Here is a 56567-nt window from a genome sequence, read left to right as displayed (position 1 = left end):
ATCTTCAGCACCTTGCGGATCTTGTCCTCTGGCATGCCCATGCGCATGGCCAGCTCTTCCGGATTGGGCTCGCGGCCCATCTCCTGCAGCATCTGGCGGGAGATACGGTTGAGCTTGTTGATGGTCTCGATCATGTGCACCGGGATACGGATGGTCCGCGCCTGATCCGCGATGGAGCGGGTGATGGCCTGCCGGATCCACCAGGTGGCGTAGGTGGAGAACTTGTAGCCGCGACGGTACTCGAACTTGTCCACCGCCTTCATCAGACCAATGTTGCCTTCTTGGATCAGATCCAGGAACTGCAGACCCCGATTGGTGTACTTCTTGGCAATGGAGATCACCAGACGCAGGTTGGCTTCCACCATCTCCTTCTTGGCACGGCGGGCCTTGGCCTCACCAATGCTCATGCGGCGGTTGATGTCCTTGATCTGGGCGATGACCAGGCCGGTCTCTTCCTCGATCTGCTGCAGCTTGACGATGCTGCGCTGCACATCTTCATCCACCGCCTGCAGGGCCGTGGACCAGCTCTTGCCGGCCGCCTTGGCCGCTTCGAACCAGGCGAGATCTGACTCGTTGTTGGTGAAGGCGGCAACGAAGTTTTTCTTCGGCATCTTGGCCTGTTCGACACAGGCCTTCAGGATGATGCGCTCCTGCACCCGCACCCGCTCCATCATGTCGCGCATGTTGGAGACCAGGCGATCAAATTGCTTGGGTACCAGTCGGAACTGGCGGAACACATCGGCCAGCAGCTGGATATGGTTCAGGGTATCGGGATGTTCACGGCCCAGGCTGCGGATGCTGACACGGGTATGCTCGTACTGCTCACGCAGCTCGGCGAATTTCTGACGGGCGACTTCCGGGTCCGGACCGCCGTCATCATCGCTGCTGTCGTCGCTGTTACCGTCGCCGTCTTCGTCCTCGTCCTCATCCTCGTCCGCGCTGCTCTTGTCCTCGTCCTCCAGCTCATCCTCACCCAGTTCGGAACCGATATGGGTGGCGGTGGGAGCCATGTCGTCGGTCTCGTTGGGATCGACGAAGCCAGAGATGATGTCGGACAGGCGCAACTGACCGGCGTCATGACGGTCGTATTGCTCCAGCAGATAGGTGATGGCTTCCGGGTACTCGGCCACGGAACTCTGCACCTGATTGATGCCATCCTCGATGCGTTTGGCGATGTCGATTTCGCCTTCACGAGTCAGCAGTTCCACCGTGCCCATTTCGCGCATATACATGCGCACGGGATCCGTGGTGCGGCCGATTTCGGATTCTACTGAGGCCAGCACCTGGGCGGCGGCCTCGGCCGCATCTTCATCGGCGGCGCTTTCGGTCATGATGAGATCATCGGCATCCGGGGCGTTCTCCACCACCTGGATACCCATGTCATTGATCATCTGAATGATGTCTTCTATCTGATCCGAGTCAACGATGTCCTGTGGCAGGTGATCGTTGACCTCGGAATAGGTCAAATAGCCCTGTTCTTTACCTTTGGCAACAAGGAGTTTAAGCTGCGACTGCGGGGTTTGCTCCATAGAACTCATCCGGTTGGTGTTGCAAGGGTGTCTGATACCGTCACGTGCGAAGCCGGCGATAGTAGCAAAATTTCACCAAAAAAGCACGTTCGCCTTGGTTAATGCGTAAAAGACCGCTGCCCCGGGCTTTGTGGCCGGGCAAATCGGTCTGCATATTCACTCTTTTCACGTCTAATTCTGTTTCCCGTAGCCGGGCGTCCCCAAGGTATAGGGGCGTCGTGATCAAATTTCAATAGCCAGGCCACTCTTTTTCTGTCTCGGCGCCATTGCCGCGGATGCCTCGGCGCTGGGTTTTCCCTAACCGCCGCGCTGGCTACGTTCGCTTAGCAGCAGCATCAGCTCCTGGGTTTCTTCGGTACTGAGCCTGCCTTGGCTGCCTTTTTCCTGCAGTTCATCCAGCCGTTGTTGCAGATAGAGCTCGATGAGGCGGGCACAGGTGTCTTCCAGCTCTTCCCGGATATGCTCGCCGATGGCCACTTCTTCCAGGCTGGCCAGCTGAGCCAGGCCATCCCCCTCCCGGGTGCCGCGCCACTGCTCCAGCAATTGGCCTGTGGTGAGGGGGCGGGCCTGCACCTGGGCCAGCAGCTGCAGCAAGAAGCCGATGCCCGGCTGCTTGAGGGCGCGCAGCTCATCCGGCAGCGGCGGCAGCTCGGCGGCGATGGCCGGGTGCTGTACCACCAGGGCGATGGCCCGGCGCACCAGGGTCAGCTTGATCTTGCCAACTTTGGTGCCCGCCGGCCTCGGCTCCTGGGCCTGGCGCTCCTGCCGGGCCAGTATCTCCTTGAGGCGCTTCTCGTTTTCCCCCCAGCGCAACTGGCTGGAGAGACGGGTGATCAGGCCCTCCCGGGTGAAGCCTTCCGGAACCCGGCGGATGAGGGCGATGGCCTTGTTGGCCAGCTCGTGCTTGCCGGCGTCCCCTTCCAATGCCAGATCCCGTGCCAGCCGTTCGAACAGGAAGTCACTGAAGGACTGGGCCTGATCCAGGGCCTGCTCGAAGGCGGCCTTGCCCTCGGCACGGATGAAGGAGTCGGGATCGTGCTCCGGCGGCAGAAAGACGAACTTGAGTTCCTTGCCGTCCTGCAGGCAGGGCAGGGCATTTTCCAGGGCGCGCCAGGCGGCCTCCCGGCCAGCATTGTCACCGTCGTAGCAGCAGATCACCTGGGCCGTGGTGCGAAACAGCAGGTGCATGTGCTCGGCGGTGGTGGAGGTGCCCAGCGAGGCCACCGCATAGTCGACGCCGTATTGGGCCAGGGCCACCACGTCCATGTAGCCTTCCACGATCAGGATGCGGGCGGGTTCCTTGTGGGCTTGCCGCACCTCATAGAGGCCGTACAGCTCCTTGCCCTTGTGGAAGATGGGGGTCTCGGGGGAGTTGAGGTACTTGGGGGTGCCGTCCCCCAGCACCCGGCCGCCAAAGCCGATGATGCGGCCCCGGCGATCGCGGATGGGGAACATGATGCGATCCCGAAAGCGATCGTAGCTGCGACCCTGCTCCTTCTTGATCAGCATGCCCAGGGTTTCCAGCTGCTCTTCACTCTGGCGGTTGCGCACCAGCAACTGACGCAGGCCGTCCCAGCCGGGCGGGGCATAGCCGATGGCAAACTGCTTGACCACCTGACCGCTGAGGCCGCGCCCCTTGAGGTAGTCGATGGCCGCTGGCGCCTGGCGCAACTGACTCTGGTAGAACTGGTTGGCCTGCTCCAGCAGTTGGTAATGATCCCGGGCTACCTGGGGATCCGGGCCGGATCTGTCCTGGCTCTCTTCGGGGATCTTCAGGCCGTGTAGGTCGGCCAGCTCTTCGATGGCATCGCGAAAACCCAGGCCGTCATATTCCATCATGAAGCTGATGGCGTTGCCGTGGGCGCCGCAGCCGAAGCAGTGGTAGAACTGCTTGTCCGGACTGACGGAAAAGGAGGGGCTCTTCTCGTTATGGAAGGGGCAGCAGGCCTGGTAGTTTTTGCCGGCCTTCTTCAGCTGTACCCGGCTGTCGATCAGTTCGACGATATCGGTCCGGGCCAGGAGATCTTCGATAAAAGACTGGGGGATCCTGCCTGCCAAGTTACACTCCGCACAAATAAATAAGCCGCGCTATCATACGACGGCGCGGCCTATTATCGGAAACGTCACGGACTATGCCAACCGCGCCTTTATCTTGGCGCTCAGGGCACCCATGTCGACCCGCCCTTGGACCTTGGGACGCAGGGTGTTCATCACCTGTCCCATGGCTTGCATGCCGCTGACACCCAGTTCGGCCAGCGTTGCATCGATCATCTGATCCAGCTCGGCTTCGCTCAGTGGCTGAGGCAGGAAGCACTGCAGCACGCCGATTTCGGCCTGCTCGGCATCCGCTAGATCCTGGCGTCCTGCACTTTCGAACTGGCTGATGGCATCCTTACGCTGCTTAACCATCTTGGCGATGACCGCCACTATGTCAGCGTCTGCCAGGGTGGTGCGGGTATCCACTTCCACCTGTTTGATTTCGGCCATCAGGAGGCGCAAGGTTCCAACGCGGGCCTTATCTTTGGCCAGCATGGATTGCTTGAGATCGCCTTTGATCTGTTCTTGCAGTGACATGGTTCAGCGTCCTCGGCGGGTGACCGGCCGATTAGTACAGACGGTTACGACGAGCGTTTTCGCGAGCCAGCTTCTTGGCGTGGCGCTTAACTGCGGAAGCCTTGGCGCGCTTGCGGATGGTAGTCGGCTTTTCGTAGAACTCACGGCTACGAACTTCAGACAGGATACCGGCCTTTTCGCAAGAACGCTTGAAGCGACGCAGGGCGACATCAAACGGCTCGTTTTCACGTACTTTAATTACTGGCATGTGCCTCTCACCTCGGTGACTGTGTGGTTGGTTGGCCGATGCAGGCCAGCCTGACTTAAAAATGGTGCGGAATTTTAATCCCAAGCAAGGGGGCAAGTAAACCCCGAACAGATCCTGCTGGTTTAAAAAACCGCCGGAATGTACCATACCGCGCTCAAGTTAGCAGCCAAATTTTGCCCTCATGCGCGTTTTAGGTATCGAAACTTCCTGTGACGAGACCGGGATTGCGATCTTCGATGATCGCCTCGGGATCCTCAGTCATCAATTGTATAGCCAAGTCAAGCTGCATGCCGATTACGGCGGTGTGGTGCCTGAGCTGGCGAGCCGGGATCATGTGCGCAAGATCCTGCCCTTGATCCAGGCGGCGCTGGCCGAGGCCGGTTGCGGATCCGATGAGATCGACGGGGTAGCCTATACCGCGGGCCCGGGTCTGGTGGGGGCCCTGCTGGTGGGGGCTACCGTGGGGCGCTCCCTGGCCCTGGCCTGGAACAAGCCGGCGGTGGCGGTGCACCACATGGAGGGCCACCTGTTGGCCCCCATGCTGGAGGAGACGGCGCCGGAATTTCCCTTCTTGGCCTTGCTGGTCTCCGGCGGTCACACCCTGCTGGTGCGGGTGGATGGCATAGGCCGTTACCAGATCCTCGGCGAGTCGGTGGATGACGCCGCCGGCGAGGCCTTCGACAAGACCGCCAAGCTGCTGGGGCTGGATTACCCCGGCGGCGTGCAGCTGGCCCGTCTGGCCGAATCCGGCACCCCGGGGCGCTTCGTCTTTCCCCGGCCCATGACCGACAGGCCCGGTCTGGATTTCAGCTTCTCCGGTCTCAAGACCTTTGCCGCCAACACCATCCATCAGCAGGGTGACGATGCCCAGACCCGGGCCGACATCGCCCACGCTTTCCAGTCGGCGGTGGTGGATACCTTGGCCATCAAGTGCAAGCGGGCCCTGAAGCAGACCGGGCTTAACCGGCTGGTGATGGCCGGCGGCGTCAGCGCCAACCGCCAGCTGCGGGCGCAGCTGGCCGAGATGATGGCCGAGCTCAGGGGCCAGGTGTTCTATCCGCGCCCCGAATACTGTACCGATAACGGCGCCATGATCGCCTATGCCGGCCTGCAGCGCTTGAAGGCCGGACAGACGGTGGGCCTGGAGCTGGTGGTGAAGCCGCGCTGGAGTCTGGACTCACTGCCGCCGGTTTGAGCCGCGCTTATGCCACAGCCGGGGCTCCTGATGATGGAGCAGCCGGCTGATGTTTTCGTGATGCCGGTAGATGACGAGGCAGCAGAGCATGGCCACCGGCAGCGTGTATTCGGGTTTGAGCAGGTAGGTATAGAGGGGCGCCAGCAGGGCGGCGATGATGGCCGCCAGCGAGGAGTAGCCCGACAGCAGCAGCACGATCAGCCAACTGCAGATCATGAAGGCGCCCATGTCCAGGCCGATGGGCATCAGGGCGCCCAGTGCCGTGGCGACGCCCTTGCCGCCGCGGAACTGAAAGAACAGGGGATACATGTGTCCCAGGCAGGCGGCGATGGCGATGAGCCCTAAGTAGAAGGGGCTGACCTTGAGGTACCAGGCCAGGTAGACGGGCACTGTGCCCTTGAGCATGTCGCACAGCAAGACCCAGAGGGCGGCCAGCTTGCTGCCCTGGCGCAGCACGTTGGTGGCGCCGGGATTGTGGGAGCCATAACCCCTTGGATCGGGCAGGCCATAGCAGCGGCTCACCAGCACGGCGCTGGAGATGGAGCCGAACAAGTAGGCCAGCACTATCATGCTCAGGGAGATAGGGGTCATGTTCCTCGCTGTATTTGTTCATCACGGCTGGGGTATGATCCCGCCCTCGAATGACCACCATCATAGCCTGTTGGCTGGTCAAGAGGTATCCGACCTGTTTTTTAGACAGTCGTTCACAGCCTAACAGAGAAAGGACACAGATGGATAAGGTGTTTATCACTGGCCTGGAGGTGTACTGCACCATTGGGGTCTACGACTGGGAGAAGTCCATTCGCCAGAAGCTGGTGCTGGATCTGGAGATGGATCATGACAATCGCCCGGCCGCCGAGCGGGACGATATTGCCCTGGCGCTGGATTATGACCGCCTGTCCCGCCGGGTCACCGATCTGGTGAGCCAATCCCCGCTCGAGCTGGTGGAGACGGTGGCCGAGCGGGTGGCGTGCGTCATCCTCGGCGAGTTTGGTGTGGCGCGGGTGCGGGTGCGAGTGGCCAAGCCCGGAGCCGTGGCCAATGCCCGCGAGGTGGGCGTGGAGATAGTGCGGGAGGCCTGATGGCACAGATCTACATCGGCATGGGCTCCAATATCGACCCCATGCACCATGTGTGTGCCGGACTGGACGCCCTCTATCGCTGGCTGGGCCCGCTGGCGGTCTCCCCCGTCTATCGCAGCCCGGCCAAGGGCTTCACGGGGGAGGACTTCCTCAACCTGGTGGTGGGGGCCCAGTCGCCTCTGTCCCTGGAGGCCGTGCGGCAGGGCTTGCGGCAGATCGAGTTCCAGCACGGTCGTCCTCGGGATGCCAAGAAGTTCTCCTCCCGCACCCTGGATCTGGATCTGCTGAGCTTCGATGATTGGGTGCTCACGGAGCCGCTGGAGCTGCCACGGGCCGAAATCTTGCATAACGCCTTTGTACTGCGACCCTTTGCCGAGCTGGCGCCCCAGTGGTGTCATCCGGTGGTGGGCCGGACCCTGGCCGAGCTGTGGCAGCACTTTCCGCAGGACGCACCGCTTCAACCCGTTGCCCTGGCCTGGTCCGTCCCTTCGACATAGGTTTCACCCTGACATAGGTATCACCCTCATGACCACACTGCATACCCTGGTGTTGGCCCTGTTGCAGGGGCTGACCGAGTTTCTGCCTATCTCCAGTTCGGCTCACCTGATACTGCCGTCTCAGGTGCTGGGCTGGCCGGATCAGGGCATCGCCTTTGACGTGGCGGTGCACCTGGGCACCCTGTTGGCGGTGGTGGGCTACTTCTGGCGGGAGCTGCGCCAGCTGTTGGGCGCCTGGCTGCGCTCCCTGGGCGGCCGGCGGGATGAGCCGGCGGCCAAGCTGGCCTGGATCATCTTGCTGGGCACCCTGCCGGCGGCCCTGTTCGGCTGGTTGGCCAACGATCTCATCAGCGAATACCTGCGCTCCGCCCGGGTCATCGCCATCACCACCCTGGTGTTTGGCCTCTTGATGTGGTGGGCGGATCGGCGCGGGCGCAAGACGCAGCCTCTGGAAGGCATCAGCCTGAAAACCGGCCTGCTGGTGGGCCTGGCCCAGGCGGTGGCGCTCATTCCCGGCACCTCCCGCTCCGGCATTACCATGACGGCGGCCCTGCTGCTGGGGTTGACGCCGGCGGCGGCGGCGCGCTTCTCCTTCCTGCTCTCCATCCCCATCATAGTGCTGGCCGGCGGCTACGAGAGCCTCAAGCTGGTGGCCAGCCCGGAGGTGGTGGATTGGGGGCAGATGCTGCTGGGCGTCGGGGTCTCCTTCGCCAGCGCCCTGGCGGTGATCCACTTCTTCCTCAAGGCCATCAGCCGCATCGGCCTGTGGCCCTTCGTGCTCTACCGGCTGTTGCTGGGGGCCCTGCTGCTCATCTTCTTCTGGTGATCAGCGCTCGTTCCACTGGCGTTTGACCTCGCGGATGGCCAGCAGGCGGGCGCGATCCAGCTGCTGGCGGATGGCTTCGCCCCGGTAGCCGGCGGCCACTATCGGCTGCACCGGCACAGCCCGGGCTGCCTCAAACGCCGCCGCCATGTACTCTGGCTCGGGGTAGGGGCGATCCTCAAAGCCCAGTCGGCCATGAAAGTCGGCCCGGCAGCAGTCCAGCAGCTGATACAGCCGCTGGGGACGGCGCCAGCCGTCCACCCGATGGAACAGCTTGAGCAGGGTGCTGGATCTGAGCCCCAGGGCGGTATGAATGAGGGAGTGCAGCTCGCTGACCAGCAGCGCCAGCTCTCTGTGCTCGGTGGGCACCTTGAAGCGTTCACACACCGCCTGAATGAGGGGCAGGCCCCGTTCGCCATGGCCGTGATGGCTGGGCAGGATATGGGCCGGGGTCAGTCCCTTGCCGAAGTCGTGGCAGACGGTGGCAAAGCGCACCGCCGTGTCCTGGCTCAGGCGGGCCGCCTGGGCGATGGCCATCAGGGCGTGGACGCCGGTATCGATCTCCGGGTGCCACTGGGGCCGGGCGGGCACGCCAAACAGCCGATCCAGCTCGGGCAGCAGCACCTTGAGGGCGCCACAGGCTCGCAGCACCTCGAAGAACACCTGGGGATGGGGGCCGGCGAGCACCTTGTCCAGCTCCTTCCACACCCGCTCCGGCGTCAGGTGATCCAGCTCGCCGCTGGCGGCCATCTGCTGCATCAGAGCCTGGGTGTCGGGGGCCACCGTGAAGCCCTGCTCATGGAAGCGGGCGGCAAAGCGCGCCACCCGCAGCACCCGCAGGGGATCCTCGGCAAACGCCGGCGAGACATGGCGCAGCCGGCGGGCCTGCAGATCTGCCAGGCCGCCGTAAGGATCGTGCAGCTGGCCCTGGGCATCCCGGGCCATGGCGTTGATGGTGAGATCCCGCCGCAGTAGATCCTCTTCCAGGGTCACTTCGGGGGCGGCATAGCAGGCAAAGCCGGTATAGCCGTGGCCCTGCTTGCGCTCGATGCGGGCCAGGGCGTATTCCTCTTTGGTCTGGGGATGCAGGAACACGGGGAAGTCGCGGCCCACCGGGGTGAAACCCTGCTCCAGCAATGCCTCGGCCCGGGCACCCACCACCACATAGTCCCGTTCGTGGACCGTCAGGCCCAGCAATTCGTCACGCACCGCGCCGCCAACCAGATAGATTTCCACATACACCTCCCAAATCCCGGTCGGGGCATTATAGCGGTCTTTGACTTCACCGGGGGCAGGCTTTACCCTGCGACCGGGTTGCCGTCACCCAACGAGGCCTGTTCCCGGCTGACTGGCGGCCTAGCCCAGGGAGAGCTGGAATGTACAAGGCATTTTTCGGACTGGCGGAGAACCCCTTCTCCTTGTCCCCCAACCCCAAATACTGCTACATGAGCGAGCGCCATACCGAGGCGCTGGCTCACCTGAGCTATGGCCTGCAAGAGGGCGGCGGTTTCGTGCTGCTCACCGGCGAGGTGGGCACCGGCAAGACCACGGTCTCCCGCTGCCTGCGCCGTCAGCTGGACGATGAGACCCAGCTGGCCGTGCTGCACAACCCCACCCTGGGCCCCCTGGAGCTGTTGCAATGCCTGTGCGACGAGCTGCAGCTGGCTTACGAACCGGCTGCCGGCCTCAAGGGATTGTTCGATCTGATCAAGATGCGGCTGCAGGAGAACCTGGCGGCTGGTCGGCGCACCGTGCTGCTGATCGACGAGGCCCAGCATCTCACCCCCGAGGTGCTCGAACAGTTGCGCCTGCTCACCAACCTGGAAACCGATGAGGCCAAGCTGCTGCAGGTGGTGCTCATCGGTCAGCCCGAGCTGCAGCAACTGCTGCAACAGCCGCTGCTGCGGCAATTGGCCCAGCGCATCACGGCCCGCTATCACCTGCTGCCCCTCTCCCGGGCGGACGTGGATGCCTATGTGCGCTTTCGCCTGCAGGTGGCCGGCTGCCTGCAGCCCCTGTTCACCCCCAGCGCCATCACCGTGCTGCACCGGGTCAGCGGCGGTATCCCCCGCCTCATCAACCTGATCTGCGAGCGGGCCCTGCTGGGGGCCTACGGTGCCGGCCAGCCGCGCATTAGCCCCAAGCTGGTGCGCCAGGCTGCGGAGGAGGCCCTGGGCTATGGCCAGCGGAGCAGCTCGGCGCCGGGTCTGTTGTTTGCCCTGTGTGGCGCCGCCTTCCTGGCGGCGGGCTGGTTTGGCTGGCAGCAGTGGGGCTGGTTGCCCACGGCGCCGGTGGAGGAGGTGACGGTCACCGTCAAGCAACCGGTGGATGCAGATCTGGTGAGCCGTTTCCAGGAGGCACGGCAACTGGCCAGCGAGGAGAGCGGCGCGCTGCAGCAGCTGTACCGGGTGTGGGGCTATGAGGTGACCCTGGATGAGGCGGACTGCAGTCAGGCCTATCGCGCCGATCTGCGCTGCGAGCTGGGCGCCGGCAGCCTGGACGACCTGCTGGCCCTCGACCACCCGGCGGTCATCCGGCTGGTGGATGAGGACGGGCTGGCCAGCTACGCCACCTTGCTGCAGGTGGAGGATCAGCAGGCGGATCTGCTGCTGGGGGACGAGAGCTGGCGGGTGGATCTGAGCTGGCTCAAACAGATGTGGGGCGACGACTATACCCTGCTGTGGGCGGTGCCCGCCGGCAGCGGCGGCGTCATCTCCGTCAAGAGCCGGGGGCCCTCGGTGCAATGGCTGGAGACGGCGCTGAGCCAGGCGCTGGGCGAGCCGGCGCGCACCCTGCGGCGCTTCGACAGTACCCTGGCGGATCGGCTGCGGCGCTTCCAGCAGCAAGAAGGCTTAGCAGTGGACGGGGTGGCCGGTCCCCAGACCCTGATCCGGCTCAATGCCCGTAGCCGGACGGGCATGCCGCGGCTGGTGCTGCGGCAAGATAGCCCGGCAGAACAAGGAGAAAGCTGATGTCCATGCTGTTGAAGGCCCGCCGCCAAGGGGGGCGCAGTGCCGCGCTGGAGGCCAGCCTGGGGTTAGGGCTGGGGGTGGAGCAACGCAGTCGGCGGCGGCTGGGCTGGTTGCTGGGGCTGCCACTGTGTCTGGGGCTCGGCATGGGCGCGAATCTGGCCTGGCATTGGGTCAACCTCAAACCGCAGCAGCTACGTCACGAGATCACTGAGCCGACCCCCTTGCCCTATGGGCCGTCGGAGACGCCAGCCCGCTTTCTAACCCGCGCCCTGCCGGCCCCACCGGCACCAGTGGTGGAGCCCGATGCGCCGACGGGCGGGGATGGCCAGACGGCGGCAATGGATCTGGACGGGGTGTCAGCGGATCTGGCCAGCCGCTTCCAGGCGGCTTTGGCCGCCCAGGCGCAACAGCCGGAGTCGGCCGCCATTCCCGAGCAGGCCCATGGCGAGATCTCGGGGGTGGTGCCCTTGAGTGCCCTGCCGGATACCATAGCCCGCCGGGTGCCGCCGCTGAGCTATCGCTCGCACGTGTTCTCGTCGGATCCCAGCAAGCGGGTGGTGAATCTCAATGGCATGGATCGCTATGAGGGGGATGAGGTGGCGCCTGGCGTGGTGCTGCTGCAGATCTTGCCGGAAGGCGCCATCCTGCGGGTGGCCGGTCAGAGCTTCAGCCTGGAAGCCCTGACCGATTGGCCTGGGGTTAGTTGATCCAGCCTTCACTCTTCTTCCGACGCGGCCGGGGCAGGTAGACCAGCACTATCCCGGCCAGGGCGCCCAGTCCGGCCACCAGGCCGCCGTTGCGCAGCCAGCGCATCTGCTCGTCATGCTCCTCGGTTCCCAGTTGCTTGGCCAGCCGTTCGTTTTCCGCCACCAGCTTCTCCAGTTGCCCCTGCTTCTGCTTGAGGCTCGCCTCCAGGCTGGCCAGCTGCGCCTGGGCTTCACCCAGTTGTTGCTGGGTCTCATCCAGTGCCTTGGCGGTGTCGCTGTCCTTGCTGGCCAGCTTGGCCTGCAGCTCGCTCAGCTGTTGCTCCAGCTTCGGCTGGCGGCTGGCCAGGCTCTCGGCTTGTTGCAGCTGGGCCACCGGCAGCCAGCCGGTGCGGCCGCGGGCATCGGTAAGCTGGGCGAACTTGCCGGAGTCATCCAGGTTCAGCAGGGTGACAGGTTCGCCGGCATTGAGGCTGCCCAGGATGCGAAACTGCTTGCCGGGGCCGGCCAGCAGGAAGGTGTGCAGCTTCTCGCTGACGTAGCGGGTTTCGGCAGCGTGCAGGCCCAGAGGCAGGCAGAGAAGCAGCAGGGGGAGAAGGCGTTTCACGATATGGATTCCATCGTCGGTAAGGATTCGCCGATGGTACCGGTTGCCCGCAGGCAGAACAAGCAAACGGCGCCAGAGGGCGCCGTTTGTGTCGTTAGAGGTAAATCTTTTCCAGCAACCCGAAGATGAGGATAGAGAGCAGGGCGCCGGCGGGCAGGGTCACCACCCAGGAGATGACGATGTTGCGCACTACCCCCAGATTGATGGCGGCGATGCCGCGGGCCAGGCCGACCCCCATGATGGCCCCCACCAGGGTCTGGGTGGTGGAGATGGGCAGGCCGGTGCCGGACGCCAGCAGCACGGTACTGGCGGTGGCGAGCTGGGCGGCAAAACCACGACTGGGGGTCAGGTGGGTAATGCCGGTGCCAAGGGTCGCCATCACCTTGTGGCCCATCATGGCTAGCCCCAGTACGATACCGACGGCGCCCAAAGGCAGCACCCACCAGTCGATGGCGCTGTTGGCGCTGATGGCACCGCCATGGGACACCACGGAGACCACGGCGGAGAGCGGACCGATGGCGTTGGCCACGTCATTGGAGCCGTGAGCGAAGGCCATGGCACAGGCGGTGACTATCATGAGCACGCCAAACACCTTCTCCACGTTGGAGTAGTGCATCTTGACGTCATCCTGCGGGTTGAAACGCAGACGGCGGATAAAGAAGATGCCGCCGATGGCTGCGATCAAGGAGAGGACCAGTGAGATGAGGGTGCTCTCGTTGCTGGTCAACGGCAGACCCACATGGTTCAGCCCCTTCTGCAGGGTGACCAGGCAGATCACCATGGCAGAGAGGAAGATGTAGACCGGGCCGTAGCGCTTGGCGTTCTCCAGCGGGTTATCGGTATTAAAGATGAGCCGCTGAACGCTGATAAACAGCACATAGGCGATGAGGCCGGCGATGGCCGGGGTGATCACCCAGGAGCCGACGATGCTGCCGAACTTGTCCCACTGTACGGCATTGGCACCCAGGCTCACGACGGCGAAGCCGACGATGGCACCCACGATGGAGTGGGTGGTGGAGACGGGCCAGCCGAAGAAGGAGGCCACCACCAGCCAGACACCAGCAGCCAGCAGGGAGGCGATCATGCCCAGCACCAGCACGTCGGGATGCGCGGTGAAGGCGATGGGATCTATGATGCCACCCTTGATGGTGGAGGTGACTTCACCGCCGGCCAGGTAGGCGCCGGTGAATTCGAAGATCATGGCGATGATGATGGCTTGACGGATGGTCAGTGTCTTGGTGCCAACGGAGGTCCCCATGGCGTTGGCGACATCGTTGGCCCCAATGCCCCAGGCCATCAGCAGACCGAACAGGGCAGCGATCAGCACCAGCTGGGTGCCGTATTGCGCAAGAATTTCCATGACTATACCTTTGGTGGGTTAGTTGCGTGCCAGCATGAGTTCCAGGCGGGCGCCTACACGGTCTGCTTGGTCGGCCAGGTCACCGATCTTTTCCAGCACCTTGTAGAGGAAGATGACATCGACCGGGTTAAACTCGCTTTCCCGGGCGAAAATCTTGCGGCGAATGCCGATCTGCAACTGGTCGGTATCGTCTTCAATGATGTCCAGCTGCTTGACCATCTCTTCCACCAGCTGCAGTTCGCGACCGCGGAAGCCGGTTTCCAGCAACTCATCCAACTCGCCGATGGCCTTGACTGCCAGCTCGGTGGCGTCCAGGCAGCGCTTGATATAGGCCTGGAAGTCCTGGCTCAGGTCGGCGGGGAAGGTCAGCTTGCGGCCCAGCATCATGCCGCAGATGTCCTTGGCCCGGTTGGCGATCTTGTCCTGCTGGGTCAGCATTTCCAGCAGATCGGTTCGCGCCAGGGGCATGAAGAGGCCGGAGGGCAGTTTGAGGCGGATTTCCCGCTTCAGCACGTCGGCCTCTTTTTCCATTTGATTGATTTGACCATAGATGACGGTCGCCTCGTCCCAGCGATCTTCCGCCACGGCCATGAAGAAGGGCAGCAGTTGCTCGCAGCACTGATGCACCTTGGCAATGTGCTTCTGTAGGGGTTTGATCGGGGACTTGGCAAAGAGTCCCAAAATGGTATTAACTGGCATGACACACACCTGTGTGGTTGAAATAATGCTCACCCGAACTCGGGTAAGGCGCGCATGGTAGCCCAAGTCGCCCGGTAATAAAACTGTAATGGGCACTTGAATTGTAGGTTTCCGACGGCTTTTTTTGTCTTCTTTTTGCGCTCTATCAAGACACCTCTTCCCTGCCAAATTCCGGATGTTCGAATGGAAACTGAAGTTGAATTGAAATTTCTTGCCAGCGAGACGGTGGCGTCGCAGCTACCGGCTTGCCTGGCGCAATTCCAGGTGCTGGAGCAGGCGCAGATGGACCTGGCCAACACCTATTTTGATACCCCGGATCAGCGGTTGCGGGCCCTGGACTGTGGTCTGCGCATCCGCCGGCGGGATGAGTCCCGTCAGCAGACCATCAAGACCGCCGGACAGGTGGTGGGCGGCCTGTATCAGCGTCCCGAATACAACCTGCCCGTCCAGCAGGACTGGCCTGATCTGGCGGCCTTCCCGGCGGACATCTGGCCGGTCGGCACCGATGTGGCCGGCCTGCAGGCCTCCCTCAAGCCGCTGTTCTGTACCAACTTCCATCGGCAGACCTGGCTGGTGGCCATGAATGATGGCAGCCGGGTCGAGGTGGCGTTTGACCAGGGCCAGATCCTGGCCGGCGAGCAGCAGGAGCCCATCGGGGAGCTGGAGCTGGAGCTGGTCAGTGGCCAGGTGACCGCCCTGTTCGATCTGGCGCAAACCCTGGTGCAGTTAGGCGGCCTGCGGCTGGGCGGCCAGTCGAAGGCCCAGCGGGGTTACCAGTTGGCAGGCCTGGCCAGCGAGGCCCCCATCCGGCGCATGGGATTGGCGCCGGTCAGCCCATCCATGACGGTGGGCCAGGGACTGTTCTGCGTGCTGCAGTATGCCCTGGCCCACTGGCAGTACCATGAACAGCTGTTTATGGAGCATCCCAGCGTCGAGGCACTGGTGCAGCTGCGTAGCGGGGTCAACCTGGTGCGCCAGGCCCAGATGATCTTCGCCGACATCTATCTGCCCCTGGGGCCGCGCCCCTGGCAGGACGAGCTGGCCTGGCTGGAGGGCGAGCTGGCCTGGTTGGATGAGGCCCAGGCCCTGCAGCGGCTCACCGCCGAGCGGGCGCATTACCTGCGGGCATTGCGTTGCCACAATGCGCTGCTGACGGTGCTGGAGCAGCAGCAGGGGGCCTTGCCGGACAGTGCCCAGGTGCGCAGTCTGCTGCAGAGTGCTCGCTACACCAGCCTGCTGTTGGCCATCACCCGCTGGGTCTATCTGGAGCAGCGCCAGCTGGAACAGCCGGATCCGCAACGGGATGCCCCCCTGCCGAGTTTCGCCACTACCCAGCTGGTCATCAGCTGGCAGGAGCTGCATGAGGCGGAGTTGCGCCAGCCGACCCTGGACTATGACGGCTATCTGAGCCTGGTGGGCAAGCTAAGACGCAACCTGCTGGTGGGCGTCAGCTTTGCCAATCTCTACGAGGAAGAGTCCCGGCAGGGCTTCCGCCTGCCCTGGCAGAGCCTGTTGCGCCGCATGGAGGAGCTGGAGCATTTCGAGGTGCTGGACAGGCTGGCGCCTGAGCTGGCCACCGCCCAGCGGCTGGAACTGGAGGAGTGGCTGACCGCCCGCATCAGCCCGCGCCTGCTGGAGCTGGATCAGGCGCGCCTGCAGGCGCTGCAGATGGTGCCTTATTGGGAGTTAGCACAGGATTGACGGCGTGCGGCACGCCACCGAGTGACAGAGGGGAGGCAGCTCCCCTTTTTGTTGTCCGGTTTTCCCCTGCTGGGGTGACGGTGTTAGATTGAGGGCAAGCGTTCTGTTGGAGCCTCAGTATGTTAAACCTGCCCGTGGACCTGCAAGCCCACGCCGATCAGCAATGGCAGCGCCTGCAGGCGCGTCTCGAACCGCCGGTGTCGGCCGCCTTTGCGCCCTATCAGGCTGAGCTCACCTGCCTGTTTGGTCTGTCCGACTTCATCGCCGACTCCTGTCTGCAATATCCCTTGATGGTGCTGGAGCTGCTGCAAAGCGGCGAGCTGTATCAGGCCGAACGGCATGCCGACTATGGGCCCCGCCTGGCCGAGGCCCTGGCCGGCATTCAGGATGATGAGGCGCTCAAACGGGCCCTGCGGCGCTTCCGCCGGCGCCACATGCTGGTCATCGCCTGGCGCGAACTGTTGGGGCGGGCTCAGGTGGAGGAGAGCTTCGTGCACCTCACCGCCCTGGCCGAGGCGCTGATCTGCGGCGCCCGGGACTGGTTGTATGCCAAGCTGTGCCGGGAGCTGGGCACCCCCTGCAATGGTGACGGCGAACCGCAACCCCTGCTGGTCTTGGGCATGGGCAAGCTGGGGGGCGGCGAGCTCAACTTCTCCTCCGACATCGATCTCATCTTCACCTTCCCCGAGGGCGGGCAGACCCAGGGCGGGCGGCGCAGCCTGGAGAATCAGGCCTTCTTCATCCGCCTGGGACAGCAGCTGATCCAGGCGCTGCACCAGACCACTGTGGATGGTCAGGTGTTTCGGGTGGACATGCGGCTGCGGCCCTTCGGCGATGCCGGCCCCCTGGCCATCAGCTTTGCCGCCATGGAGGACTACTACCAGAACCATGGCCGCAACTGGGAGCGCTACGCCATGGTCAAGGCCCGCATCCTGGGGCCGGACAGTCCCCACGCCCAGGAGCTGCAGCGGCTGCTGCGGCCCTTCATCTTCCGTCGCTACATCGACTTCGGTGCCATCGATGCCCTGCGCAAGATGAAGGGGCTGATCGAGGCGGAGGTGCGGCGCAAGGGGCTCAAGGACAACATCAAGCTGGGGGCGGGCGGCATCCGCGAGGTGGAATTCATCGCCCAGGCCTATCAGCTGATCCGTGGCGGCCGGGAGCCGGCCCTGCAGGTGCGCCATCTGCCAGCGGCCCTGCAGGCCCTGGCGGATCTGGGGGCCATGCCGGGCCCCAGCATACAAGGGCTGCTGGAGGCCTATCGCTTCTTGCGGCGGGTGGAGAACCTGCTGCAGGAGATCGCCGACGCCCAGACCCAGACCCTGCCGGACGGCGAGCGGGATCGCCTGCGCCTGATCACCGCCCTGGGCTTTGCCGACTGGGCCGGCTGCTACAGCCAGCTGGAGCGGGTCATGGCCCTGGTGCACAAGGAGTTCCGTCAGGTGATCGGCCAGTCCGACGAGCAGGACGACTCGGGATCCGGCGTGTTGTGGCACGATCTGTGGCACGGCAGCCAGGATGAGGAGGAGCTGGCGCGGGAGTTGCTGACCGTCGGCGGTGAGCCGAGTCAGGCCCTGGCCCCGCCCCTGTGGCGTTTTCGCCAGGAGAGCCGGCGGCGGGCCATCGGCCCCCAGGGTCGGGAGGCCCTGGCACGCCTGATGCCGGATCTGCTGGCGGCGGTGGCCGCCAAGCCGCAGCCGGCCTTGCTGTTTGAGCGGGTGCAGCAGCTGCTGACCCAGATCCTCACCCGCAGCGCCTACCTGCAGCTGCTGGCGGAGAACCCGGGGGCGCTGAACCAGCTGCTGGAGCTGTGCAGCGCCAGTGGCGTGGTGGCCGAACAGCTGGCCCGCTACCCCATACTGCTGGACGAGCTGCTGGATCCGCAGCAGCTCTACCATCCCACCCCCCTGGAGCGTTACCGCGATGAGCTGCGGCAATACCTGCTGCGGGTGCCGGAGGAGGATCTGGAGCAGCAGATGGAGGCGCTGCGCCAGTTCAAGCAGATCCAGCTGCTGAAGATCTCGGCGGCCGACATCGCCGGAGCCCTGCCGCTGATGAAGGTGAGCGATCACCTCACCTGGCTGGCGGAGGCCATCATAGAGGAGGTGGTGAGCCAGGCCTGGAGTCAGGTCATCGCCCGCCACGGTCTACCGCCCCACAGCCGGGAGACGGGAGAGAAGGGCTTCTGTGTGGTGGCCTACGGCAAGCTGGGGGGCATAGAGCTGGGCTATGGCTCGGATCTGGATCTGGTGTTCCTGCACGGTGGCGAGCTGACGGGGGAGACGGACGGCGACAGACCCATAGACGTGCGGCAATTTTACGTGCGCCTGGCCCAGCGCATCATCCACCTGTTCAGCACCCGCACCCCCTCCGGCATACTGTACGACACCGACATGCGGCTGCGGCCGGCGGGGGAGGCCGGGCTCCTGGTCTCCAATCTGGAAGCTTATCAGCGCTATCAGGAGCAGGAAGCCTGGACCTGGGAACATCAGGCCCTGGTGCGCAGCCGGGCCGTCTACGGCGAGCCGGCCATGCGGCGGGCGTTCGAGCAGATACGGCGTGCCGTGCTCAGTCGTCCGCGCCCGCAGGCCAATCTGGCGGCGGAGGTGGTGGCGATGCGGGACAAGATGCGGCGCCATTTGCTGCGCGGCGGTGAGGGGGAGTTTGACCTCAAGCAGGGGGCGGGCGGCATGGTGGATATCGAATTCATCACCCAGTATCTGGTGCTGGCCCACGCCCAGGAGGCGCCGGAAGCCCTGACCCGCTGGTCGGACAATGTGCGCATTCTCGAGGAGTGCGTGCTGGCCGGCCTGCTCAGTCAGCAGGAGGGGCAGGCCCTCAAGCAGGCCTACCTGGCCATCCGTGACGAGGCCCACCGCTGCACCCTCTCCGGCCGCAGTCGCATCGTGGCGGACCACCTGCTGGCGAGCGAGCGGGCCCAGGTCTGGGCCCTGTGGCAGCGGCTGTTTGCCGGGGTGGATACCAGCCTGGCCAGGCTGCCGGCGTGAGTCCAGTGCTTGAGTAACCTAAGAGGCCCGTCGATGACGGGCCTCTTGGCATGGGCGGCGGAGCGGCCGTCAGTAGCGGGAGGGCACCCCGGGGGGGGTGGTCTTGAAGCGCCGATGCAGCCACATGTACTGGGCCGGCGCCTGGCGGATGGCGGCCTCGATGACCCGGTTGCTGGCGGTGGCATCCGCCTCGTCGTCACCGCTGGGATAGTCGGTCAGCGGCGCCCCCAGCAGCAGGCGGTAGCCACCCTTGGGCTGCCGCAGGGTGAAGCAGGGCATCACCACCGTATTCTTCACCCGGGCCAGGGTGGCGGTGCCCGTGATGGTGGCGGTCTGCGCCACGGCGAAGAAGGGCACGAACACGCTGGCATGGGGGCCGTAGTCATGATCCGGCGCGTACCAGAGGGCGTCGCCGGCGCGCAGCGCCTTGATCATGCCTTTGACATCCTTGCGATCCAGCAGGGACTTGTTGCTGCGGCAGCGGCCGGTGACCTGGGCGTACTCCAGCAGCGGATTGCGGTTGGGCCGGTAGACGCCCACCCCGGGCTGCAGCAGGCCGAACATGCGGGCGTTGAGCTCCAGGGTGAGAAAGTGGGCGGAGAGCAGCAGTATGCCCTGCCCCTGTTGCTGGGCTGCCTGCAGGTGCTCCAGGCCCTCCACCTGCATCCAGCGGCGCATGCGGGCGTCGGACCAGAACCAGGCCATGCCGGTCTCCAGGATGGCGCGACCCACGTTGGCGAAGTTTTCCCTGAGCAGAGCCTCCCGCTCCGCCTCGTCCAGCTCCGGCAGCGCCAGCGCCAGATTGCGCCGGGCGATACGCACCCGGGAACGCATCAGCGGCATGGCCAGGCGCCCCAGTGTGCCGCCCAGGGCCATCAACCAGGCAAAGGGCAGCTGCACCAGCAGGCGCAGGGAGAACAGGCCCAGCCACAGCAGCCAATAACGGGGATGAAACAGCGCCGCACTCAGGCGCGGGGAAACAACCGACATACAGTGCATCCGGCAGGGGGGACAGGGGGGCGATTTTAGCAGAAGCCACCGCCACTAGGCGAATCGGCCACGCCCTTATGCTAGACTGCGCCGCGTATCTTGGTTGTGAGAGTCTGAACAATGAAAATCACGCTGCCTGATTTTGAACAAGCCCGGGTGCTGGTGGTAGGGGATGTGATGCTGGATCGTTACTGGCATGGCCCTACCAGCCGGATCTCTCCCGAGGCGCCGGTGCCCGTGGTGCGGGTGGAACAGAGCGAAGAGCGTCCCGGTGGGGCTGCCAACGTGGCGCTGAACGTGGCGGCCCTGGGGGCCCACGCCACCTTGTTGGGGCTGACCGGTCAGGATGAGGCCGCCGACGCCCTGAGTGCCCGCCTGAACGGGGTGGGCGTGGCCTGTGACTTCGTGCGGGTGCCGCATTTTCCCACCATCACCAAGCTGCGCATCCTGAGCCGCAACCAGCAGTTGCTGCGGCTGGACTTCGAAGAGGGCTTCCATGGGGTGGATCCCGAGCCCTTGCTGGCACGTATCCAGGCGGCCTTGCCGGACTCCGGCGTGCTGATCCTCTCCGATTATGCCAAGGGGGCCCTGGCGGCGGTCAGTCGCATGATCCCCCTGGCCCGCGCCGCCGGCGTGCCCGTGCTGGTGGATCCCAAGGGGACCGACTTTGAGAAGTACCGTGGCGCCACCCTGCTGACCCCCAACATGTCCGAGTTCGAGGCCGTGGTGGGCAAGGTCAAGGATGAACAGGATCTGGTGGCCAAGGGGCTGGAGCTGGTGCGCCGCTTCGAGCTGCAGGCCCTGCTGGTGACCCGTTCCGAGCACGGCATGACCCTGATCCGCGATGGTCAAACCGAGTTGCATCTGCCGGCTCAGGCCCATGAGGTGTATGACGTCACCGGCGCCGGGGACACCGTCATCGGCACCCTGGCCACGGCCCTGGCGGCCGGCAAGCCGTTGGACGAGGCCTGTGCCCTGGCCAATGCCGCCGCCGGTATCGTGGTGGGCAAGCTGGGCACCTCCACCGTCAGTCCGGTGGAGCTGGCCCGCGCCATCTACGGCGAGCAGGAAACCGGCTTCGGGGTGGTGAGCGAGCAACAGCTCAAGGTGGCGGTGGCGGCCGCCCGCAGCCGCGGCGAGACGGTGGTGATGACCAATGGCTGCTTCGACATACTGCATGCCGGCCATGTGGCCTACCTGCAGCAGGCGCGCCAGCTGGGGGATCGCCTGATCGTGGCGGTGAATGACGATGCCTCCGTGTCTCGCCTCAAGGGGCCGGGGCGCCCGGTGAACCCGGTGGATCGCCGCATGGCGGTGCTGGCGGCCCTGGGAGCCGTGGACTGGGTGGTGCCCTTTGGCGAGGATACGCCGCGCCGGCTGATCGCCGAGGTGTTGCCGGACAAGCTGGTGAAGGGCGGCGACTATCAACCCGAGCAGATCGCCGGCTTCGACGAGGTGACCGCCAACGGGGGTGAGGTGCTGGTGCTGAATTTCGAGGATGGCTGCTCCACCTCCGCCATCATCCGCACCATCAAGGAGCGGGACGCCTAAACGCGCTCCACCCAAGAAAAAGCCCCGCATGCGGGGCTTTTTTGTGGCCGGTTCACCGGGCTCAGGGAACCAGTACGGGATCCACCGACTCCCCCAGCTGGACATCGCCGTTGTCGCTGGCCGGCGCCGCGGCCGGTGCCGCCTGGCTGTTGGTGTTGGCCGGTTGGCCGGCGGCGGGGGCCTGCACGTATTCAAACACCTTCACCACCTTGCGCACCCCGCTGACGTTGCGGGTGATCTCCACCGCCGTCTCGCCTTCGGCGCGGGTCACCAGACCGCTGAGGAACACCTCGCCATCCTCGGTGTTCACCTTGATATGGGTGCTGTCGAAGTTCTTGCGCATCAGCAGATCCGTCTTGATCTTGGAGGTCAGCCAGGTGTCGTTGCTCTGACCGCTCAGACCCAGGGGTTGACGCAGACGCACCTCGTTGTAGACCTGACGCACGCCGGGGATCTTGGCCACCACCTGGCCGGCCTTATCCTTGTAGCCCTGGTTGGGGGTTTGACCGACGAGCAGCACCTTGCCGTTGGTGCTCACCGGCACGATGCGGCTGACGGCGTTGAGCTCCTTGAGTTTGGCCAGTTCGCTATTGACCTTCATCTCTATGCTCTGATCATCCAATTGGGAGCCAATGGTGCGTCTGTCGTTGGCAACCGCCGCCGTGGTGGCCGCGCCGGCCACTATGACACCGGCACAGCCTTGCAACAGCAGCAGACTGGTCAGCAGGGCGATCAGCGGACTGTGTTTCATACAAACTCCTCTGTGGTCTGGGCCCTGGGGGCCTATTGGGGAAACAGGGTGCGATCGATGAGATCGCTCAAACAGTGCAGGGCCAGCAGGTGGACCTCCAGGATGCGGGGCGGCCGGGCGGAGGGGACGCGCACCTCCACGTCGCTGGGACCCAGCAGACCGGCCATCTCGCCGCCGTCACCGCCGGTGAGGGCTATGATGGTCATGTCCCGGGACAGGGCGGCTTCCGCCGCCTTGATCAGGCTGCGGCAGCGCCCCGCGCCATCGATTACCAGCAGTATGTCGCCCTGTTGGCCCAGGGCGCGGATCTGCTTGGCATAGGCATCCTCAAAGCCGTGGTCGTTGGCCACGGCGCTCAAGGTCACGGTGTCGCCATTGAGGCAGAAGGCCGGCAGGGAGGGGCGTTCCGTCTCGAAACGGTTGAGCATCTGACTGGCAAACAGCTGGGCCAGGGCGGCACCGCTGCCGTTGCCGCAGCTCAAGATCTTGTTGCCGTTGAGCAGACAGATGGTGAGCATCTGGGCAGCGGTCTGGATCGACTCCTGCAGTGCCTCGGCGGCGGCAATCTTGGTCTGAATGCTCTCGGTAAAATTTTCTTTGATGCGATCCACCCGGGTTCCTCTAGAAGGCGTTGCGCAGCCACAACACTTCGTCGCCCTCGAAGGCGACAACGTCGAAGCGGCATGCCTGCCTGGATTCGTTAAGATGTTGAGCAGCCAGATAATGTTGCGCCGTGAGGCGAATTTTGTGCTGCTTCTGTGGGGTGACGGACGCCAATGCGCCGCCATGTCGCCGGTTCTGCCGGTAGCGGACTTCCACGAACACCAGCATCTTATCCTGCCGCAGGATAAGGTCAATTTCCCCCTGGCGACAGTGATAGTTGCGGCACACCAGCGCCAGCCCGTGGGCCAGCAGATGCTGTGCCGCTTTGTCTTCGTACTCCGCGCCCTTACTGGGACAGGAGTTCGAGTTCATCGGCGTCGGCTTGTTGCTCGGCATCGGGCTGGGCGGCGGGGTCGCTGCCGGTTGCCGGTTCAGCCGGTGCACCAGCCTCGCCCACCAGTTCGCCATTGTCATACTTGCCCCAGCTCAGGTGACGCTCCACCACACCCTTGTCGTTCAGGCTCAGGCCGCCACACAGGCCGGCCAGCTGGCTGCTGTGATCCCGGTTGAGATCGGCCAGATGCGGCAGCAGCTTGATGGCATCCACCCCCAGAGCATAGAAGCGCAGCAGTTCGCCGCCATCCGGCGGCAACAGGCTGGCTACCTGCTCCCGCAGGCTGCCGTACTGGCCCAGCATCCAGGGCATGTCACCCAGCTCGACGCCGTTGAGTTCGCGGGCCAGATCCACCCGATCCTGGACGTTGCTCTTGGGCCCCAGGTAGTAGGCGGGACGGGGGGCCCGAGGATCCAGCACATATTCCACATAGGAACGAATGGTGGTGGCTTCGATGGGGCTGGCCAGCATGAAGATGGCGTCGGTATCGGCCTGCTTCACGTCCCCCTCGGCATTACCTGCCACGGCCTTGCCGTTACGGCTGCTGACCCCCAAAGCCTCGCCCAGACTGTCCTGCATCTGCTCGCGGCTGCTCATCCAGGCCACCTTGGCCTGGCCGCCGGTGAGTTGCTGCCATTCCTGGTTGAAGGCATCAAAGGTGCGCTGGCCCAGGGTGCCCGCCGGCAGCACCAGCAGGGGCGAGACATGCCCTTCTGCCTGGATGCGACGGGCCACTTCCTTGGCATCCCCTTCCGGGGAGAGGGAGAAGAAGAAGCGATCGGCGTGGTAGTCGACCTGATCCGGCTCGTTCAGCGCCAGTACCGGCAGCTGGGGATCCAGCGCCAGCAGGGCGGTGAGCTCACTCTTGAGCAGCGGGCCTATGATGAACTGGGCACCGTCAGCCACCGCCTGCTGATAGAGCTTGTCCATGGGCTGGGCGGCGGAGTCGTAGAAACGCAGGTCGGCCTGCAGACCGGCTTCCTTGTAGCCCACCATGATACCGTTGCGCAGGGTATTGCCGTGATTGGCCAGGTTGCCACTGAGGGGCAGGAAGACGGCAATTTGGCTGGGGGCGTAGCTGCCCTGGCCCTGATCCTTGATGTCGAGCGGTTGCTTGTCATGGGCCTGGCTCTGCCACAGGGCCAGGCCGGGATGATTGGGATAGGCCTGTTGCCAGGCTTGCAGCGCCTGGGTGAGGGCGTCGGGCTGGGCGCCCAGTTCGCTCACCAGGGCCGCCAGCTCGAACCAGCCGCTGGCGGTATCCGGGGCTGGCTTCTCCTCGTAGGCGCGCAGGGTGTCGGCGTTGTAGCCTTGCAGCAACTGCCAGATCTGCTGGCGGTTGGCATCCTGCTGGTCGGCCGGCAACAGGGCATCCAGCGCCGACAGACTCTGCACCGCCGCCAGCTTGTCGCCGTTATCCAGCAGCAGCTGGGCCTTGAGCTTGTGGTGATAGGCCAGGGTGGTGGCATCCAGGGGGCGCAGATCCAGATCTGCCAGGGCCACCAAGGCCGAGGCGGCATCAGCCTGACGTTGCAGCAAGGTGGCCTGCAGCAGCTTGTACTGGCTGCGCAGTCTGGGGGTGAAGGCCTCCTTGTCCAGCTGTTGCAGTATGGCCTGGGCCTGCTGCAGATCCCCGGCCTGGATCAGGCTGCGGCTGGCCAGCACCTGCCAGGCGAAGCGATCTGCCGGGCCGGATTGAGCCACCTGGGCCAGATACCAGTTGGCATCCTGGGTGAGGTCGGAGAAGGCGGGCGGTGCCGCCTGGGGCGTAACCTGGGTGCTGCCGGTACTGCCGGCGCAAGCGGTCAGCAGGAGACCGAGCAGGCTGGCCAGCAGGAATTGTGTTAGGCTGTGACGTTTCGTGACCCGGCTCAAGGTAATTCCTCAGTTCTTTATTTTGGGGATCCATTCAGTGGGCCCTAGTGTAAACGGGTCAATTTTGCGACACAAATCCTGATGAGGTATGCAGATGACAGAATCCTGCTGTCTTTACATAGTGCCCACCCCCATCGGCAACCTGGGGGACATCACCCAGCGGGCCGTCGAGGTGCTGGGCAAGGTGGATCTGGTGGCGGCGGAAGACACCCGCCACACCGGCATACTGCTCAGCCATCTGCAGATCCAGGTGCCCTTGCTGGCCCTACACGATCATAATGAGCAGCAGCGGGCCGAGCTGTTGATCGGCAAGATCCGCCAGGGGAAAAACGTGGCCCTGGTGTCCGATGCCGGCACCCCGCTCATCAGCGATCCTGGTTATCACCTGGTGACCCGCTGCCGGGAGGCGGGGGTTAACGTGGTGCCCCTGCCCGGCCCCTGTGCCGCCGTTACGGCGCTCAGTGCCGCCGGCTTGCCCACGGATCGTTTCGCCTTCGAGGGCTTCCTGCCGGCCAAGGAGAAGGCACGGGACGATCGCCTGCAGTCCCTGATCGACGAGCCCCGCACTCTGGTGTTTTACGAGTCGCCCCGCCGCCTGCTGGATACGGTCACTGCCATCGCCCGCCTGTATGGCCCGCGCCCCCTGGTGGTGGCCCGGGAGCTGACTAAGACCTTCGAGTCCTTCTACAGCCTGCCGGCCACCGAGATGGTGGCTTGGCTGGCGGCGGATGATAACCGTTGCCGGGGAGAGATAGTCCTGATGGTGGCGGCCGCCAGACCGGATCCCGAGGCGCTGCCCAGCGAGGCCCTGCGTACCCTGACCCTGCTGCAGCGGGAGTTGCCGCTGAAGAAGGCGGCGGCGCTGACCGCCGAGATCCACGGGGTGAAGAAAAATGCCCTGTATAAGTGGGCACTGGAGCAGGCGGATTGCGATGGGGCGGGAGAGTCCGTATAATCCGCCGCCGGAGTGGGTCGGACAATCGCCGCCCTGTCGTTGTACCCTAGGGTAGACGGGCAAGGGGGAGGAAAGTCCGGGCTCCATAGGGCAGGGTGCCAGGTAACTCCTGGGGGGCGTGAGCCCACGACCAGTGCAACAGAGAGCAGACCGCCGATGGCCCGCAAGGGATCAGGTAAGGGTGAAAGGGTGCGGTAAGAGCGCACCGCGCGGCTGGCAACAGTCCGTGGCACGGTAAACTCCACCCGGAGCAAGACCAAATAGGCTTCCATTGGCGCGGCCCGCGCTGGAGGCGGGTAGGTTGCTTGAGCCAGTTAGCGATGGCTGGCCTAGAGGAATGATTGTCACCGGGGCAACTCGGATACAGAACCCGGCTTACAGACCCACTCCCTTTTTTCCTGCACAAGGCGCCCTCGGGCGCCTTGTTGCGTTGAGCTACTGCTCGGCGACCGAGGGGTAGTACTGACCCATGTGGTACAGGTTGAACAGCTTGGCCAGTCGACCGCTCTTGAGCAGGCGCAGCATGCCTTCATCCCACTGCCTGGCCAGCTCCTCGCCCCGCAGGGTTTGGGCAAACACCGGATAGACCCGCAGCCAGCGCAGGAACTTGATGGTATAGCCGGGCAGGGGGCCCTGCTCGAACAGCACGCCGGCCCCCAGGTAGTAGCGATAGCGATCATGATTCAGCAGATCCATCGCCTTATCGTGATCATCCACCTCGAACCACTGCATGGGCACCCGTATGTACTTCTCGTAACCCCAGCCTCGTTGCCAGAGCACATTCTGGTTGCTCAGGCTCTGTTCGCCCTGCCAGTCGGCGGCCCATTGGTCCTGCATCAGCACGGAGACGTCATCGGCAAACATGGCGTAGCGGGGATAGCGCAGGTCGTCCACCTCCTGCTCGTAGACGCCCAGGGCCAGATCGCCGCCGCCATGGCGGACCATGTCCAGCGAGCGCTTGTAGGGCACGATATGGATGTTCAGCTGGTAGCCCAGGGGCTGATAGATCTCGCGCACCAGATCCAGGTAGAGGCCGCTGCCGTCGGTGGCGGTAAAGCTCTCCCACTCCTCGCTGTAGATCTGCAGGGGCTTGGCCTGCAGAGTCAGGGGCAACAGTAGGCTGGCAAGCATCAGGAGGCGGGTTAGCAACATCGTTTACTCTCTGGCGGTATGAGGTGCCGTCAATCGGAACCAATGGCTTTCATTTTAGTCTTTCGAGCCGGGGCGCGCGTCGGGATCCTGGGCAAGAGTGAGCCGGATCCCAATACGGTAGATTGCTCATTTTTTGTATAGCGCTGATATTCAGCGCCTTTTATCAGATAGTCCCACAACTGGCGAGAAAAAGCCGCCACTGGCCGCCTTAGCTCCCTTGCATTGGCCTGGGGGCATCCTTACACTCTTGCGTGGGGAAAAGTGGTGATAAGTGGCAATTTGTAGATCAATGGGGATGCAACGGCATGCTGCGTGGGGCTCACGCCATCGCCCTGGACGGTAAGGGGCGCTTGGCGATTCCGACCAAGTTTCGAGACTGGCTGCGCGAAGAGTGCGACGGCCAGCTGGTCTGCACCATCGACATCAACCATCCCTGTCTGCTGCTTTACCCCCTGCCCGAATGGGAAGAGATAGAAAGAAAACTCAAGGCCCTCTCCAGCATGCAGCCGGCCGAGCGCCGCCTGCAACGCCTGCTGCTGGGGTATGCCAGCGAATGCGAGCTGGATGGCAATGGCCGGGTGCTGCTGTCGGCCCCCTTGCGTCAGCACGCCGGGCTGGACAAGCAGGTGATGCTGGTGGGGCAGCTGAATAAATTTGAACTCTGGAGCGAGGCCCGCTGGCTGCAGCAGGTGGCGGACGATCTCTCGGTCTTGCCCGACACTGATACCCTTGGCTCCGAGCGACTACGGGATTTTTCACTGTAATCATGGAACAGCAATTTTCTCACGCGACCGTCCTGTTGGAAGAGGCCGTGGCGGGTTTGGCGATCCGCCCCGACGGCATCTATGTGGACGGCACCTTCGGGCGGGGCGGCCACTCCCGGCTCATTCTTTCCCGGCTGGGGCCCCAGGGGCGCCTGCTGGCCATCGACCGGGATCCTCTGGCCATCGCCACTGCCCGGCAGATCGAGGATCCGCGCTTCGAGATCATCCCCGGGGCCTTCTCTGGGCTGGCCGGTTACCTGGCCGAGCGTGGCCTCACCGGCCGGGTGGACGGCCTGCTGCTGGATCTGGGGGTCTCCTCGCCGCAGCTGGATGACGCCGAGCGGGGCTTTAGCTTCATGAAGGACGGTCCGCTGGATATGCGCATGGATCCCACGACCGGCATCAGCGCCGCCGACTGGCTGGCCAAGGCGGAAGAAGAAGACATCGCCTGGGTACTGAAGACCTTCGGCGAAGAGAAATTCGCCCGCAAGATAGCCAGGGCCATAGTCCACGATCGCGGGCAGACCCCCTTCACCCGCACCCGCCAGTTGGCGGAGATGATTGCCCGGGTCAGCCCCTCCCGGGAGAAGCACAAGCACGCGGCCACCCGCAGCTTCCAGGCCATTCGCATCTACATCAACTCAGAACTGGAAGAGGTGGAGCGGGCACTGGAAGGCGCCTTGACGGTGCTGGCCCCGGCCGGTCGCCTGGCGGTGATCAGCTTCCACTCCCTGGAGGACCGCATCGTCAAACAGTTTATCCGCCGGCAGGAAAAGGGGCCCGAAGTGCCCCATGGCCTGCCGCTCACCGAGGCCCAGCTGGCGGTTGGCCGCAAGCTCAAGTCCGTGGGCCGGGCCATCATGCCCTCCGATGAGGAGGTGGCCCGCAACCCCCGTTCCCGCAGTTCCGTGTTGCGGGTGGCCGAGCGCTTGCCGGAGCAGGACGCATGAGTCGGCGCGACGGGCTGGCCTGGGAGATTGGCCGGGATCTGGGCCGGCACAAGTTTCAACTGTTGCTGCTGCTGTCGATCCTGGCCTCGGCCATGACGGTGATAGTGGTGACCAACATGACCCGCGGCCTGACCTCCAGCCAGAACGAGCTGTTGGATGAGCGGGATCAGTTTGATATCGAGTGGCGACACCTGCTGCTGGAACAGAACGCGCTGGCCGAGCATTCCCGGGTCAGCGAAATAGCACGGGAGCGGCTGCAGATGCAGCGGCCTTCCCCCTTGAAGGAACGCATCGTCAACCTGCCATGAAAGCGAAAGTGAAAAAAAGCGCACCCACATTGGCCGCCTGGCGGTTTGGTGCCCTCTTGCTGTTCATTGGCCTGGCCTTCGTCGGCCTGGTGGCCCGGGCTGCCTGGATCCAGGTGATCGAGCCGGATCGGCTGCGGCATGAGGGGGATCTGAGATCCCTGCGCACCACCGCCGACCCGGAAGCCCGCGGCATGATCCTCGATCGCAACGGCGAGGAGCTGGCGGTGTCGGTCCCCGTGGTCGCCGTCTGGGCGGATCCCAAACAGGTGCATGAGTCTGGCAGCCTGGACAATCAGCGGGCCTGGCAGGCCCTGGCGGACGTGCTGGGGCTGGAGATGGCCGATCTCACCGGGCGGATCGCCAACCCCAAGCGCCGCTTCGTCTACCTGCAGCGCCAGGTGACGGCCTCGGTGGCCGAGTACATCAACAAGTTGCGCCTGCCCGGCGTCTTCCTGCGCCAGGAGTCCCGCCGCTATTACCCCGCCGGTGAGATCAGCGCCCACATGGTGGGCATGACCAACATCGATGGCTCCGGCATCGAAGGGGTGGAGCGCACCTACAACCAGTGGCTGAGTGGCACGCCGGCCGAGCGCAAGGTGCGCAAGGATCGCAACGGCCGGGTCATCGAGGAGATGGGCCTGGTCAAGGAGGGTAAGAAGGCCAACAACCTGCAGCTGAGCGTCGATCAGCGGCTGCAATCCCTGGCCTACCGCTCCTTGAAGTATGCCACCGAGCTGAACAAGGCCACCTCCGGCTCATTGGTGCTGCTGGATGTGACCACGGGCGAGGTGCTGGCCATGGCCAACTCCCCCTCCTACAACCCCAACAACCGCGGCCAGTACCAGGGCTTTCGCGCCCGTAACCGCGCCCTGACCGATACCTACGAGCCGGGCTCCACCTTGAAGCCCCTGGTGGCGGTGAGCGCCCTGAGCCATAAGGCGGTCAATTGGACCGAGGTGTTCGACACTCGCAGCTTCAGCATCGGTGGCAAGCGGGTCACCGACAGCCACAAGATGAATCAGGGCACCCTGGCGGACATCCTCAAATACTCCTCCAACATCGGCATGGCGCACATCGCCCTGCGGATGCAGCCTCAGGACATTCTGGAGACCTTGAACCTGTTCGGCCTGGGTCTGCAACCCGGCACCGGCCTCATCGGAGAAAGCGGCGGCATGCTGCCCCTGCGTACCCGCTGGTCCGATATCGAACGGGCCACCCTGGGCTTCGGTTACGGCCTGCGGATCACCCCGCTGCAGCTGGCCGCCGCCTATGCCACCCTGGCGCGCAAGGGCGTCCGTAAGCCGGTCTCCATCCTCAAGGTCAGCGAGCCGCCCGCCGGCGAGCAGGTGATCGATCCGGCCATCGCCGAGCAGGTGGTGCTGAGCCTGGAGTCAGTGGTGGAGCGCGGTGGTACCGGCACCAAGGCGGAAGTGCCGGGCTACCGGGTGGCGGGCAAGACAGGGACCGCCAAGGTGGCGGTGGCCGGCGGCTATGGTAACGACTATGTGGGTACCTTCGTCGGTCTGGCGCCCGTCTCCAACCCGCGCTTTGTCATGGTGGTGGTGATCAACGAACCCAAGGGGGACGCCTACTACGGCGGCTCCGTGGCGGGCCCGACCTTCGCCGAGGTGATGGCCGCTGCCCTGCAACTGTATAATGTGCCGCCCGATGCCCTGCCGGTTCCGGAAGGGGAGCGGGTCAGTCTTGCCCGTCAGGAGGTTAAAGTTGTCCCTCACACTTGACGCACTGCTCAAGCCATTTTCGCTGGTCGCCCCGGTTGTGCCGCTGCGTCAGCTCACTCTCGACAGCCGGGCGGTACAGCCCGGCGATCTGTTTATTGCCTTGAACGGCCATCAGCTGGATGGTCGTCGCTTCATCCCCGATGCCGTGGCCCGTGGTGCCGCGGCCGTGCTGTTTGAGGGGGGCGATGATTTCGCACCGGCTCCCCAGGCGATACCCCAGTTGGCCATGGCGGATCTGCCCCGTCAGCTCAGTGCCCTGGCCGGCCGCTTCTATGGTGAACCTGCCAGCCAGTTGCAGCTGGTCGGCGTCACCGGCACCAACGGTAAGAGCACCACCACCCAGCTCATCGCCCAGTGGCGCAGCCTGCTGGGCGGCACCGCCGGGGTCATGGGCACCCTGGGCAATGGCCTGTTCGGCCAGCTGACCCCCAGCGAAAACACCACCGCCAGCGCCCTGGCCATCCAGCAGACCCTGGCGGATCTGCTGGGGCAGGGAGCGGATCTGGTGGCCATGGAGGTCTCCTCCCACGGCCTGGTGCAGCACCGCGTGGCGGCTCTGCCCTTCTCCGTGGCCCTGTTCACCAACCTGAGCCGGGATCACCTGGACTACCACGGCGACATGGCCAGCTATGCGGCGGCCAAACGGCGGCTGTTCAGCCAGGTGGCGGCCCATGACAGCGTGATCAACCGGGATGACGCCGTGGGGGCCCAGTGGTTGGCCGAGATGCCACAGGCCGTGGCCTTCGGCATGGGCGACTGGCAGCCAGAGCCGGGACGGCGTTTCCTCCAGGTGGTGTCTACCGAATTCAGTGAGCGAGGACTCACTGCGCGGATTACTTCCTCCTGGGGGAATGGTGTATTATCCGCGCCCTTGCTGGGACGTTTTAACGTCGCCAACCTGCTGGGGGCCCTGGGCTGCCTGTTGGTGCTGGGCTATGACCTCAAGGCCCTGCTGGCCACGGCGCCGCAGCTGAGCCCGGTGACCGGCCGCATGGAGTGTTTCGGCGGCGGTAGCCAGCCCCTGGTGGTGGTGGATTATGCTCACACCCCGGACGGCCTGGAGCAGGCCCTGCTGGCGGCGCGCCTACATTGCCGCGGGCGCCTCTGGTGCCTGGTGGGCTGTGGCGGGGATAGGGACAATGGCAAGCGCCCCCTGATGGCGGCCATCGGCGAGCGGCTCAGCGATCGGCTGATCCTTACCGATGACAACCCCAGAAACGAGGATCCAGCCGTCATCATGGCGCAGATGCAGGCGGGCCTGCAGCGGCCCGAGGCGGCCCAGGTGATCCACTCCCGCGCCGAGGCTATCCGTCTTGCCTTGGACGAGGCCGCCGCCGGCGATCTGGTGCTGGTGGCCGGCAAGGGACACGAAGACTATCAGATTATCGGAAAGCAAAAGATGCCCTATAGCGACCGTGATACCGTCCGTCAGCTGTTGGAGGTGCGGTCATGATCCCCTTGAATTTGCAGGCGATCGCCGAGGCCCTGGATGCCACCCTGGTGGGGGATGACCTCACCATTCACAGCGTCACCACAGACAGCCGCAAGCTGGTGCCGGGCGGCCTGTTCGTCGCCCTGGTGGGGGACAAGTTTGACGGCCATGACTTCTGTGCCCAGGTGGCGGCCGCCGGTGCCGGCGCCCTGCTGGTCTCCCAGCACCAGCCGGAGCTGGCCTGCCCGCAACTGCTGGTGGAAGACACCCGCTACGCCCTGGGGCTGTTGGGGCGTCTGGTGCGTGAACGGCTGCATCCCAAGGTGCTGGCCATCACCGGCAGCTGTGGCAAGACCACGGTCAAGGAGATGTGTGCCGCCATCCTGGCTCAGCGCGGTGAGGTGCTGGCCACCCAGGGTAACCTCAACAACGAGATTGGCGTGCCCCTGACCCTGCTGCGGCTCACCGCCGAGCACCGCTATGCGGTGATGGAGCTGGGCGCCAACCATCCGGGTGAAATCGCCTGGACCACCAGTCTGGCCAAGCCGGATGTGGCCCTGATCAACAACGTGGCGGCGGCGCACCTGGAGGGGTTTGGCTCCCTGCACGGCGTGGCCATGGCCAAGTCGGAAATCTTCAACGGCCTGCCGGACAAGGGCATGGCCATCGTCAATGCCGACAGCGAATTCTTCGGCTACTGGCAGCACGATCTGCCCTACCTGACCAGCTTCGGCCTGACCAATCCGGTGGCGGACTTCCAGGCCAGAGACATACGGCTGGATGCCCTGGGCCGGGCCAGCTTTACCCTGGTCTGTCCTCTGGGTGAAGTAGAGATTCAACTGGTGCTACCCGGTCGGCACAATGTGGCCAATGCCCTGGCGGCGGCGGCTGCCACTCAGGCCCTGGGGCTCTCGCTGGACGAGATCGCTCAAGGGTTGGCGCAGATGGCGCCGGTGAAGGGCCGGACCTGCATGACCCAGTTGCCGGGCCTGACCCTGATCGACGACACCTACAACGCCAGCGTGGAGTCCGTGCTGGCGGCCATCGATCTGCTGGCCGGCTTGCCGGGCTACCGGGTGCTGGCCTTTGGTGACATGGGCGAGCTGGGTCAGGAGGCGCCGAGCCTACACCACAAGGTGGGAGAGCACGCCAAGGCCCGCGGCCTGGACGCCGTGCTGACGGTGGGCCCCTTGTCGGCCCTGACCGCCGAGGCGGCCGGTGGCCGGCACTTTGCCGACAAGGCGAGCCTGTGTCAGGCCCTGGCCGACATGGCAGAACAACAATCCCAGTTGACCCTCTTGGCCAAGGGGGCGCGCAGCTCCCGCATGGAAGAGGTCATCGAGTTCATGAAGCAATTGAAGGAGCGGGCATGCTAGTCTGGCTGGCTGAGGCGCTTACGCCCTATATCTCTTTATTCAACGTGGTGGGCTACCTCACCTTCCGCGCCATCATGGCCATTCTCACCGCCCTGGGCATCGCCCTGTGGGTGGGGCCCCATGTGATCCGTCGTCTGCAGCTGCTGCAGATCGGTCAGGTGGTGCGCCATGACGGTCCCGAGTCCCATTTCAGCAAGCGCGGCACCCCCACCATGGGTGGCGTGATGATACTGTTTGCCATCGCCGTCTCCGTGCTGCTGTGGGCCAAGCTCTCCAACCCCTATGTCTGGGTGGTACTGTTTGTGCTGGTGAGCTTTGGTGCCATCGGCTTCGTAGATGACTACCGCAAGGTGGTGCGCAAGAACACCAAGGGCCTCATCGCCCGCTGGAAGTACTTCTGGCAGTCCGCCGCCGCCCTGGCGGTGGGTATCTTCCTGTTCAGCACCGCCACCGCCGATGCCCAGACCCAGCTGGTGGTGCCCTTCTTCAAGGGCTTCATGCCGGTGCTGGGGCTGCTGTTCATCCCCCTGGTCTATTTCGTGATTGTCGGCTCCTCCAATGCGGTGAACCTCACCGACGGCCTGGATGGTCTGGCCATCATGACCACCGTCATGGTGGCGGCGGGCTTTGCCCTGGTGGCCTGGGCCACCGGCAACGTCAACTTCGCCAATTACCTGCACATTCCCTATGTGGTGTACGCCTCCGAGCTGGTGGTGGTCTGTACCGCCATCGTCGGCGCCGGGCTGGGCTTTCTCTGGTTCAACACCTACCCGGCCCAGGTGTTCATGGGGGACGTGGGCTCCCTGGCCCTGGGGGCCCTGCTGGGGGTCATCGCCGTGCTGCTTCGCCAGGAGTTTCTGCTGGTGATCATGGGCGGCGTGTTCGTGATGGAAACCGTCTCGGTGATCCTGCAGGTGGGCTCCTTCAAGCTGCGGGGTCAGCGCATCTTCCGCATGGCACCCATTCACCACCACTACGAACTCAAGGGCTGGCCGGAGCCACGGGTGATAGTTCGCTTCTGGATCATCACACTGGTGCTGGTACTGGTGGGTCTCGTCACCCTCAAGTTGAGATAAGGACAGGCACATGGCCAAGGTCGTCATCATAGGACTGGGCAAGACGGGACTCTCCTGCGTGGCGTATTTTCTCGCCCGTGGCGTGACGCCCACAGTGCTGGACACCCGTGCCCTGCCGCCGGGCCGTGATGCCCTGCCGGCCCAGGTGGCGCTGCATTGTGGTCCGCTGGATGCCGCCCTGCTCTGCCAGGCCGATCTTATCGTCGCCAGCCCGGGCATCGCCCTGGCCACTCCGGCCCTGCGTGCCGCTGCCGAGGCGGGAGTGGAGATCATCGGTGACATCGAACTGCTGGCCCGGGAGGCCAAGGCCCCCGTGGTGGCCATCACAGGCTCCAACGGCAAGAGTACCGTCACCACGCTGGTGGGTGAGATGGCCGCCGAGGCCGGACTCAAGGTCGGGGTCGGCGGCAACATCGGCACCCCGGCGCTGGACTTGCTCAAGACGCCGGCCGATCTCTATGTGCTGGAGCTCTCCAGCTTCCAGCTGGAGACCACCTATAGCCTCAAGCCGGCCGTGGCCACCATCTTGAACCTCAGCGAAGACCACCTGGATCGCTACGACGGCACGGCCGGTTACCTGGCCGCCAAGCAGCGCATCTTCCTGGGAGCGCAGAAGGTACTGGTGAACCGGGACGATGCTGCCACCCTGCCGCCGGATGGCGAACTCTGGAGCTCGTTTGGCCTGGATGATCAGGCCTATGGCCGTGTCATGCACGATGGCGAGCTGTGGCTGGCGGTGGCCGGCGAGCCCGTGCTGCCGGTCAGTGCTCTGCGCATAGTGGGTGCTCACAACCAGGCCAACGCCCTGGCGGCCATGGCGCTGTGCGACGCCGTGGGGATCCCGCGGGACGCCCAGCTGGCGGTGCTGCGCCGCTTCAGCGGCCTGCCGCACCGCTGCCAGTTTGTCGCCGAGAAGGGCGGGGTGCGCTGGATCAATGATTCCAAGGCCACCAACGTCGGCTCGACCCTGGCGGCGGTGGCCGGCGTGCAGGAAGGCGTCCAGGGCCGGCTGTGGCTCATCGCCGGTGGCCAGGGCAAGGGTCAGGATTTCGCCCCGGTGGGGGCTCTGCTGGGCCAGCAGGTGCACCAGATGTTTTGCTATGGCCAGGACGGCGCCCTACTGGCCGGCTTGGGGCCGCAGACCGAGCAGGTGGCGGATCTGGTGGCCGCCGTGGCCCGGGCCGCCGAGCTGGCCGAGCCTGGCGACTGGGTGCTGCTGGCACCGGCCTGCGCCAGCCTGGATCAGTTCAAGAACTTCGAACAGCGCGGTGAGTGTTTTGCCGCCTTGGTGGAGGCCCTATGAGCTGGTTCAAGCGCCTCGGTGCCATCACCTGGAACTGGCTGATGCCCAATCGCGCCAGTACCTACGATCGGCAGTTGCTGGTGCTGGTGGTCAGCCTGATGATGTTCGGCCTGGTGATGGTGGCGTCGGCCTCCATCACCGAAGGGCTTTCCCTGCGCAACGACGCCTTCTTCTTCGTCAAGCGCCACCTGCTGTTTCTGTTGCTGTGCCTGCTGATCGGTGTCGGTTGCCTGCAGATCCCGGTGAAACAGTGGCAGGAGTGGAGCGGCCCGCTGTTGTTGTTCTCCCTGCTGATGCTGCTGGCCACCCTGGCGGTGGGACACAGCGTCAACGGCGCCAAGCGCTGGATCGGTTTCGGCCCCCTGAACCTGCAACCGGCGGAAACCGCTAAGTTTGTGGTGATCACCTACATGGCCGGCTACCTGGTGCGGCGCAGTGACGAGGTGCGGGCCCAGTGGATGGGCTTCATCAAGCCACTGGCGGTGGTGTTCTGCCTGTCGGCCCTGTTGCTGGCCCAGCCGGATCTGGGTTCCGTGGTGGTGCTGTTCGTCTCCACCCTGGGGCTGCTGTTTATCGGCGGCGCCCGCCTGTTCCAGTTCATCGCCATGATCCTCATGGGGGTGGCGGCCCTGGTGGCGCTGATCCTGTTTGAACCCTACCGGATGCGCCGGGTGACCTCCTTCCTCGACCCCTGGGCAGATCCCTTCGGCAGCGGCTACCAGCTGACCCAGTCCCTGATGGCCTTCGGCCGCGGCGGCTTCTGGGGCCAGGGGCTGGGTAACTCGGTACAGAAGCTCGAATACCTGCCAGAAGCTCACACCGACTTCGTGGTGGCCATCCTGGGGGAGGAGCTGGGCTTCTTCGGCATCCTGGTGGTGCTGGCCTTGCAGCTGGCCCTGGCCCTGAAGGCGCTGCAGATAGGTCGCACGGCCCTCAAGCAGGGCAAGCTGTTTGCCGGCTATCTGGCCTCGGGGATCGGCATCTGGTTCAGCTTTCAGACCGTGGTGAACGTGGGCGCGGCTGCCGGCATGCTGCCCACCAAGGGCCTGACCCTGCCGCTGGTGAGTTACGGCGGCTCCAGCCTCATTGCCATGGGCATCGGCGTGGCTGTGCTGTTGCGGATCGATTACGAGCAGCGCCAAGAGAGTGTTCAGGCGCGACTGAAGGTGGATGCATGAGCAAGACGCTGCTGGTGATGGCGGGTGGTACCGGGGGCCATGTGTTCCCCGGACTGGCGGTGGCCCACGAGCTGCAACAGGCCGGCTGGCAAGTCCACTGGCTGGGGACCGCGGATCGCATGGAGGCCCAGTTGGTGCCGGCCCATGGCTATCCCATCCACTTCATCGATATCCAGGGGGTGCGGGGCAATGGCGTGAAGCGCCTGCTGGCGGCACCGTTTCGCATCATCAAGGCCGTGTGGCAGGCCCGCCGGGTGATCCGCCGCTTGCAACCGGATTTGGTGATGGGCATGGGCGGTTTTGCCGCTGGCCCCGGCGGCCTGGCCGCCTGGCTGAGTGGCAAGCCGCTGCTGATTCACGAGCAGAATGCCGCCGCCGGCATGACCAACCGCCTGTTGGCCCGGCTGTCCCGCTTCGTGCTGCAGGGCTTCGCCGGCGCCTTCCCCGAGTCGGCCAAGACGCTGGTGGTGGGCAACCCGGTGCGTGCCGAGGTGATGGCGGTGGGGGCGATCCGTGACTATCGCCCCGTGCAGGACAGGCCGCTGCGGGTGCTGATCCTGGGGGGGAGTCTGGGGGCCCGGCCGCTCAACGAGCGGGTGCCCGGCGCACTGGCTTCGCTGCCGGTGGCGATTCGCCACCAGGCTGGTCGCGGCCATGCCGAGGCGGTGCGCGCCGCCTATGAGCAGGTCGGCCGGCGAGATGTGCTGGTGAGCGAATTTATTCAGGACATGGCCGAGGCCTACGCCTGGGCGGATCTGGTGATCTGCCGGGCCGGTGCCCTGACGGTGGCGGAACTGGCGGCCGCCGGACTGCCGGCCATCTTCGTGCCACTGCCCCATGCGGTGGATGATCACCAGACCCACAATGCCCGCAGCCTCACCGAGCGCGGTGCGGCGGTATTGATGCCCCAGGCGACCTTGAGCGCCGAGGCGTTGGCGGCCCAGGTGCGGCAGTGGGACGAGAATCGAGTGCAGCTGGTCCAGATGGGCCGGCTGGCGCGGGAAGCGGCCATTCTGGATGCGACAGCCAGGGTGGTCAGCATCTGCCGGCAAGTGACCGGCGAGAAGAAACAGGATTGAGCGTTAGCATGACAAAGGTAGAACTGGCCAAACTCAGAACCATGATCCCGGAAATGCGCCGGGTGCGCCGCATTCATTTCATCGGCATCGGTGGCGCCGGCATGGGGGGCATCGCCGAGGTGCTGGCCAACGAGGGTTATGAGATCAGCGGTTCCGACATCGCCAGCAATGGGGTGACCGAGCGGCTGGCCTCGCTAGGGGCCACCATCTTCATCGGCCATCAGGCGGCCCAGGTCAAGGGTGCCAGCGTGGTGGTGGTGTCCACCGCCATTCACGGCGACAACCCGGAAATTCAGGCGGCCCATGAATTGCGCATTCCCGTGGTGCGCCGGGCCGAGATGCTGGCGGAGCTGATGCGCTACCGCCACGGCATCGCCATCGCCGGGACCCACGGCAAGACCACCACCACCAGCCTGGTGGCCAGCATCTATGCCGAAGCTGGACGCGACCCGACCTTCGTCATCGGCGGCCTGCTCAACAGCGCCGGCACCAATGCCCGTCTGGGGTCTGGCCGTTACCTGATCGCCGAGGCGGACGAGAGCGACGCCTCCTTCCTGCACCTGCAGCCCATGGTTTCCATCGTCACCAATATCGAGGCGGACCACATGGACACCTATGGTGGCGACTTCAGCAAGCTCAGAGGCACCTTCCTGGAGTTTCTGCACAACCTGCCGTTCTACGGGCTGGCGGTGGTCTGCGTGGATGACCCCGTGATCAAGGGCATGCTGCCGGAGATCGGCCGCGCCTGTATCACCTATGGCTACGGCGACGAGGCGGATCTGCAGGTGCTGGACTTCGTGCAGGAGGGCAACCACAGCCGCTTTCGGGTCAGACGGCCCGATGGCTCCGTGTTGCCGGTTCAATTGAATCTGCCAGGCAGGCATAATGCCCTCAATGCCGCGGCGGCCATCGCGGTGGCCAGCGAGGACGGCATCGAAGACGAGGCCATAGTCGCGGCACTGGCCCGCTTCGAAGGGGTGGGGCGGCGTTTCCAGCACTACGGCGAGTTCGAAACCGGCCGCGGTAAGGTGATGCTGGTGGACGATTACGGCCACCACCCCAGCGAGGTGCGGGTGACCATCAATGCGGTGCGCGCCGGCTGGCCGGAGAAGCGGCTGGTGATGGTCTTCCAGCCCCACCGCTACACCCGTACCCGGGATCTGTACGACGACTTTGCCGAGGTGCTGTCCAAGGTGGATGCCCTGATCCTGCTGGATGTGTATGCCGCTGGCGAGGATCCGATTCCCGGGGCGGATGGCCGCGCCTTGTGCCGTTCCATCCGGCAGCGCGGTCAGCTGGATCCTGTGTTTGTGGCCACGCCGGCCGAGGTGCCGGCGGTGCTGGCCGAACTGTTGGCCGACGGCGACATGGTGTTGACCCAGGGGGCCGGTAACGTGGGGGCCCTGTGTCGCCAGCTGGCCGAACTGCAGCTGGATTGCGACAAGATGAAGGCCGGCGTGTAACGCCGGTGGACATTTGCCGCGGCGGCTGTGGATAAAGCGCAAATTTTCGCGCTCCAGGCGGGCTTGGCGGTTTTGTCCGGTCGAAGGGGCTGGCTATAATGTCCCACTTGCCTGCAGGGGTCTGTGGGCGTGGTTTGATAGGTGATGTCTGGCTCGATGGCATTTTATTTGGATTGGCGGCTGCCGCATGCAGCGATGAGACCCTAAATGGAACAGATGTCGCCGCGTACCCGAGGTGAGTTCCTGTTCGGGTTGCTGTTTTTTGTCGCCGTGGTGTTTGGCCTCTCCCGCGCCTTCTTGGATGTGCATCGGGGGCTGTTCGAACAGGATCTGGTTCCGGTGAGCGGCCTGGTGGTGCAGGGTGAGCTGGAATATGTCACCCGGGAAGATGTCCGCGCGGCATTGCAGGATGATCCGGCGCTGAACAACTTCTTCACCCTGGATGTGAACGAGGTGCAGCAGCGGATAGAGGGCCTGCCCTGGGTGCATCGGGTGTCGGTGCGCAAGCGTTGGCCGGCTCTGCTGTATGTGTACCTGGTGGAGAAGACGCCAAGAGCCCACTGGGGCGAGGATCGGCTGTTGAGCGACCGGGGCGATATCTTCACGGCGCCCCTGGAGCGGCTCAAGCAGCCCCTGGTGACCCTCTCAGGCCCAGATACCATGGCAGATCGGGTGTGGGAACAATATCAGCAGTTCCAGCGTCTGCTGGGGCTCAATGGATACAAGGTGGCGGCGCTGCATCTGACGGAGCGCCACGCCTGGGAAGTGCAGTTGGCCGATGGACCCTGTCTCAAACTGGGACGTGGCGACACCCTGGTCCGTCTGCAGCGGTTTATTGACGTGTACCCCTTGATGGCGGAGCGGGAGAAGATGGCTTACATCGATCTGCGCTACGACACCGGGGTCGCGGTGGGTTGGAAAGCGAGCGAAGGGACTGGTAATGACCAAGACCACAGATAGAAATCTGATCGTCGGACTGGATATCGGCACCACCAAGGTGGCCGTGCTGGTCGGTGAAGTGTTGCCAGATGGGGAGATCAACATCGTTGGCCTGGGCACCCATGCCGCTCGCGGCATGGACAAGGGCGGTGTCAACGATCTGGAGTCCGTGGTCAAATCCCTGCAGCGCGCAGTGGACGAGGCGGAGATGATGGCCGATTGCCATATCTCCACCGTGTTCCTGGGGATCTCCGGCCGGCACATCGAGTGCCGCAACGAGAAGGGCATGGTGCCCATCTCAGACGAGGAGGTGACCCAGGAGGATGTGGATAACGTCATCCATACCGCCAAGTCGGTGCGCCTGCCCGAGGAGCACAGGGTGCTGCACGTGCTGCCCCAGGAGTACTCCATCGATTACCAGGAAGGGATCAAGAACCCCATCGGCCTGTCCGGGGTGCGGATGGGGGCCAAGGTGCACCTGATCACCTGCCACAACGACATGGCCCGCAACATCGAGAAGTGTGTGGAGCGGGTGGGCCTCAAGGTGGATCAGCTGATCTTCTCGGCCCTGGCCTCCAGCTATGCGGTACTGACCGAGGACGAGAAGGAGCTGGGTGTCTGTGTGGTGGACATCGGCAGTGGCACCATGGATCTGGCGGTGTTCACCGGTGGCGCCCTGCGCTTCACCAAGGTGATCCCCTATGCCGGCAACGCGGTCACCAGCGACATCGCCTATGCCTTCGGCACGCCACCCGTGGATGCCGAGGCCATCAAGGTGCGCTATGGCTGCGCCCTGGGCCGCCTGGTCAGCAAGGAAGACACCATAGAGGTGCCCAGCGTGGGCGGTCGTCCGGCCCGTAGTTTGCAAAGACAAACTCTGGCGGAGGTGATCGAGCCCCGCTACAGCGAGCTCTTGGGCATGGTGCACGATGAGCTGCAGCGGGTACAAAACGAATTGCGGGCCCAGGGGGTCAAGCACCAACTGGCGGCCGGGGTGGTACTCACCGGCGGCGCGGCGCAGATCGAGGGTATCGTCGAGTGTGCCGAACAGATTTTCCAGAGCCAGGTCCGGGTGGGGGAACCCATGAACGTGCGGGGCCTGACGGATTACGTGCAGGCACCGGCGTTTTCCACCGCGGTGGGCCTGTTGCAGTACGGCAAGATGCATCAGGGCATGGGCGTGCGTGATGCATCGGTGAAGACCAGTGTGGGGGGCCTGTTCAAGCGGCTGAGCACCTGGTTGCGTGGCGAATTTTAATTTTTGCGATGACAGCAAAAACAGTGCGGAGAGATAAACATGTTTACGTTTGAACCGGTAGGTAGCCAAGGAGACGACGCCGTCATCAAAGTGATCGGGGTCGGGGGTGGCGGCGGCAATGCCGTCGAGCACATGGTTCGTCAAAGCATCGAAGGCGTCCACTTCATCGCCATCAATACCGATGCCCAGGCGCTGCGCAACTCGGGCGCCGAGTCCACGGTCCAGATTGGTGGCAACATCACCAAGGGGCTGGGAGCAGGGGCCAACCCGGATATCGGCCGTGAGGCCGCGCTGGAAAACCGTGATGACATCCGGCAGATGCTGGAAGGCTCCGACATGGTGTTCATCGCTGCCGGCATGGGCGGTGGCACCGGGACTGGCGCCGCACCCGTGGTGGCCGAGGTGGCCAAGGAGCTGGGCATCCTGACCGTGGCCGTGGTCACCAAGCCGTTCAATTTCGAGGGCAAGAAGCGGATGAGCTATGCCCTGCAGGGGATCGACGAGCTGTCCAAGCACGTAGACTCCCTGATCACCATCCCCAACGACAAGCTGCTGAAGGTGCTGGGTCGAGGCGTCAGCCTGCTGGATGCCTTCAAGGCCGCCAACGATGTGCTGCTGGGCGCCGTGCAGGGAATCGCCGAGCTCATCACCCGTCCTGGCCTCATCAACGTCGACTTTGCCGACGTCCGCACCGTGATGCGCGAGATGGGGACGGCCATGATGGGTACCGGTATCGCCCGTGGCGATGACCGTGCCGAAGAAGCCGCCGAGAAGGCCATCTCCAGCCCGCTGCTGGAAGACGTGGATCTGGCCGGGGCCCGCGGCATCCTGGTGAACATCACCGCCGGCATGGATGTGACCATGGAAGAGTTCGAGACCGTGGGTAACGCGGTCAAGGCCTTCGCTTCCGAAAACGCCACCGTGGTGGTGGGGGCGGTCATCGACCCGAACCTGGAAGACGAACTGCGGGTGACCGTGGTGGCCACCGGGATTGGCAACGAGCGCAAGCCGGAGATCACCCTGGTGAAGACCGCCCAGAAGGCCGAGCCGCCGCGCCCCCGTCCGTTCGACAACCCGCTGCCGCGGTTTGAAGATCGGCCGTCCCAGACGGCGGTGAATGCCGAGCCGGTACAGGCCCGCAGCGAGCCGGATTACCTGGATATCCCGGCCTTCCTGCGCAAGCAGGCGGACTAGGTTAGCCTATTGAGACTGATTAGCCTTTAAGCTACAGTTGTGTTACCATGCGCGCCCTGGGATGGTCTGACCTCCTGGCTGATTGAGGTAACCCTATGATTAAACAGAGAACACTCAAGAAAAGCGTTCATGCTACCGGCGTGGGTCTGCACTCGGGCCGCAAGGTTTCATTGACCTTCCGCCCTGCCCCCGTCAACACGGGCATCGTCTATGTGCGCACCGACCTGTCGCCTGCCGTAGAGATCAAGGCCCAGGCCGGTTTGGTGCGTGACACCATGCTGTGCACCGCCTTGGTGAATGAGGCGGGCACCCGTGTGGCTACCGTGGAGCATTTGTCTGCCGCCCTGGCCGCACTGGGTATCGACAATCTGTTTATCGAAGTGGATGCCCCCGAGATCCCTGTGATGGATGGCAGTGCCCATCCCTTCCTCTATCTGCTGCAATCCGGCGGCATCGATGAGCAGACGGCTGCCAAGCAGTTCCTGCGCATCAAGAAGCCGGTGCGGGTGGAGGATGGCGACAAGTGGGCCGAGTTTCTGCCTTATAACAAGGGCTTCCGCCTGGACTTGCAGATCGACTTCCGCCATCCGGTGTTTGATGGTCAGAACCAGCATCTGGTGATGGAGTTCTCAGGTAGCCGTTTCCTCAAGGAGATCAGCCGTGCTCGAACCTTCGGTTTCATGAAGGACATCGAGTACCTGCACTCCCAGAATCTGGCCCTGGGTGGCAGCCTGGAAAACGCCGTCGTTCTGGACGAGTACCGGGTGCTGAACGAGGAAGGCCTGCGCTACGAGGATGAATTCGTCAAGCACAAGTTGCTGGATGCCGTGGGTGATCTCTACATGTGCAACCACAGCATCCTGGGTGAGTTCCGCGCCTACAAGACGGGCCACGCGGTGAACAACCTGTTGCTGCGCACCCTGCTGGCCGATGCAGAGGCTTGGGAACTGGTGACCTTCGAGACCGAGCGCGCCCGCTCGCCCATCCGCTACATGGATACACAACTGGCCCTGGCCTGATAATGGTCATCTCAGCCGCGTAATGCTGGATAAAAAGGCACCGGATCTCCGCCCCGGTGCCTTTTTGCTTTATGGGATGCTGACAAATGCAACATGGCTTGTGTTAGGCTGTGGTCAGTCCTGAGTGAGGCGCTGAGTGCGCATGTCCCTTGAATTGGCACTGTTGAGGCTCCATTTAGGCTGAGTTATGTGATTTCCGTTTGCTTTCCATCATTGGGCAAGACCTGGGCAAAGTCCTGGCTGGCGCTATGGGGTAAGATACGACGCCACCGGTGTGAGGCTGAGAGCCAGGCTTGGCTCCATTTTCATTTTCAACCCGGATGATGGGTTCTCCACCGAGGTGAGCGACAGCAGGTGTGCGCTACCGTCCTGGCTTTGCCGGGCGCCGCTGTCACCTTGGTTCCTTTCTGGCGCCCGATCCCGACGCAAGAATTTGAATTAGAAATACTCTGAGAGTTGCTTTGGCATGATTACGAAAATTTTTACCAAGATCGTGGGCAGTCGCAACGACCGCACCCTCAAGCAGTTGCGCAAAATCGTCAAGCAAATCAACGCTATGGAGCCTCAGTTTGAGGCGATGAGCGATGAGGAACTCAAGGCCAAAACGGTCGAGTTCCGTCAGCGTCTGGAGCAGGGCGAGACCCTGGAGCAGCTGTTGCCCGAGGCGTTTGCTACGGTACGGGAAGCCTCCAAGCGGGTCTTCGGCATGCGCCATTTCGACGTCCAGCTGATGGGCGGCATGGTGCTCAACAGCAACCGCATCGCCGAAATGAAGACCGGGGAAGGCAAGACGCTGACGGCGACCCTGCCGGCCTATCTGAACGGTTTGACCGGGCGCGGTGTGCATATCGTCACGGTCAACGACTATCTGGCGCGCCGTGACGCCGAGTGGAACCGTCCGCTGTTCGAATTTTTGGGTCTGTCCGTCGACTGCAACGTGCCGGGCATGGGGCATCTGGAGAAGCAGCAGGCCTATGCCGCCGACATCACCTACGGTACCAACAACGAATTCGGTTTCGACTACCTGCGGGACAACATGGCGTTTTCACCGGAGCAGCGGGTACAGCGTCCGCTGTTCTACGCCCTGGTGGACGAAGTGGACTCCGTGCTCATCGATGAGGCGCGTACGCCGCTCATCATCTCCGGCGCGGCCGAAGACAGCTCAGAGCTCTACATCCAGATGAACAAGCTGATCCCCCTGCTGAAGAAGCAGGACAAGGAAGACAGCGAAGAGTATCGCGGCGACGGCCATTACACTGTGGATGAGAAGTCCCGTCAGGCCCTGCTCACCGAAAACGGCCAGGAGTACATTGAGCAGCTGCTCAAGGACAACGGCCTGCTGGCTCAGGAAGACTCCCTGTTCTCCGCCGGCAGCATCACGCTGTTGCACCATGTCAACGCCGCCCTGCGGGCCCATACCCTGTTCGTCAAGGACGTGGATTACATCGTCAAGGATGGTGAGGTGGTGATCGTCGACGAGCACACCGGCCGCACCATGGCCGGTCGTCGCTGGTCAGAAGGGTTGCACCAGGCCATCGAGGCCAAGGAAGGGGTCAAGATCCAGAACGAGAACCAGACCCTGGCCTCCATCACCTTCCAAAACTATTTCCGTCTGTACGACAAGCTGGCGGGGATGACAGGCACCGCCGATACCGAAGCCTATGAATTCCAGCAGATCTACGGGCTGGAAACCGTGGTGCTGCCCACCAACCGCCCCATGGTGCGTAACGACATGGGCGATCTGGTGTATCTCACCGAGGAAGAGAAGTACGCGGCCATCATTGAGGACATCCGCAACCGGGTGGCCGAAGGGCGTCCCGTGCTGGTGGGTACCATCTCCATCGAAAACTCCGAGCGCATCTCCAACGTGCTGGCCAAGCAAGGCATCAAGCACCAGGTGCTCAATGCCAAGTTCCACGCCAAGGAGGCCGATATCGTGGCCCAGGCCGGTCAACCAGGCGCGGTCACCATCGCCACCAACATGGCCGGTCGGGGTACCGATATCGTGCTGGGGGGCAACTGGCAGGCAGAACTCGGCAAGCTGGAGTCACCGACTCCCGAACAGATCGAGGCCATCAAGACCGCCTGGCAGCAGCGCCATGACGAGGTGATCGCCGCCGGCGGTCTGCACATCATAGGCACAGAGCGTCACGAGTCCCGCCGCATCGATAACCAGCTGCGTGGCCGCTCCGGTCGTCAAGGGGATCCGGGCTCCTCCCGCTTCTACCTCTCCATGGAAGATAGCCTGATGCGGATCTTCGCCTCGGATCGGGTCACCGGCATGATGAAGAAGCTGGGCATGGAATACGGTGAGGCCATCGAGCACCCCTGGGTGACCCGGGCCATCGAGAACGCCCAGCGCAAGGTGGAAGGACGCAACTTCGATATCCGTAAGAACCTGCTGGAGTTTGATGATGTGGCCAATGACCAGCGGAAGGTGGTCTATGAACAGCGCAATGAGCTGCTGGACAGCGGTGACATCTCCGACACCATGAACCTCATTCGCGGCGATGTGCTCAACGGCGTCATCGATGAATACATTGCACCTCAGTCGCTGGATGAGAGCTGGGATATCGCGGGCCTGGAGCAGCGCTTGAAGCGTGACTTTGCCCTGACCCTGCCCATTGCCCAGTGGCTGGCGGAGGATGACAAGCTGTACGAGGAGTCCTTGCGGGAGCGGATCGTCGCCGAGGCCGAGGCCGCCTATCGCCACAAGGAGGAGCTGGTGGGTACGCCTGTGATGCGGCAGTTCGAGAAGTCGGTGATGTTGCAGACCCTGGACAACCTGTGGAAGGAACACCTGGCGGCCATGGATCACCTGCGTCAGGGGATCCATCTGCGCGGTTATGCCCAGAAGAACCCCAAGCAGGAGTACAAGCGTGAGTCCTTCGAGCTGTTCACCCAGATGCTGGAAGCCCTCAAGCGGGAAGTGGTGAGCATTCTGTGCCGGGTGCAGGTGCAGGAGCGGGATGTAGATGCGCTGGAAGAGCAACGCCGGCGTCAGGCGGAGGCCATGCCGCGCCAGTACACCCATGCCGAACAGAATGCCCTGGCCGAAGAAAGCGAGACGGCCGCAGAGCAAGAGCCGCGTCCCTTCGTGCGGGAAGAGCAAAAGGTGGGACGCAATGACCCTTGCCCTTGTGGCTCCGGCAAGAAGTACAAGCAATGTCACGGTAAGCTGGTTTAACATCGCGACCGAGACAACAAAGGCGGCCTGGAGCCGCCTTCTTTTTTGGAGGAGGCGCGAGATGAGTGGAGCCCGAGTTTGGGTTGCCGTGGGGGTGATCCGGGACGAGATGGGACGGATATGCATCTGCCAGCGGCAGGCTGGACAGCATCAGGCCGGTAAGTGGGAGTTTCCAGGGGGCAAGGTGGAGGCGGGAGAAACCCTGCCGCAGGCACTGACGCGAGAACTCCAGGAGGAGATCGGGATCCAGGTCGAGGCCTGCGAGCCACTATTGGCAATCGAGCATGACTACGGTGACAAGCAGGTGCTACTGGATGTGTGGCTGGTGAGCCGCTTTGCCGGGGTGGCGCGGGGATTGGAGGGGCAACCGCTGCGCTGGGTCAGCGTGCCCGAGCTGGCAGATTATGGGTTTCCCGCCGCCAATCAGGCGATAGTGGCGCATCTACAGGGAATGAGGCAGGACTAATCGTCCTGCATCCCGTCTTCCGACCAGTCCTGTTCATTAAGCGCCTCCAGGCCATTGCCCGGGATGCGCTTTTCTTCGTCGGCCCATTCGCCCAGATCGATCAGCTGGCAGCGTTTGCTGCAAAACGGACGGTAGGGGCTCTCTTCTCCCCAGATGACCTCCTGGCCACATTGGGGGCATTTGACGGTCAGCGGCATCGGTCTTGCTCCTTACTCAACAGCGGGCCAGCTCGAAGCTGATATCCCCCAGCCGCTGATCCGCCAGGGGCAGGAAGCGGATGGCAAAACGGCTGCGGTGGCCGCTGACGGTGGGGTAGCAGCCCAGCTCGGCATCCAGGGTAAGGCGCAACAACTCGCACCCTTCGGCGGCATCCTGGTAGAAGGCACACTTGGCGGTGACCGTCTGGAAGCTGCCCTGTTCGCGCCACAGATCCAGCAGCAGGCTATTGGCGGTCTGCAGCAGCTTGAGTTCGCCCAGCCAGGTTTCGGCCTGGGCCTGGCGCCACGCCTGGGGTTGCGCCAGCCAGAGGGGGAAGATGGGCACATCGAAGGGACACAGTCCGCCAGGAATGACGAAGCGCTGGCGCAAGGCACCCAGGAATTTGTCTTCCTTGAAACGACTTCCCGGCCGGGCGGAGCGGGGCAGCAGATAGGCTTGTTGTTGCAGATCCGCGCACAGAGCGTCCAGCTTGGGGATATCCACGCCGGGCAGCTCACGCCAGCCCTGCATCTTCAGCCGCAGGCGTTCCATGTCCTTGCTGAGATCGCCACGAATGTCGCACCGCTCCGCCAGCTCCATGAAGTCAAACAAGGCCTTGAAGAAGGCCAGGCTTTGTCCCGTTTCGGCCATGGCCAGATTGGCCTGCATCTGCGCAAACAGATTATCGACCCGCAGGTAGGTGCGGCACTTCTCATTGAGGGGAAATTCGTAGCTGATCTTGTTCAATGGACAACTCGTTGTGCGAAGGCAAAGGCGCGGCTAGTGTAGCGGTTTCTGAACGGGGGCGGAATTGCCTGGACCACATTTGCCGGCGGCCAAGTCGAGATACTGTCGATGCAGTCGCAGTATCTCGGCCTCCAGTTGTGGCAATGAGCCATCCTCATTGCTCAGTACATCATCGGCACGGGCCAGGCGAGCGGCACGGGTGAGTTGGGCGGCCAGAATGGCCTCCACCTGGGTTGGGCTGACGCCATCCCGCGCCTGGGTGCGCTGTCGTTGGGTCTGCTCGCTGACATCCACCACCAATACCCTGTCCACCAGGCGTTCCAGGCCGTTTTCCAGCAGCAGTGGCACCATCAGGATCACATAGGGCGAGGTGGCCAGCAGACAGGCCTCCTGCATGGCGGTCTCGATCCTGGGGTGCAGCCATTGCTCGAGCCAAATCCGCTCGTCAGGCTGGCTGAAAATCAGTTCTCTGAGGCGGCGTCTGTCCAGCTGACCATCTGCGGTCAGCATCTGTTGGCCGAAATGCTCAAGGATGCCTTGCAGTCCGCTAGATCCCGGGGCGACCACCTGGCGGCTGATGTCATCTGCATCCACCACGGCGATGCCCTGGGCGGCAAACACCCTGGCCACCGTACTCTTGCCGCTGGCGATCCCCCCGGTGAGACCCACTATGTAAGGGGCTGGCTTGATCATGGGCTACACCAGATGCCGCAGATACCACTGAGTGATGGTATCGCCCCAGTTGAGGGCGATGAAGCCCGCCAGGGTCAGATAGGGGCCGAAGGGGATGGGCTTGCCGGCCTGATGCCGGCGCAGCAGCAAGAGGGTGATGCCGATGCAGGCGCCCACCAGGGAGGAGAGAATGAGGATCAGCGGCAGGGACTGCCACCCCAGCCAGGCCCCCAGCGCCGCCAACAGCTTGAAGTCGCCATAGCCCATCCCTTCCTTGCCGGTCAGCAGCTTAAAGCCCCAGTAGAGACTCCACAGCAGCAGGTAGCCGGCCATGGCGCCGATCACCGCATCGACCAGGGGGACAGTGCCGGTGAGCAGGTTCAGCAGCAGGCCGAGCCAGAGCAGGGGCAGGGTGATCTGATCCGGCAGCAGCATCTTGTCCAGATCGATGAAGGTGAGGGCCACCAGGGCCCAGGTCAGCAGCAGATAACCGGCCAGCATCAGGCTGGGTGCCTGGCCCCAGGCCACCAGCAGGCAGAGCAGCGCATTGGTCAGCTCGACCAGGGGGTAACGAATGGAGATGGCGGCACCACAGCCACGGCAGCGGCCGCGAAGCACCAGCCAGCTGAGTACCGGGATATTCTCCAGGGCGCTGATGGCATGACCACAATGGGGGCAATTGGAGCCGGGCAGCAGCAGGTTATAGCGGGCCGGCAGGCCGTCCTCGGGCTGAGGCTGGCCGAAATAGTCGGCAAATTCGGCCTTCCAGCTGCGCTCCAGCATGAGGGGCAGCCGGTGGATCACCACGTTGAGGAAGCTACCCACCAGCAGGCAGAAGAGGGTCAGCAGCAGGTAGTAGAGCCAGGGCAGTTGCAGGTAGAGTTGAGTCAGCACGGGAATATCGCCAAGTAGAAAAACAAAACCGGGGCCGTCATGGCCCCGGTTATCATTAGAACATTAGTGGACAACGTTGCCCAGTTGGAAGATGGGCAGGTACATGGCCACCACCAGGCCACCCACCAGCACCCCCAGCACCACCATGATGATGGGCTCGATGAGGCTCGACAGGCCATCCACCAGGTCATCCACCTGCTGCTCATAGATGCCGGCGATCTTGGAGAGCATGTCGTCGATGGCGCCGGACTCCTCGCCGATCATCACCATCTGGGTCACCATGTCCGGGAACAAGTCCACGGTGCGCATGGCCACGTGCATCTGCATGCCGGCGATGACCTCGTTACGGATGGCCAGCACCGCATTCTTGTACAACACGTTGCCGGAGGCGCCGGCGGCTGAGATGAGCGCCTCCACCAGGGGGATACCGGCGGCGAAGGTGGTGGCCAGGGTGCGGGCGAAGCGGGCCATGGCCGCCTTGTGCAGTATCATGCCCACCACGGGAAGCTTGAGCATGGCCTTGTCGGTGGCATCCCGCACCGCCTGGGAGCGTCTGTGGGCGCGTACATAGACAAAAATCAATGCCACTATCCCCAAGAAGAACAGGTACCAGGATTTTTGCAGGAAGCGTGATATGCCAATCACAAACTGGGTGAAGGCCGGCAGCTCGGCGCCAAAGCTGGAGAAGATCTCTTCAAACTGGGGCACCACAAACAGCAGCAGGATAGAAGTCACTATGATGGCCACCACCATGACCGCCGCCGGGTAGAAGAGCGCCTTCTTGATCTTTGACTTGAGGGCTTCCGCCTTCTCCTTGTAGGTGGCGATGCGATCGTAGATCTGCTCCAGGGCGCCGGATTGCTCACCGGCGTCCACCAAATCGCAGTAGAGGTCGTCAAAGTAGCGCGGGTGCTTGCGCAGGGCCTGCGAAAGGGGAATGCCCGACTCCAGATCCGCGCAGACCTGGCCTAGCAGTTCCCGTACCCCGCTCTTTTCATGGCTGCGGGAGAGCAGTTGGATGGATTGCACCAGGGGCACGCCGGCGGAGAGCATGGTGCAGATCTGCCGGGAGATCATGGCGATGTCCATGGGCTTCACGGCATTGGCATACTTGGAGAAGATGGACTGGCTCTTCTTGCGCACCTTGCTGGCGTTCACCCCCTGCTTGCGCAGCTCCGCCTTGACGGTGGCAATGCTGTCGGCCTGCATCTCGCCGGAGACCTTCTGGCCCTTGCGGTTCAAGCCCTCCCAGCGAAAGGGATAGTATTTTTTCGGTGCGGGAACGTTTCTTGTGGGGGCCAGCGCCATGGTCTACATCCTTTGGGTCTTGTCTTGGGTGGCTCGCGGCCGGCCACCAGGAAACAGGTTTTGGTCTGTGATCGATGTGTGCCTAGCCGTTGGTGACGCGGTTCACCTCGGCCAGGCTGGTGACGCCCAGGCGGGCCTTCTCTAGGGCCGTCTGGCGCAGGGTGCGCATGCCATGCTCCTGGGCCAGGGCCGAGATCTGCAGTGAGTTGCCACCCTCCATGATGAGGTTGGCGATGGCCTCGTTCATGGGCATCATCTCGTAGATGCCCACCCGGCCCTTGTAGCCGCCGGAGCATTCGCTGCAGCCCACCGGCTTGTAGAGCTTGACCCCTTCCTCCACCTGGGCCTGGCTGTAGCCCAGGGCCAGCAGCTCTGGGTCGGGGACATGCTCGGGCTGCTTGCATTTCTCGCACAGGCGTCGGGCCAGCCGCTGGGCCATGATCAGGGTGACGGAGGAGGCCACGTTGAAGGCCGGCACCCCCATGTTCAGCAGACGGGTCAACGTCTCGGCGGCGGAGTTGGTGTGCAGGGTGGAGAGCACCAGGTGGCCGGTCTGGGCGGCCTTGATGGCGATCTCGGCGGTCTCCAGATCCCGGATTTCCCCCACCATCACCACGTCCGGATCCTGTCGCAGAAAAGCCCGCAATGCACTGGCGAAGGTCAGCCCGGCTTTCGGGTTCACCTGCACCTGGTTGATGCCCGGCAGGTTGATTTCCACCGGGTCTTCGGCGGTGGAGATGTTGCGCTCGGCGGTGTTGAGGATATTGAGGCCGGTGTAGAGGGAGACCGTCTTGCCGGAACCGGTGGGGCCCGTCACCAGTATCATGCCCTGGGGCTTATCCAGCGCCCCCAGATAGAGGGCCTTCTGGCGCTCGTCGAAGCCCAGTATGTCGATGTTGAGCTTGGCGGCGGAGGAGTCCAGGATCCGCAGCACGATTTTTTCGCCCCACAGGGTGGGCAATGTGTTGACCCGCAGATCGATGGCCTTGCCCTTGGCCAATTTCAACTTGATGCGGCCGTCCTGGGGCAGTCGGCGCTCGGCGATGTCCAGCCGGGACATGACCTTGAGGCGGGCGGAGAAGCGGCTGGCCAGGTTCACCGGCGGGCTGGCGATCTCGTGCAGTATGCCGTCCACCCGGAAGCGGATGCGGTACTTGTGTTCGTAGGGTTCGAAGTGCAGATCCGAGGCACCGCGGCGGATGGCATCCAGCAGCACCTTGTTGATGTACTTGACGATGGGGGCGTCGTCATCGCCGCCGCTGGCGGCATCCTCGTTCATCCGCCCATCATCGTCACTCACCTCCAGCTCGCCGATCTCACTGTCGGTGAGCTCCTCCACCCCCAGGGCTTCGGACTCGCTCTCGGTGAGCTTGCCGATGGCCTGCTGGAGCTTGAGCTCATCCACCAGCAGGGCCTCGGTATGCAGGCCGAAGCTGAAGCCAAAGTCCTCCAGGGCCCCCACATTGGTGGGGTCCGACATGGCCACATAGAGGGTGTGGCCCTGGGTGTAGATGGGCAGGGCGTGGTGTTTTTCGATCAGCTTGTGGTTGAGATATTTCTGCGGGATCTCGGTGAGGTCGAAGGCATCAAGATCCAGCAGAGGTATCCCATACTCCTGCTCACAAAACTCCGCCAGGGCGGCGCTACCCAGTATCTTGTTCTCCACCAGGAAGCTGATGAGGGGCTTGCGCTGCTGGCGGGCTTGGGCGCTGTACTTCTGCGAGTCTTCGTCGGTCAGCAGGGCCGAAGCTACCAGGCTCAGGGCCAAGCCGCTATTGGGAGAGGCTGTCATGGAGGCGCTATCCTTGGTCATCCAGTTGACTTAGCAGGCTAAAAAGGGCGGCAAGCCGCCCTTGTTATTCAAGTTATTGATGGCTTATGGGCACAGATTGGTTGGGTTACAGGCTTCTGTCCAGGTCACAGCGGCGCCACTCACGCTGTTCGGCGTCATTGTATAAGTAGCACCTGAGATGCCTGAGCCGGCACCGGTAGCTACAATCTCAGCCGTCGAAGTGGTAATGGTTACGGAAGCGGTGTTGTCGCCTCTAGCGGCATCACCCAGATCCACCCCAACCTTGGTGGCGTCATCACAGGCAGTCACGTCATTGGCATTCATTTGCAAGCAGACTTCCATCTGAGTGCGCACGCCGTTGGCGGCAGTGATTACTTCACTGAAGCGGGCGCGATTGGTGTAGTTCTGATACGCCGGCAGGGCGATGGCGGCCAGAATAGCCACGATGGCCACAACGATCATCAATTCGATCAGGGTAAAACCAGTTTGCTTTTTCATCGTTAAGTTTCCTTACGTTCCATTCCTGGGAAGAAGTTGGGCGAAGGCGGACACATGCCTGCCTCCAAGCTCCGTTACCGATGATAACGGGGTTTTAGATAGTTGCCTATGCTCCTTTGAGGCCGTTCCTCCTTGATTGCGCAAATCTGTGAGACGTACCAGAAAGTAAAGCCCAAAGCCGATGCGGTTGAGAATAATTTGGCAGCCACGGCTTGACTTTTTTTTGAACTAGCTCCAAGCGGGGCTTGCTGACCCCGATTCAGCCTGCCTCGGAAGGTAGGGGAGACAGGTTTCCCTCCCCCTGTTGCAAGGGGAGGGTGCGATTGGGTCTGTTTGGCTGAGGCGGGACGGTGGCGACTATCCGGCGAAGCGCATGGAGAGATCCAGCGCCTGCACATGCTTGGTGAGGGCGCCCACCGAGATAAAGTCCACCCCGGTACGGGCATACTGGCCTATGGTCTGCAGGCTGACGTTACCGGAGACCTCCAGCATGGCCGGGTGGCCCAGCTGACGGTTGATGGCCACGGCCTCCGCCATCATCTCTGTGGTGAAGTTATCCAGCATGATGACATCGGCGCCGGCGGCAATGGCTTGGCGCAGCTCGTCGAGACTCTCGGTTTCCACTTCCACCTTCTTGCCCGGATTGAGCTGGCGGGCTGTGCTCACGGCCGCCGCTATGCCACCGCAGGCCAGGATATGGTTCTCCTTGATGAGATAGGCATCAAACAGCCCCATGCGGTGGTTCTTGCCGCCGCCGCAACTGACGGCGTATTTCAAGGCGGTGCGCAGTCCGGGAATGGTCTTGCGGGTGTCCAGCAGACGGCACTGGGTGCCCTCAAGCTCCTGGACATAGCGGGCGACCGTGGTGGCGACCCCGGAGAGGGTCTGGATAAAGTTGAGGGCGTTGCGCTCGCCGGTCAGCAGCAGGCGCGCCGGACCACGTAGCCGCACCAGCAACTCATTCGGCGCTATGGTCTGACCGTCTTCAACCTGCCAGTCTAGCGTGACCTGGCCGCCCAGCTGGGCAAACACGGCGTCGGCCCAGGCCTTGCCACAGAAGATGCCGGCTTCCCGGGTGATGATGGTGGCTTCGGACTGCTTGTCGGCGGGAATGAGTTGGGCCGTGATGTCGGCCGCGGGATCCAGGGTGCCGCCCAGATCTTCGAGCAGGGCGTCGCGCACGGCGCGTTCAATATCCTGTTGGCGCATTGTCTGTCCTGTATGGTCCGGAATCAGGCTCCGGTTCTTGGTCAAGATGGGCCAAGAATAGCATAAAGGCTTGCTATGACTCATCTTTGTGGCGGTTACCCACCCGCTTGACCGCTTCAGGTGGCCCGATTGGTCAAACCTTGTCCGTCATGGCCGAACTGGGCGTCTGGCTTTGCGCCGCCGGTTGGCCTGGCGTAGAGTGGATGCCCCATAACGTAGGCAATAGCGGGCAGCGGGGAGGACGGCATGGCATGGCAAATTGAAGCGGGATGGTTGCAGTCGGCGCCTAAACTGCCATCACCGCATTGCAATCCCAGGCCGGCTGGCGAGATCTCCTTGCTGGTGGTGCACGGCATCAGCCTGCCGCCCAATCAGTTTGGCGGCCCCTGGATTGACGATCTGTTTCTGGGGCGCCTGGAGCCGCACGCCCACCCTTACTTTGCCGAGATCGCCGGGCTGGAGGTCTCCGCTCATTGCCTGATCCGCCGCGATGGCAGCCTGACCCAATATGTCTCCTTCCTGGAGCGGGCCTGGCACGCCGGGCGCTCTTGTTTCATGGGCCGGGAGGCCTGCAACGACTTCTCCATCGGGGTCGAGCTCGAAGGCACCGACACCACTCCCTACACAGAGGCGCAATATCAGAGCCTGGCCGACCTGGCCCGTTGCCTGATGGGCGCCTATCCCCAGATCACCTGCGAGCGCATCGTCGGTCACTGCGATATCGCCCCGGGCCGCAAGACGGATCCCGGCCCTGCCTTCAATTGGTCACACCTGCGCGCCATCTTGCTAGAGCCGGCCTGAGTTCCCCCGATTCTGTGATGGTCTCAATGGCACTGCCAGTAGCCCTTGCGCACCGGTCTGCAGTCGCTTTGATTCAGATCATTTTTTCTTGGACATTTGTTAATGGTATTGATAACTTGACTCTCCAATACCACAATTGGTAATACCAATTTAACAAGTGAGTAGCATGAAGCAGCTACCCTCAGCGCCCACCAAACTCGCCGACAGCATAGTGGCGGAGCTGGAGCAGATGATAGTGGACGGCTCCCTGCAACCGGGGCAGAAGCTGTTGCCGGAGCGGGAGCTGGCGGTGCAGTTTCAGGTGTCCCGCCCTTCCTTGCGTGAGGCGATCCAGCGTCTGGAGGCCAAGGGCCTGCTCTATCGTCGCCAGGGTGGCGGTACCTATGTGCGCAGCGAGTTAAGCCAGGGCCTCGCCGATCCCCTGTTTGATCTGCTGGAGAGCCAC

At 63.6% G+C, this 56567-nt stretch carries 51 protein-coding genes, 1 other RNA gene and 1 pseudogene (2 of these 53 running past the window's edge); 30 read left to right on the top strand and 23 right to left on the bottom strand.

The window, feature by feature from the left end:
* The 4 genes from rpoD to rpsU form a co-directional block, all read right to left on the bottom strand.
* On the bottom strand, positions 1-1529 hold the 5' portion of the coding sequence (rpoD, locus tag ABD847_RS11215) for an RNA polymerase sigma factor RpoD (RefSeq protein WP_425568455.1). It extends 343 nt beyond the left edge of the window; only the first 1529 of its 1872 coding nucleotides appear in the window; it begins with the start codon at positions 1527-1529; its stop codon lies off the left edge, out of view.
* A gap of 297 nt (positions 1530-1826) precedes the next feature.
* On the bottom strand, positions 1827-3587 hold the full coding sequence (gene dnaG / locus ABD847_RS11210) for a DNA primase (RefSeq protein ID WP_345013005.1): 1761 nt from the start codon (positions 3585-3587) through the stop codon (positions 1827-1829).
* A 72-nt stretch (positions 3588-3659) separates the two neighbouring features.
* Positions 3660-4103: a GatB/YqeY domain-containing protein gene (locus ABD847_RS11205; protein WP_345013003.1), complete on the bottom strand. Its 444-nt coding sequence runs from the start codon at positions 4101-4103 to the stop codon at positions 3660-3662.
* A gap of 31 nt (positions 4104-4134) precedes the next feature.
* Entirely contained in the window at positions 4135-4350 is a 216-nt protein-coding gene (gene rpsU / locus ABD847_RS11200) for a 30S ribosomal protein S21 (protein ID WP_345013001.1), read from the bottom strand.
* A 181-nt stretch (positions 4351-4531) separates the two neighbouring features.
* Between rpsU and tsaD the strand changes: the two genes are divergently transcribed.
* Positions 4532-5545 carry a tRNA (adenosine(37)-N6)-threonylcarbamoyltransferase complex transferase subunit TsaD gene (gene tsaD, locus ABD847_RS11195; RefSeq protein WP_345012998.1) on the top strand — a complete coding sequence of 338 codons (1014 nt, stop codon included), beginning with the start codon at positions 4532-4534 and terminating at the stop codon, positions 5543-5545.
* Here tsaD and plsY read toward each other — a convergent pair.
* On the bottom strand, positions 5528-6136 hold the full coding sequence (plsY, locus tag ABD847_RS11190) for a glycerol-3-phosphate 1-O-acyltransferase PlsY (protein ID WP_345012996.1): 609 nt from the start codon (positions 6134-6136) through the stop codon (positions 5528-5530). The two genes, tsaD and plsY, sit on opposite strands and share 18 nt — an antisense overlap.
* A gap of 140 nt (positions 6137-6276) precedes the next feature.
* Here plsY and folB point away from each other — a divergent pair, with 140 nt between their 5' ends.
* From folB to ABD847_RS11175, 3 genes are read left to right on the top strand one after another with little or no spacing between them, the layout of a single operon-like run.
* The gene (gene folB / locus ABD847_RS11185) at positions 6277-6627 is read left to right on the top strand and encodes a dihydroneopterin aldolase (protein WP_345012994.1); all 351 of its coding nucleotides are present in this window, start codon (positions 6277-6279) and stop codon (positions 6625-6627) included.
* Positions 6627-7124: a 2-amino-4-hydroxy-6-hydroxymethyldihydropteridine diphosphokinase gene (gene folK, locus ABD847_RS11180; RefSeq protein WP_345012992.1), complete on the top strand. Its 498-nt coding sequence runs from the start codon at positions 6627-6629 to the stop codon at positions 7122-7124. Before folB ends, folK begins: the two co-directional genes overlap by 1 nt.
* 28 nt (positions 7125-7152) lie before the next feature.
* The gene (locus tag ABD847_RS11175; protein ID WP_345012990.1) at positions 7153-7950 is read left to right on the top strand and encodes an undecaprenyl-diphosphate phosphatase; all 798 of its coding nucleotides are present in this window, start codon (positions 7153-7155) and stop codon (positions 7948-7950) included.
* On the opposite strand, the gene ABD847_RS11170 is transcribed toward ABD847_RS11175, so the two are convergent.
* A complete protein-coding gene (locus ABD847_RS11170; protein ID WP_345012988.1) occupies positions 7951-9183 on the bottom strand; it encodes a multifunctional CCA addition/repair protein in 1233 nt (410 codons plus the stop codon). It lies immediately after the preceding gene.
* A 140-nt stretch (positions 9184-9323) separates the two neighbouring features.
* Here ABD847_RS11170 and ABD847_RS11165 point away from each other — a divergent pair, with 140 nt between their 5' ends.
* Positions 9324-10919, top strand: a complete 1596-nt coding sequence (locus ABD847_RS11165; RefSeq protein WP_345012986.1) for an ExeA family protein — start codon at positions 9324-9326, stop codon at positions 10917-10919.
* Positions 10919-11626, top strand: coding sequence for a general secretion pathway protein GspB (locus ABD847_RS11160; protein WP_345012984.1), 708 nt, complete (start codon positions 10919-10921; stop codon positions 11624-11626). The genes ABD847_RS11165 and ABD847_RS11160 overlap by 1 nt, the downstream gene beginning before the upstream one ends.
* On the opposite strand, the gene ABD847_RS11155 is transcribed toward ABD847_RS11160, so the two are convergent.
* From ABD847_RS11155 to ABD847_RS11145, 3 genes are all read right to left on the bottom strand, one after another.
* Entirely contained in the window at positions 11619-12230 is a 612-nt protein-coding gene (locus ABD847_RS11155) for a TIGR04211 family SH3 domain-containing protein (protein WP_345012983.1), read from the bottom strand. The genes ABD847_RS11160 and ABD847_RS11155 overlap by 8 nt on opposite strands.
* A 94-nt stretch (positions 12231-12324) precedes the next feature.
* On the bottom strand, positions 12325-13590 hold the full coding sequence (locus tag ABD847_RS11150) for an inorganic phosphate transporter (protein WP_345012981.1): 1266 nt from the start codon (positions 13588-13590) through the stop codon (positions 12325-12327).
* An 18-nt stretch (positions 13591-13608) separates the two neighbouring features.
* Positions 13609-14289, bottom strand: coding sequence for a TIGR00153 family protein (locus ABD847_RS11145; RefSeq protein ID WP_345012979.1), 681 nt, complete (start codon positions 14287-14289; stop codon positions 13609-13611).
* Between the two features lie 183 nt (positions 14290-14472).
* Here ABD847_RS11145 and ABD847_RS11140 point away from each other — a divergent pair, with 183 nt between their 5' ends.
* Together ABD847_RS11140 and glnE are read left to right on the top strand one after the other, a co-directional pair.
* Positions 14473-15990: a CYTH and CHAD domain-containing protein gene (locus tag ABD847_RS11140; RefSeq protein ID WP_345012977.1), complete on the top strand. Its 1518-nt coding sequence runs from the start codon at positions 14473-14475 to the stop codon at positions 15988-15990.
* A 119-nt stretch (positions 15991-16109) separates the two neighbouring features.
* Positions 16110-18998: a bifunctional [glutamate--ammonia ligase]-adenylyl-L-tyrosine phosphorylase/[glutamate--ammonia-ligase] adenylyltransferase gene (glnE, locus tag ABD847_RS11135; RefSeq protein ID WP_345012975.1), complete on the top strand. Its 2889-nt coding sequence runs from the start codon at positions 16110-16112 to the stop codon at positions 18996-18998.
* Between the two features lie 69 nt (positions 18999-19067).
* Here the strand turns inward: glnE and lpxL are convergent, their stop codons facing one another.
* Positions 19068-19988, bottom strand: a complete 921-nt coding sequence (lpxL, locus tag ABD847_RS11130; RefSeq protein ID WP_345012973.1) for an LpxL/LpxP family Kdo(2)-lipid IV(A) lauroyl/palmitoleoyl acyltransferase — start codon at positions 19986-19988, stop codon at positions 19068-19070.
* 120 nt (positions 19989-20108) lie between these two features.
* Here lpxL and hldE point away from each other — a divergent pair, with 120 nt between their 5' ends.
* Positions 20109-21539, top strand: a complete 1431-nt coding sequence (gene hldE / locus ABD847_RS11125) for a bifunctional D-glycero-beta-D-manno-heptose-7-phosphate kinase/D-glycero-beta-D-manno-heptose 1-phosphate adenylyltransferase HldE (protein WP_345012971.1) — start codon at positions 20109-20111, stop codon at positions 21537-21539.
* A 181-nt stretch (positions 21540-21720) separates the two neighbouring features.
* Here the strand turns inward: hldE and dolP are convergent.
* The 4 genes and pseudogenes from dolP to ABD847_RS11105 form a co-directional block, all read right to left on the bottom strand.
* A pseudogene (dolP, locus tag ABD847_RS11120) lies at positions 21721-22290 on the bottom strand (division/outer membrane stress-associated lipid-binding lipoprotein); the annotation flags it as partial.
* 32 nt (positions 22291-22322) lie between these two features.
* On the bottom strand, positions 22323-22901 hold the full coding sequence (locus tag ABD847_RS11115; protein ID WP_345012969.1) for a D-sedoheptulose-7-phosphate isomerase: 579 nt from the start codon (positions 22899-22901) through the stop codon (positions 22323-22325).
* A 10-nt stretch (positions 22902-22911) separates the two neighbouring features.
* The gene (locus tag ABD847_RS11110; protein ID WP_345012967.1) at positions 22912-23265 is read right to left on the bottom strand and encodes a YraN family protein; all 354 of its coding nucleotides are present in this window, start codon (positions 23263-23265) and stop codon (positions 22912-22914) included.
* Positions 23240-25162, bottom strand: a complete 1923-nt coding sequence (locus ABD847_RS11105) for a penicillin-binding protein activator (RefSeq protein ID WP_345012966.1) — start codon at positions 25160-25162, stop codon at positions 23240-23242. Before ABD847_RS11105 ends, ABD847_RS11110 begins: the two co-directional genes overlap by 26 nt.
* 94 nt (positions 25163-25256) lie before the next feature.
* On the opposite strand from ABD847_RS11105, the gene rsmI reads away from it, so the two are divergent.
* Entirely contained in the window at positions 25257-26117 is an 861-nt protein-coding gene (gene rsmI, locus ABD847_RS11100; RefSeq protein ID WP_345012964.1) for a 16S rRNA (cytidine(1402)-2'-O)-methyltransferase, read from the top strand.
* 9 nt (positions 26118-26126) lie between these two features.
* Positions 26127-26511, top strand: an RNA gene (gene rnpB, locus ABD847_RS11095) — RNase P RNA component class A.
* A 41-nt stretch (positions 26512-26552) separates the two neighbouring features.
* On the opposite strand, the gene ABD847_RS11090 is transcribed toward rnpB, so the two are convergent.
* Positions 26553-27269, bottom strand: a complete 717-nt coding sequence (locus tag ABD847_RS11090; protein WP_345012962.1) for a substrate-binding periplasmic protein — start codon at positions 27267-27269, stop codon at positions 26553-26555.
* Between the two features lie 305 nt (positions 27270-27574).
* Here ABD847_RS11090 and mraZ point away from each other — a divergent pair, with 305 nt between their 5' ends.
* From mraZ to mutT, 17 genes are all read left to right on the top strand, one after another.
* Entirely contained in the window at positions 27575-28033 is a 459-nt protein-coding gene (gene mraZ, locus ABD847_RS11085) for a division/cell wall cluster transcriptional repressor MraZ (protein WP_345012960.1), read from the top strand.
* A gap of 2 nt (positions 28034-28035) precedes the next feature.
* The gene (rsmH, locus tag ABD847_RS11080) at positions 28036-28983 is read left to right on the top strand and encodes a 16S rRNA (cytosine(1402)-N(4))-methyltransferase RsmH (RefSeq protein ID WP_345012958.1); all 948 of its coding nucleotides are present in this window, start codon (positions 28036-28038) and stop codon (positions 28981-28983) included.
* A complete protein-coding gene (gene ftsL / locus ABD847_RS11075) occupies positions 28980-29291 on the top strand; it encodes a cell division protein FtsL (RefSeq protein WP_345012955.1) in 312 nt (103 codons plus the stop codon). Before rsmH ends, ftsL begins: the two co-directional genes overlap by 4 nt.
* Positions 29288-31033, top strand: coding sequence for a penicillin-binding transpeptidase domain-containing protein (locus ABD847_RS11070; RefSeq protein ID WP_345012953.1), 1746 nt, complete (start codon positions 29288-29290; stop codon positions 31031-31033). Before ftsL ends, ABD847_RS11070 begins: the two co-directional genes overlap by 4 nt.
* A complete protein-coding gene (gene murE / locus ABD847_RS11065) occupies positions 31017-32486 on the top strand; it encodes a UDP-N-acetylmuramoyl-L-alanyl-D-glutamate--2,6-diaminopimelate ligase (protein ID WP_345012951.1) in 1470 nt (489 codons plus the stop codon). The genes ABD847_RS11070 and murE overlap by 17 nt, the downstream gene beginning before the upstream one ends.
* Positions 32483-33841 (top strand): UDP-N-acetylmuramoyl-tripeptide--D-alanyl-D-alanine ligase, encoded by a 1359-nt coding sequence (murF, locus tag ABD847_RS11060; protein WP_345012949.1) that lies wholly within the window; start codon positions 32483-32485, stop codon positions 33839-33841. The genes murE and murF overlap by 4 nt, the downstream gene beginning before the upstream one ends.
* On the top strand, positions 33835-34917 hold the full coding sequence (mraY, locus tag ABD847_RS11055; protein ID WP_345012947.1) for a phospho-N-acetylmuramoyl-pentapeptide-transferase: 1083 nt from the start codon (positions 33835-33837) through the stop codon (positions 34915-34917). Before murF ends, mraY begins: the two co-directional genes overlap by 7 nt.
* A gap of 10 nt (positions 34918-34927) precedes the next feature.
* A complete protein-coding gene (murD, locus tag ABD847_RS11050) occupies positions 34928-36220 on the top strand; it encodes a UDP-N-acetylmuramoyl-L-alanine--D-glutamate ligase (protein WP_345012945.1) in 1293 nt (430 codons plus the stop codon).
* Complete coding sequence (gene ftsW, locus ABD847_RS11045; protein WP_345012943.1) at positions 36217-37398, top strand: cell division protein FtsW; 1182 nt, start codon at positions 36217-36219, stop codon at positions 37396-37398. The genes murD and ftsW overlap by 4 nt, the downstream gene beginning before the upstream one ends.
* Complete coding sequence (murG, locus tag ABD847_RS11040) at positions 37395-38477, top strand: undecaprenyldiphospho-muramoylpentapeptide beta-N-acetylglucosaminyltransferase (RefSeq protein ID WP_345012941.1); 1083 nt, start codon at positions 37395-37397, stop codon at positions 38475-38477. Before ftsW ends, murG begins: the two co-directional genes overlap by 4 nt.
* An 8-nt stretch (positions 38478-38485) precedes the next feature.
* Positions 38486-39940: a UDP-N-acetylmuramate--L-alanine ligase gene (murC, locus tag ABD847_RS11035; protein ID WP_345012939.1), complete on the top strand. Its 1455-nt coding sequence runs from the start codon at positions 38486-38488 to the stop codon at positions 39938-39940.
* A gap of 207 nt (positions 39941-40147) precedes the next feature.
* On the top strand, positions 40148-40900 hold the full coding sequence (locus ABD847_RS11030; protein ID WP_345012937.1) for a cell division protein FtsQ/DivIB: 753 nt from the start codon (positions 40148-40150) through the stop codon (positions 40898-40900).
* Positions 40881-42137, top strand: coding sequence for a cell division protein FtsA (ftsA, locus tag ABD847_RS11025; protein WP_345012935.1), 1257 nt, complete (start codon positions 40881-40883; stop codon positions 42135-42137). Before ABD847_RS11030 ends, ftsA begins: the two co-directional genes overlap by 20 nt.
* Before the next feature lie 39 nt (positions 42138-42176).
* Positions 42177-43331 carry a cell division protein FtsZ gene (gene ftsZ, locus ABD847_RS11020; RefSeq protein WP_345012933.1) on the top strand — a complete coding sequence of 385 codons (1155 nt, stop codon included), beginning with the start codon at positions 42177-42179 and terminating at the stop codon, positions 43329-43331.
* A gap of 95 nt (positions 43332-43426) precedes the next feature.
* Complete coding sequence (gene lpxC, locus ABD847_RS11015) at positions 43427-44350, top strand: UDP-3-O-acyl-N-acetylglucosamine deacetylase (RefSeq protein WP_345012931.1); 924 nt, start codon at positions 43427-43429, stop codon at positions 44348-44350.
* A gap of 466 nt (positions 44351-44816) precedes the next feature.
* Positions 44817-47537 carry a preprotein translocase subunit SecA gene (gene secA / locus ABD847_RS11010; protein ID WP_345012929.1) on the top strand — a complete coding sequence of 907 codons (2721 nt, stop codon included), beginning with the start codon at positions 44817-44819 and terminating at the stop codon, positions 47535-47537.
* A 61-nt stretch (positions 47538-47598) separates the two neighbouring features.
* Positions 47599-48003 carry an 8-oxo-dGTP diphosphatase MutT gene (gene mutT / locus ABD847_RS11005; RefSeq protein ID WP_345012927.1) on the top strand — a complete coding sequence of 135 codons (405 nt, stop codon included), beginning with the start codon at positions 47599-47601 and terminating at the stop codon, positions 48001-48003.
* Here the strand turns inward: mutT and yacG are convergent.
* From yacG to nadC, 8 genes are all read right to left on the bottom strand, one after another.
* On the bottom strand, positions 48000-48200 hold the full coding sequence (gene yacG, locus ABD847_RS11000) for a DNA gyrase inhibitor YacG (protein ID WP_345012925.1): 201 nt from the start codon (positions 48198-48200) through the stop codon (positions 48000-48002). The genes mutT and yacG overlap by 4 nt on opposite strands.
* 16 nt (positions 48201-48216) lie before the next feature.
* Entirely contained in the window at positions 48217-48948 is a 732-nt protein-coding gene (zapD, locus tag ABD847_RS10995; RefSeq protein ID WP_345012923.1) for a cell division protein ZapD, read from the bottom strand.
* A gap of 33 nt (positions 48949-48981) precedes the next feature.
* Positions 48982-49641: a dephospho-CoA kinase gene (coaE, locus tag ABD847_RS10990; RefSeq protein WP_345012921.1), complete on the bottom strand. Its 660-nt coding sequence runs from the start codon at positions 49639-49641 to the stop codon at positions 48982-48984.
* 3 nt (positions 49642-49644) lie between these two features.
* On the bottom strand, positions 49645-50520 hold the full coding sequence (locus ABD847_RS10985; protein ID WP_345013026.1) for a prepilin peptidase: 876 nt from the start codon (positions 50518-50520) through the stop codon (positions 49645-49647).
* Positions 50521-50577: 57 nt separating this feature from the next.
* A complete protein-coding gene (locus tag ABD847_RS10980; RefSeq protein WP_345012919.1) occupies positions 50578-51822 on the bottom strand; it encodes a type II secretion system F family protein in 1245 nt (414 codons plus the stop codon).
* An 82-nt stretch (positions 51823-51904) separates the two neighbouring features.
* Positions 51905-53614, bottom strand: coding sequence for a type IV-A pilus assembly ATPase PilB (gene pilB, locus ABD847_RS10975; RefSeq protein WP_345012917.1), 1710 nt, complete (start codon positions 53612-53614; stop codon positions 51905-51907).
* 84 nt (positions 53615-53698) lie between these two features.
* Positions 53699-54112, bottom strand: coding sequence for a pilin (locus tag ABD847_RS10970; protein ID WP_345012916.1), 414 nt, complete (start codon positions 54110-54112; stop codon positions 53699-53701).
* Between the two features lie 357 nt (positions 54113-54469).
* A complete protein-coding gene (gene nadC / locus ABD847_RS10965) occupies positions 54470-55321 on the bottom strand; it encodes a carboxylating nicotinate-nucleotide diphosphorylase (protein WP_345012914.1) in 852 nt (283 codons plus the stop codon).
* Between the two features lie 246 nt (positions 55322-55567).
* Here nadC and ampD point away from each other — a divergent pair, with 246 nt between their 5' ends.
* On the top strand, positions 55568-56122 hold the full coding sequence (gene ampD, locus ABD847_RS10960) for a 1,6-anhydro-N-acetylmuramyl-L-alanine amidase AmpD (protein ID WP_345012913.1): 555 nt from the start codon (positions 55568-55570) through the stop codon (positions 56120-56122).
* Positions 56123-56288: 166 nt separating this feature from the next.
* On the top strand, positions 56289-56567 hold the 5' portion of the coding sequence (gene pdhR / locus ABD847_RS10955) for a pyruvate dehydrogenase complex transcriptional repressor PdhR (protein WP_345012911.1). 477 nt of this gene lie beyond the right edge of the window; the window shows 279 of its 756 coding nt (coding positions 1-279); the start codon lies at positions 56289-56291; its stop codon lies beyond the right edge, outside the window.

The sequence above is a fragment of the Pseudaeromonas paramecii genome, assembly GCF_039540575.1.
Taxonomy (GTDB): Bacteria; Pseudomonadota; Gammaproteobacteria; order Enterobacterales; family Aeromonadaceae; genus Pseudaeromonas; species Pseudaeromonas paramecii.
Note: the sequence above shows the minus strand (reverse complement) of the source record. Positions and strands in the feature narration are given on the sequence as shown.

Excerpts from the sequence above, each read along its gene's own strand:
- hldE (WP_345012971.1), top strand. The coding sequence starts at position 20,109 with ATGAAAATCACGCTGCCTGATTTTGAACAAGCCCGGGTGCTGGTGGTA.
- folK (WP_345012992.1), top strand. The coding sequence starts at position 6,627 with ATGGCACAGATCTACATCGGCATGGGCTCCAATATCGACCCCATGCAC.
- ABD847_RS11165 (WP_345012986.1), top strand. The coding sequence starts at position 9,324 with ATGTACAAGGCATTTTTCGGACTGGCGGAGAACCCCTTCTCCTTGTCC.
- mutT (WP_345012927.1), top strand. The coding sequence starts at position 47,599 with ATGAGTGGAGCCCGAGTTTGGGTTGCCGTGGGGGTGATCCGGGACGAG.
- ABD847_RS11090 (WP_345012962.1), bottom strand. The coding sequence starts at position 27,269 with ATGTTGCTAACCCGCCTCCTGATGCTTGCCAGCCTACTGTTGCCCCTG.
- ftsA (WP_345012935.1), top strand. The coding sequence starts at position 40,881 with ATGACCAAGACCACAGATAGAAATCTGATCGTCGGACTGGATATCGGC.
- ABD847_RS11030 (WP_345012937.1), top strand. The coding sequence starts at position 40,148 with ATGGAACAGATGTCGCCGCGTACCCGAGGTGAGTTCCTGTTCGGGTTG.
- nadC (WP_345012914.1), bottom strand. The coding sequence starts at position 55,321 with ATGCGCCAACAGGATATTGAACGCGCCGTGCGCGACGCCCTGCTCGAA.
- tsaD (WP_345012998.1), top strand. The coding sequence starts at position 4,532 with ATGCGCGTTTTAGGTATCGAAACTTCCTGTGACGAGACCGGGATTGCG.
- plsY (WP_345012996.1), bottom strand. The coding sequence starts at position 6,136 with ATGACCCCTATCTCCCTGAGCATGATAGTGCTGGCCTACTTGTTCGGC.
- murC (WP_345012939.1), top strand. The coding sequence starts at position 38,486 with ATGACAAAGGTAGAACTGGCCAAACTCAGAACCATGATCCCGGAAATG.
- yacG (WP_345012925.1), bottom strand. The coding sequence starts at position 48,200 with ATGCCGCTGACCGTCAAATGCCCCCAATGTGGCCAGGAGGTCATCTGG.
- rsmI (WP_345012964.1), top strand. The coding sequence starts at position 25,257 with ATGACAGAATCCTGCTGTCTTTACATAGTGCCCACCCCCATCGGCAAC.
- rpsU (WP_345013001.1), bottom strand. The coding sequence starts at position 4,350 with ATGCCAGTAATTAAAGTACGTGAAAACGAGCCGTTTGATGTCGCCCTG.
- mraY (WP_345012947.1), top strand. The coding sequence starts at position 33,835 with ATGCTAGTCTGGCTGGCTGAGGCGCTTACGCCCTATATCTCTTTATTC.
- lpxL (WP_345012973.1), bottom strand. The coding sequence starts at position 19,988 with ATGTCGGTTGTTTCCCCGCGCCTGAGTGCGGCGCTGTTTCATCCCCGT.
- ftsL (WP_345012955.1), top strand. The coding sequence starts at position 28,980 with ATGAGTCGGCGCGACGGGCTGGCCTGGGAGATTGGCCGGGATCTGGGC.
- pilB (WP_345012917.1), bottom strand. The coding sequence starts at position 53,614 with ATGACAGCCTCTCCCAATAGCGGCTTGGCCCTGAGCCTGGTAGCTTCG.
- ftsW (WP_345012943.1), top strand. The coding sequence starts at position 36,217 with ATGAGCTGGTTCAAGCGCCTCGGTGCCATCACCTGGAACTGGCTGATG.
- rsmH (WP_345012958.1), top strand. The coding sequence starts at position 28,036 with ATGGAACAGCAATTTTCTCACGCGACCGTCCTGTTGGAAGAGGCCGTG.
- ABD847_RS11150 (WP_345012981.1), bottom strand. The coding sequence starts at position 13,590 with ATGGAAATTCTTGCGCAATACGGCACCCAGCTGGTGCTGATCGCTGCC.
- murF (WP_345012949.1), top strand. The coding sequence starts at position 32,483 with ATGATCCCCTTGAATTTGCAGGCGATCGCCGAGGCCCTGGATGCCACC.
- lpxC (WP_345012931.1), top strand. The coding sequence starts at position 43,427 with ATGATTAAACAGAGAACACTCAAGAAAAGCGTTCATGCTACCGGCGTG.
- ABD847_RS10970 (WP_345012916.1), bottom strand. The coding sequence starts at position 54,112 with ATGAAAAAGCAAACTGGTTTTACCCTGATCGAATTGATGATCGTTGTG.
- folB (WP_345012994.1), top strand. The coding sequence starts at position 6,277 with ATGGATAAGGTGTTTATCACTGGCCTGGAGGTGTACTGCACCATTGGG.
- murD (WP_345012945.1), top strand. The coding sequence starts at position 34,928 with ATGGCCAAGGTCGTCATCATAGGACTGGGCAAGACGGGACTCTCCTGC.
- ABD847_RS11070 (WP_345012953.1), top strand. The coding sequence starts at position 29,288 with ATGAAAGCGAAAGTGAAAAAAAGCGCACCCACATTGGCCGCCTGGCGG.
- coaE (WP_345012921.1), bottom strand. The coding sequence starts at position 49,641 with ATGATCAAGCCAGCCCCTTACATAGTGGGTCTCACCGGGGGGATCGCC.
- ftsZ (WP_345012933.1), top strand. The coding sequence starts at position 42,177 with ATGTTTACGTTTGAACCGGTAGGTAGCCAAGGAGACGACGCCGTCATC.
- glnE (WP_345012975.1), top strand. The coding sequence starts at position 16,110 with ATGTTAAACCTGCCCGTGGACCTGCAAGCCCACGCCGATCAGCAATGG.
- murG (WP_345012941.1), top strand. The coding sequence starts at position 37,395 with ATGAGCAAGACGCTGCTGGTGATGGCGGGTGGTACCGGGGGCCATGTG.
- ABD847_RS11140 (WP_345012977.1), top strand. The coding sequence starts at position 14,473 with ATGGAAACTGAAGTTGAATTGAAATTTCTTGCCAGCGAGACGGTGGCG.
- ABD847_RS11175 (WP_345012990.1), top strand. The coding sequence starts at position 7,153 with ATGACCACACTGCATACCCTGGTGTTGGCCCTGTTGCAGGGGCTGACC.
- secA (WP_345012929.1), top strand. The coding sequence starts at position 44,817 with ATGATTACGAAAATTTTTACCAAGATCGTGGGCAGTCGCAACGACCGC.
- mraZ (WP_345012960.1), top strand. The coding sequence starts at position 27,575 with ATGCTGCGTGGGGCTCACGCCATCGCCCTGGACGGTAAGGGGCGCTTG.
- ABD847_RS11145 (WP_345012979.1), bottom strand. The coding sequence starts at position 14,289 with ATGCCAGTTAATACCATTTTGGGACTCTTTGCCAAGTCCCCGATCAAA.
- ABD847_RS11160 (WP_345012984.1), top strand. The coding sequence starts at position 10,919 with ATGTCCATGCTGTTGAAGGCCCGCCGCCAAGGGGGGCGCAGTGCCGCG.
- ABD847_RS11205 (WP_345013003.1), bottom strand. The coding sequence starts at position 4,103 with ATGTCACTGCAAGAACAGATCAAAGGCGATCTCAAGCAATCCATGCTG.
- ABD847_RS10980 (WP_345012919.1), bottom strand. The coding sequence starts at position 51,822 with ATGGCGCTGGCCCCCACAAGAAACGTTCCCGCACCGAAAAAATACTAT.
- ampD (WP_345012913.1), top strand. The coding sequence starts at position 55,568 with ATGGCATGGCAAATTGAAGCGGGATGGTTGCAGTCGGCGCCTAAACTG.
- ABD847_RS11110 (WP_345012967.1), bottom strand. The coding sequence starts at position 23,265 with ATGAACTCGAACTCCTGTCCCAGTAAGGGCGCGGAGTACGAAGACAAA.